Origin of the sequence: Streptomyces sp. NRRL S-1813 (genome assembly GCF_000719605.1) — a bacterium.
Classification (GTDB): domain Bacteria; phylum Actinomycetota; class Actinomycetes; order Streptomycetales; family Streptomycetaceae; genus Streptomyces; species Streptomyces decoyicus.
In genome coordinates, this window is record NZ_JOHB01000013.1 from 112,627 (window position 1) to 164,127 (window position 51,501).

General features: G+C 68.5%; 46 protein-coding genes and 12 pseudogenes (1 of these 58 only partly in view). 31 read left to right on the top strand and 27 right to left on the bottom strand.

Translation table 11 applies throughout. The features are described from left to right. The 7 genes from IF67_RS0120540 to IF67_RS0120570 form a co-directional block, all read left to right on the top strand. Window positions 1-99: the final stretch of a heavy metal translocating P-type ATPase gene (locus IF67_RS0120540; protein ID WP_030987689.1), read on the top strand. Its footprint begins 2,163 nt before the window's first position; the window shows 99 of its 2,262 coding nt (coding positions 2,164-2,262); the start codon falls outside the window, past its left edge; the stop codon is at window positions 97-99. After that, window positions 96-656: a copper chaperone PCu(A)C gene (locus IF67_RS0120545; RefSeq protein ID WP_030987691.1), complete on the top strand. Its 561-nt coding sequence runs from the start codon at window positions 96-98 to the stop codon at window positions 654-656. The genes IF67_RS0120540 and IF67_RS0120545 overlap by 4 nt, the downstream gene beginning before the upstream one ends. Before the next feature lie 294 nt (window positions 657-950). Beyond that, window positions 951-1,637, top strand: a complete 687-nt coding sequence (locus tag IF67_RS0120550; RefSeq protein WP_030987693.1) for a hypothetical protein — start codon at window positions 951-953, stop codon at window positions 1,635-1,637. 195 nt (window positions 1,638-1,832) lie between these two features. Then, window positions 1,833-2,444: a sigma-70 family RNA polymerase sigma factor gene (locus IF67_RS0120555; RefSeq protein ID WP_030987695.1), complete on the top strand. Its 612-nt coding sequence runs from the start codon at window positions 1,833-1,835 to the stop codon at window positions 2,442-2,444. A gap of 185 nt (window positions 2,445-2,629) precedes the next feature. Then, window positions 2,630-3,706 carry an ABC transporter substrate-binding protein gene (locus tag IF67_RS0120560; RefSeq protein WP_030987697.1) on the top strand — a complete coding sequence of 359 codons (1,077 nt, stop codon included), beginning with the start codon at window positions 2,630-2,632 and terminating at the stop codon, window positions 3,704-3,706. A gap of 77 nt (window positions 3,707-3,783) precedes the next feature. Next, on the top strand, window positions 3,784-4,785 hold the full coding sequence (locus tag IF67_RS0120565; protein WP_234341211.1) for a FecCD family ABC transporter permease: 1,002 nt from the start codon (window positions 3,784-3,786) through the stop codon (window positions 4,783-4,785). Continuing rightward, on the top strand, window positions 4,782-5,591 hold the full coding sequence (locus IF67_RS0120570) for an ABC transporter ATP-binding protein (protein ID WP_030987700.1): 810 nt from the start codon (window positions 4,782-4,784) through the stop codon (window positions 5,589-5,591). Before IF67_RS0120565 ends, IF67_RS0120570 begins: the two co-directional genes overlap by 4 nt. 68 nt (window positions 5,592-5,659) lie before the next feature. Here the strand turns inward: IF67_RS0120570 and IF67_RS0120575 are convergent, their stop codons facing one another. Beyond that, window positions 5,660-5,875 (bottom strand): heavy-metal-associated domain-containing protein, encoded by a 216-nt coding sequence (locus IF67_RS0120575; protein ID WP_030987702.1) that lies wholly within the window; start codon window positions 5,873-5,875, stop codon window positions 5,660-5,662. A 309-nt stretch (window positions 5,876-6,184) separates the two neighbouring features. On the opposite strand from IF67_RS0120575, the gene IF67_RS0120580 reads away from it, so the two are divergent. The 4 genes and pseudogenes from IF67_RS0120580 to IF67_RS0120595 all read left to right on the top strand — a co-directional run. After that, window positions 6,185-7,594 carry an MFS transporter gene (locus IF67_RS0120580; protein WP_030987704.1) on the top strand — a complete coding sequence of 470 codons (1,410 nt, stop codon included), beginning with the start codon at window positions 6,185-6,187 and terminating at the stop codon, window positions 7,592-7,594. A 17-nt stretch (window positions 7,595-7,611) separates the two neighbouring features. Beyond that, the gene (gene asnB, locus IF67_RS0120585; RefSeq protein WP_030987708.1) at window positions 7,612-9,438 is read left to right on the top strand and encodes an asparagine synthase (glutamine-hydrolyzing); all 1,827 of its coding nucleotides are present in this window, start codon (window positions 7,612-7,614) and stop codon (window positions 9,436-9,438) included. Window positions 9,439-9,447: 9 nt separating this feature from the next. Further along, complete coding sequence (locus tag IF67_RS0120590) at window positions 9,448-10,722, top strand: cytochrome P450 family protein (RefSeq protein ID WP_030987710.1); 1,275 nt, start codon at window positions 9,448-9,450, stop codon at window positions 10,720-10,722. Window positions 10,723-10,856: 134 nt separating this feature from the next. Further along, a pseudogene (locus IF67_RS0120595) lies at window positions 10,857-11,777 on the top strand (L-tyrosine/L-tryptophan isonitrile synthase family protein); the annotation flags it as partial. 462 nt (window positions 11,778-12,239) lie between these two features. On the opposite strand, the gene IF67_RS0120600 reads toward IF67_RS0120595, so the two are convergent. Continuing rightward, window positions 12,240-13,136: an SDR family oxidoreductase gene (locus IF67_RS0120600; protein WP_030987713.1), complete on the bottom strand. Its 897-nt coding sequence runs from the start codon at window positions 13,134-13,136 to the stop codon at window positions 12,240-12,242. Further along, window positions 13,127-13,729: an AMP-binding protein gene (locus tag IF67_RS45055; protein WP_030987715.1), complete on the bottom strand. Its 603-nt coding sequence runs from the start codon at window positions 13,727-13,729 to the stop codon at window positions 13,127-13,129. Before IF67_RS45055 ends, IF67_RS0120600 begins: the two co-directional genes overlap by 10 nt. A gap of 116 nt (window positions 13,730-13,845) precedes the next feature. Between IF67_RS45055 and IF67_RS45765 the strand changes: the two genes are divergently transcribed. Next, entirely contained in the window at window positions 13,846-13,971 is a 126-nt protein-coding gene (locus IF67_RS45765; RefSeq protein WP_267959222.1) for a hypothetical protein, read from the top strand. Between the two features lie 501 nt (window positions 13,972-14,472). Here the strand turns inward: IF67_RS45765 and IF67_RS0120610 are convergent. From IF67_RS0120610 to IF67_RS45065, 8 genes are all read right to left on the bottom strand, one after another. Then, the gene (locus IF67_RS0120610) at window positions 14,473-15,213 is read right to left on the bottom strand and encodes a FadR/GntR family transcriptional regulator (protein ID WP_324608886.1); all 741 of its coding nucleotides are present in this window, start codon (window positions 15,211-15,213) and stop codon (window positions 14,473-14,475) included. A gap of 1,053 nt (window positions 15,214-16,266) precedes the next feature. Further along, entirely contained in the window at window positions 16,267-16,398 is a 132-nt protein-coding gene (locus IF67_RS45770) for a hypothetical protein (protein ID WP_267959223.1), read from the bottom strand. Between the two features lie 213 nt (window positions 16,399-16,611). Beyond that, complete coding sequence (locus IF67_RS0120625; RefSeq protein ID WP_234341203.1) at window positions 16,612-18,471, bottom strand: ABC transporter ATP-binding protein; 1,860 nt, start codon at window positions 18,469-18,471, stop codon at window positions 16,612-16,614. Next, window positions 18,468-18,902 carry a lasso peptide biosynthesis B2 protein gene (locus IF67_RS0120630; protein WP_030987721.1) on the bottom strand — a complete coding sequence of 145 codons (435 nt, stop codon included), beginning with the start codon at window positions 18,900-18,902 and terminating at the stop codon, window positions 18,468-18,470. Before IF67_RS0120630 ends, IF67_RS0120625 begins: the two co-directional genes overlap by 4 nt. Continuing rightward, window positions 18,899-19,153 carry a lasso peptide biosynthesis PqqD family chaperone gene (locus tag IF67_RS0120635; protein ID WP_030987723.1) on the bottom strand — a complete coding sequence of 85 codons (255 nt, stop codon included), beginning with the start codon at window positions 19,151-19,153 and terminating at the stop codon, window positions 18,899-18,901. Before IF67_RS0120635 ends, IF67_RS0120630 begins: the two co-directional genes overlap by 4 nt. A 29-nt stretch (window positions 19,154-19,182) precedes the next feature. Then, a complete protein-coding gene (locus IF67_RS0120640; RefSeq protein ID WP_037839595.1) occupies window positions 19,183-21,039 on the bottom strand; it encodes a lasso peptide isopeptide bond-forming cyclase in 1,857 nt (618 codons plus the stop codon). Between the two features lie 25 nt (window positions 21,040-21,064). Next, the gene (locus IF67_RS43070) at window positions 21,065-21,175 is read right to left on the bottom strand and encodes a keywimysin-related RiPP (protein ID WP_107050258.1); all 111 of its coding nucleotides are present in this window, start codon (window positions 21,173-21,175) and stop codon (window positions 21,065-21,067) included. An 822-nt stretch (window positions 21,176-21,997) separates the two neighbouring features. After that, window positions 21,998-22,720, bottom strand: coding sequence for a flavoprotein (locus IF67_RS45065; protein WP_234341204.1), 723 nt, complete (start codon window positions 22,718-22,720; stop codon window positions 21,998-22,000). Here IF67_RS45065 and IF67_RS44320 point away from each other — a divergent pair. Then, window positions 22,667-22,780, top strand: a pseudogene (locus IF67_RS44320) (IS5/IS1182 family transposase); the annotation flags it as partial. The gene IF67_RS45065 and the pseudogene IF67_RS44320 overlap by 54 nt on opposite strands. On the opposite strand, the gene IF67_RS46325 reads toward IF67_RS44320, so the two are convergent. Beyond that, the gene (locus IF67_RS46325) at window positions 22,741-22,989 is read right to left on the bottom strand and encodes an alpha/beta fold hydrolase (protein ID WP_420708696.1); all 249 of its coding nucleotides are present in this window, start codon (window positions 22,987-22,989) and stop codon (window positions 22,741-22,743) included. The pseudogene IF67_RS44320 and the gene IF67_RS46325 sit on opposite strands and share 40 nt — an antisense overlap. A 314-nt stretch (window positions 22,990-23,303) precedes the next feature. Then, the gene (locus tag IF67_RS0120660) at window positions 23,304-24,008 is read right to left on the bottom strand and encodes a hypothetical protein (protein ID WP_030088124.1); all 705 of its coding nucleotides are present in this window, start codon (window positions 24,006-24,008) and stop codon (window positions 23,304-23,306) included. Window positions 24,009-24,346: 338 nt separating this feature from the next. Here IF67_RS0120660 and IF67_RS45070 point away from each other — a divergent pair. Beyond that, window positions 24,347-24,580 (top strand): annotated as a pseudogene (locus tag IF67_RS45070) (diguanylate cyclase); the annotation flags it as partial. Window positions 24,581-24,802: 222 nt separating this feature from the next. Here the strand turns inward: IF67_RS45070 and IF67_RS0120665 are convergent. The 3 genes and pseudogenes from IF67_RS0120665 to IF67_RS0120675 form a co-directional block, all read right to left on the bottom strand. Beyond that, window positions 24,803-25,075, bottom strand: a pseudogene (locus tag IF67_RS0120665) (transposase); the annotation flags it as partial. After that, the gene (locus IF67_RS43790; RefSeq protein ID WP_107050259.1) at window positions 25,059-25,607 is read right to left on the bottom strand and encodes a winged helix-turn-helix domain-containing protein; all 549 of its coding nucleotides are present in this window, start codon (window positions 25,605-25,607) and stop codon (window positions 25,059-25,061) included. The gene IF67_RS43790 and the pseudogene IF67_RS0120665, both read right to left, overlap by 17 nt. Window positions 25,608-26,032: 425 nt before the next feature. Then, window positions 26,033-26,512 (bottom strand): MarR family winged helix-turn-helix transcriptional regulator, encoded by a 480-nt coding sequence (locus IF67_RS0120675; RefSeq protein WP_030987735.1) that lies wholly within the window; start codon window positions 26,510-26,512, stop codon window positions 26,033-26,035. A gap of 94 nt (window positions 26,513-26,606) precedes the next feature. On the opposite strand from IF67_RS0120675, the gene IF67_RS0120680 reads away from it, so the two are divergent. Further along, on the top strand, window positions 26,607-27,056 hold the full coding sequence (locus IF67_RS0120680; protein WP_030987736.1) for an SgcJ/EcaC family oxidoreductase: 450 nt from the start codon (window positions 26,607-26,609) through the stop codon (window positions 27,054-27,056). Window positions 27,057-28,062: 1,006 nt separating this feature from the next. Beyond that, complete coding sequence (locus tag IF67_RS44325) at window positions 28,063-28,317, top strand: hypothetical protein (RefSeq protein ID WP_199812755.1); 255 nt, start codon at window positions 28,063-28,065, stop codon at window positions 28,315-28,317. A 524-nt stretch (window positions 28,318-28,841) separates the two neighbouring features. Here IF67_RS44325 and IF67_RS0120690 read toward each other — a convergent pair. Continuing rightward, entirely contained in the window at window positions 28,842-29,045 is a 204-nt protein-coding gene (locus IF67_RS0120690; RefSeq protein ID WP_030987738.1) for a hypothetical protein, read from the bottom strand. Between the two features lie 146 nt (window positions 29,046-29,191). After that, window positions 29,192-29,752, bottom strand: coding sequence for a MarR family winged helix-turn-helix transcriptional regulator (locus IF67_RS0120695; RefSeq protein WP_234341208.1), 561 nt, complete (start codon window positions 29,750-29,752; stop codon window positions 29,192-29,194). A gap of 69 nt (window positions 29,753-29,821) precedes the next feature. Between IF67_RS0120695 and IF67_RS0120700 the strand changes: the two genes are divergently transcribed. The 4 genes and pseudogenes from IF67_RS0120700 to IF67_RS45075 form a co-directional block, all read left to right on the top strand. Continuing rightward, window positions 29,822-31,096, top strand: a complete 1,275-nt coding sequence (locus tag IF67_RS0120700) for an MFS transporter (protein ID WP_063754370.1) — start codon at window positions 29,822-29,824, stop codon at window positions 31,094-31,096. Window positions 31,097-31,245: 149 nt separating this feature from the next. Continuing rightward, window positions 31,246-32,142 (top strand): oxidoreductase, encoded by an 897-nt coding sequence (locus tag IF67_RS0120705; protein ID WP_030987745.1) that lies wholly within the window; start codon window positions 31,246-31,248, stop codon window positions 32,140-32,142. Between the two features lie 731 nt (window positions 32,143-32,873). Next, window positions 32,874-33,746 (top strand): annotated as a pseudogene (locus IF67_RS39405) (helix-turn-helix transcriptional regulator). Window positions 33,747-34,045: 299 nt separating this feature from the next. Next, a pseudogene (locus tag IF67_RS45075) lies at window positions 34,046-34,213 on the top strand (helix-turn-helix domain-containing protein); the annotation flags it as partial. A 108-nt stretch (window positions 34,214-34,321) separates the two neighbouring features. On the opposite strand, the gene map reads toward IF67_RS45075, so the two are convergent. Further along, entirely contained in the window at window positions 34,322-35,089 is a 768-nt protein-coding gene (gene map, locus IF67_RS0120720) for a type I methionyl aminopeptidase (RefSeq protein ID WP_030987746.1), read from the bottom strand. Between the two features lie 65 nt (window positions 35,090-35,154). Between map and IF67_RS0120725 the strand changes: the two genes are divergently transcribed. Further along, window positions 35,155-35,460 (top strand): helix-turn-helix domain-containing protein, encoded by a 306-nt coding sequence (locus IF67_RS0120725; protein WP_010983415.1) that lies wholly within the window; start codon window positions 35,155-35,157, stop codon window positions 35,458-35,460. A 109-nt stretch (window positions 35,461-35,569) separates the two neighbouring features. Here IF67_RS0120725 and IF67_RS0120730 read toward each other — a convergent pair whose 3' ends face one another. Then, a complete protein-coding gene (locus tag IF67_RS0120730) occupies window positions 35,570-35,860 on the bottom strand; it encodes a zinc-ribbon domain-containing protein (RefSeq protein WP_158713129.1) in 291 nt (96 codons plus the stop codon). A 310-nt stretch (window positions 35,861-36,170) separates the two neighbouring features. Here IF67_RS0120730 and IF67_RS44330 point away from each other — a divergent pair, with 310 nt between their 5' ends. Beyond that, complete coding sequence (locus IF67_RS44330) at window positions 36,171-36,329, top strand: hypothetical protein (RefSeq protein WP_199812756.1); 159 nt, start codon at window positions 36,171-36,173, stop codon at window positions 36,327-36,329. Between the two features lie 377 nt (window positions 36,330-36,706). Beyond that, window positions 36,707-37,304, top strand: a pseudogene (locus tag IF67_RS39410) (MerR family transcriptional regulator); the annotation flags it as partial. A 286-nt stretch (window positions 37,305-37,590) separates the two neighbouring features. Here IF67_RS39410 and IF67_RS0120750 read toward each other — a convergent pair. The 3 genes from IF67_RS0120750 to IF67_RS0120760 form a co-directional block, all read right to left on the bottom strand. Beyond that, the gene (locus IF67_RS0120750; protein ID WP_158713130.1) at window positions 37,591-37,824 is read right to left on the bottom strand and encodes a hypothetical protein; all 234 of its coding nucleotides are present in this window, start codon (window positions 37,822-37,824) and stop codon (window positions 37,591-37,593) included. 65 nt (window positions 37,825-37,889) lie between these two features. Continuing rightward, window positions 37,890-38,210 carry a hypothetical protein gene (locus IF67_RS0120755; protein ID WP_030987758.1) on the bottom strand — a complete coding sequence of 107 codons (321 nt, stop codon included), beginning with the start codon at window positions 38,208-38,210 and terminating at the stop codon, window positions 37,890-37,892. 526 nt (window positions 38,211-38,736) lie between these two features. Then, window positions 38,737-40,113, bottom strand: coding sequence for an IS1380 family transposase (locus IF67_RS0120760; RefSeq protein ID WP_030987760.1), 1,377 nt, complete (start codon window positions 40,111-40,113; stop codon window positions 38,737-38,739). Between the two features lie 126 nt (window positions 40,114-40,239). On the opposite strand from IF67_RS0120760, the pseudogene IF67_RS41760 reads away from it, so the two are divergent. Beyond that, window positions 40,240-40,826 (top strand): annotated as a pseudogene (locus IF67_RS41760) (NADPH-dependent F420 reductase); the annotation flags it as partial. Between the two features lie 39 nt (window positions 40,827-40,865). On the opposite strand, the gene IF67_RS0120765 reads toward IF67_RS41760, so the two are convergent. Further along, window positions 40,866-41,792: a hypothetical protein gene (locus tag IF67_RS0120765; RefSeq protein ID WP_051818334.1), complete on the bottom strand. Its 927-nt coding sequence runs from the start codon at window positions 41,790-41,792 to the stop codon at window positions 40,866-40,868. A 539-nt stretch (window positions 41,793-42,331) separates the two neighbouring features. Here IF67_RS0120765 and IF67_RS0120770 point away from each other — a divergent pair. After that, window positions 42,332-42,835 (top strand): SigE family RNA polymerase sigma factor, encoded by a 504-nt coding sequence (locus IF67_RS0120770; RefSeq protein ID WP_030987765.1) that lies wholly within the window; start codon window positions 42,332-42,334, stop codon window positions 42,833-42,835. Between the two features lie 231 nt (window positions 42,836-43,066). Here IF67_RS0120770 and IF67_RS39415 read toward each other — a convergent pair whose 3' ends face one another. Then, on the bottom strand, window positions 43,067-43,294 hold the full coding sequence (locus tag IF67_RS39415) for a hypothetical protein (RefSeq protein ID WP_037839602.1): 228 nt from the start codon (window positions 43,292-43,294) through the stop codon (window positions 43,067-43,069). A gap of 274 nt (window positions 43,295-43,568) precedes the next feature. Here IF67_RS39415 and secY point away from each other — a divergent pair. Further along, window positions 43,569-44,725: pseudogene (gene secY / locus IF67_RS39420) on the top strand (preprotein translocase subunit SecY). Between the two features lie 198 nt (window positions 44,726-44,923). Here the strand turns inward: secY and IF67_RS43075 are convergent. Together IF67_RS43075 and IF67_RS41770 are read right to left on the bottom strand one after the other, a co-directional pair. Then, window positions 44,924-45,007 (bottom strand): annotated as a pseudogene (locus IF67_RS43075) (MerR family DNA-binding transcriptional regulator); the annotation flags it as partial. Window positions 45,008-45,398: 391 nt separating this feature from the next. Then, window positions 45,399-46,177 (bottom strand): annotated as a pseudogene (locus IF67_RS41770) (PP2C family protein-serine/threonine phosphatase); the annotation flags it as partial. On the opposite strand from IF67_RS41770, the gene IF67_RS43080 reads away from it, so the two are divergent. The 5 genes and pseudogenes from IF67_RS43080 to IF67_RS41785 all read left to right on the top strand — a co-directional run. Continuing rightward, the gene (locus tag IF67_RS43080) at window positions 46,111-46,452 is read left to right on the top strand and encodes a Ku protein (RefSeq protein WP_107050260.1); all 342 of its coding nucleotides are present in this window, start codon (window positions 46,111-46,113) and stop codon (window positions 46,450-46,452) included. The pseudogene IF67_RS41770 and the gene IF67_RS43080 sit on opposite strands and share 67 nt — an antisense overlap. Before the next feature lie 440 nt (window positions 46,453-46,892). Then, window positions 46,893-47,713: pseudogene (locus IF67_RS41780) on the top strand (IS5 family transposase). A 121-nt stretch (window positions 47,714-47,834) separates the two neighbouring features. Next, window positions 47,835-49,286, top strand: coding sequence for a trypsin-like serine peptidase (locus IF67_RS0120815; protein WP_107050261.1), 1,452 nt, complete (start codon window positions 47,835-47,837; stop codon window positions 49,284-49,286). A gap of 400 nt (window positions 49,287-49,686) precedes the next feature. Further along, window positions 49,687-51,348 carry an ALF repeat-containing protein gene (locus IF67_RS39430; RefSeq protein ID WP_051818339.1) on the top strand — a complete coding sequence of 554 codons (1,662 nt, stop codon included), beginning with the start codon at window positions 49,687-49,689 and terminating at the stop codon, window positions 51,346-51,348. Window positions 51,349-51,350: 2 nt separating this feature from the next. Continuing rightward, on the top strand, window positions 51,351-51,501 hold a 151-nt coding region (locus IF67_RS41785), incomplete at its 3' end, for an ALF repeat-containing protein (RefSeq protein ID WP_324608887.1).

Sequence of the window (51,501 nt, forward strand, 5' to 3'; positions counted from 1 at the left end):
GCCGCTGCGGCGATGTCGGCCAGCTCGTTGCTGGTGGTCGGCAACAGTCTGCGGCTGCGCGTCTGGCAGCCGAATCCCGCCCGGAGGCGCACCCGATGACTGACAACCCCTGGCGTCCGTCCCGCCGTCGGCTGGTCGACGCCCTGCTCGCCGCGCTCGCGCCCGCCACCGCGTGCAGTCTCGCGCTGGGCGGCCTTGCCACCTGGGCCGCGGTCGGCAAGGCGGGCAGCCCGGCTCGGATCGCCGTCTCGTCCGGGCGGGTCCTTCTGCCGTATGCCGACGGCACGGAGACCGCCGCCTTCTTCGACATTGCGAACATCGGTGGCGCGGATGACCGGTTGGTCAAGGTGACATCCTCCGGGACCGAAGGAGAGATCGGCCTCAGCCGTCACCGCACTGCCAAGAGCGGAGCCGCCTACCGGAGCACCGTGGTCTCGGCCACGGTGGCCGCGGGCAGCGAACTGGCCATGTCCCCGCATGGACTGGACGTGACTGTGGGGGTAACACCCCCTGCTCGAGCGAAGCCGAGAGCCGGGGGGACGCACAAGGCCCGGTGGCGTGCGGGCGACCTCGTGTCGTTCACCCTGCACTTCGAGCGCAGCGGGGCGATCAAGACCCCCGCGGTGGTGATCCGTCCGAGCGACAACTCCGCGTGATCGACGCCTGCCGAGGCGGTGCGGCTACTGCGGTGCGGTTACTGCTGTGTGCGCGACGGCACCGGAGTGCAGCGCCGGTGTCGGCTGCGCAGGCCTGGTCATGGGCGCCATGACCAGAAGCATGGGCGGGCGTCGGCCGCAGACCCGCTCTCCGGGAGACGGCAGGTGGCAACGTCCCGGTCAGCTTCGGCCCACCGCAGTGGTCTGGATCACACCCGGCGAGGTGAATGCGCCGGCGAGGCGAATCCGTACCCCCTCATGACGACCAGAGCCTGGACACGAGGATGAGGCGCCATGACGGCAGGGTGGTGTTCTCGCACGGTACGGGCCGCGGTGTTCGCGGCCGTCTGTGTGCTGCTCGCCGCTCTGGGGCACGTCATGATGTCCGGCAGCCAGGTCCCCGCGTGGACGCTGGCCGTCGGCCTGACCGTGACCGGTGCTGCGGGCTGGTGCCTGGCGGGCCGTGAGCGCGGGCTGCCGCTGATCGTGACGGTCGCGGTCGCCGCGCAGACAGCGCTGCACTCGGCGTTCTCGCTCGCCCAGTCGGTGACGGGAAGCACCGCCCCCATGGACATGAGCGACATGGGGGCCGTGCACATGGACATGGCTTCGATCAAGACGGAGTCCATACCCGTGTGGCTCATGACCATCAGTCACATGGGCATGAGCCACACGGTTCACATGGGGCACTCTACGGACGGCGGCTCATCGACGTTCGGCATGCTCGCCGCCCATCTGCTCGCCGCGCTGCTCAGCGGCCTCTGGCTGGCGTTCGGGGAGAAGGCCGTCTTCCGCATCCTGCGAGCCGTAGCCGGTTGGCTGGCGGGGCCGCTGAGGCTGCTGCTGCTCGCCCCGCCCATCGTCCGGGACTGTCTCCGCGTCCGCGTGCGAAGCCCTCAGTCGGACCACGCGCCCCGTCTTCTCCTTCTCGTCCACGCGATCACCTCCAGAGGGCCTCCTGCGGGGACGGCTGTCATCTGAAGACAGCTGGTACCCCGGGGCTGATGTGGTGCGCCTCGGGCCGCGGCCGTACGTCCGCACAAGGGACTTGGCGTCATGGCGCCGTGCCACCAGGGCATCGGGCCACCGCGTCGTAGGGCCGTCTCCGCACTCACCGGACCGCTCGCGCCCTCGCGCGCCCCTGGTCCGGATCACGTATCCCGAGAAGGGCACCAAGTGATCACTTCTGCCCCGCCGGCCTCGCACGGCAAAACCGAGAAAGCGGCATCGGTCGACGAGTCGATAACCGCCTGGGCGCTGGCCGCCCGAGGAGGTGACGCAGAGGCCGTCGAGCAGTTCGTGCGCGCCGCGCACCGTGACGTCCAGCGCTACGTCGCCCATCTCTGTGCCGATCCCCAGGCCGTCGACGACCTGGCTCAGGACACCTTTCTGCGGGCGCTCCGCAGCCTCCACCGCTTCGAGGGGCGTTCGTCCGCCCGTTCCTGGCTGCTGTCCATCGCCCGCCGAGCCGTCATCGACAGCTATCGGTACAGCGCCGCTCGACCCCGGCTGTCGGACGTACCGGACTGGCAGGTGGCTGTCGAACGGTCCCAGCCGCAGGATCTGCCCGGCTTCGACGACGGCGTCGCCCTGCTCGACCTGCTGGCATCCTTGCCGGGCGAGCGCCGGGAGGCGTTCATCCTCACCCAGCTCCTCGGCCTGCCCTACGCGGAAGCGGCCGAAGTCAGCGACTGCCCGGTCGGCACGCTCCGCTCCCGCGTCTCCCGTGCTCGGGCGACCCTGATGGACCTGCTGGACGAGGCGGACGAACCCGCCGTGCCGGCCTGAGCCCATGGGTACGAGGGCGTTGCTGCCGACCGGAAGCAAGTCGGCGCCGACATCCTCGTCGTCGCCTGAAGCGGATCTCATGCGTCTGCTTTCCACTGGTCGGGAACTCAGAGCGGGTTCGCTCCGACTACTGGATCGGGTGACGGAGGTTCGCCCGCGTGCCGAGTGGATCCGGGAGTTGTTCGATGCGTTCTCGTGTGTGGGGCGGTACGGCGGCCGTCGTGCTGGGCTGCCTGCTGGCGGCGGGCTGCGGCGGTGGGGGGAAGGACACGGCGGACAAGACCGTGGGGAAGGACGGGAGCGCCGTCTCCGGTGCCCACCCGGCGACCATCACCGACTGCATGGGCGCCAAGACCACCTTCTCCGCAGCCTCGAAGAAGATCGTCACCAGCAACGCCTCCAGCTTGGAGCTGCTGCTCCGCCTGGGTGCAGGCGACAAGGTCATCGGCACGGGCTTCCCGCCTGGTAAGGGCGCGCTGCCCGGCGAGTTGGACGGGCAGGCGCAGAAGGTGAAGGTGCTCAGCCGGAGTGTGATCCCGAAGGAGAAGCTGCTCGGTTCCGGCGCCGATCTGTACATCGACACCTTCGCCTCGATGGGGAGCATGGGCGGTGGAATGGGGGATGCGCCGACCGAGGAGGAGTTCAAGGCGGCCGGGATCAAGCACATCTACCTGAAGTCCACCGCTTGCGCCGCGACGGGCAAGAGCCCGGTCACCGACCTGTCCGCCGTCGAGGCCGACATCACGGCCCTCGGTGCGGTCACCGGCACGAGCGCGAAGGCGAAGGAACTCGTCGCCGGGATGAAGGAGACGGTCGACGCCGTCCAGAAGGCGGTCGGCGGAACGGCCGAGAGCAAGCGGCCGACGTACTTCTTCTTCGACTACGACGCCGGCACCAAGCAGCCCAGCGTCACCTGCAACCGCCAGGTCGCCAACGCCGTGATCACTCTGGCCGGCGCCCGCAACGTCTTCGCCGACTGCAACGGCGACTACAAGCAGGTCGACTGGGAGAAGGTGATCGCGAAGAACCCGGACTGGATCCAACTCGGCGTTCGTAATCGGGGCAGCGAGGCCGCGAACGAGAAGGCATTCGGCGACGCCGAGAAGTGGCTGAAGTCCAATGCGGCCACCAAGGGCCTGAAGGCGGTCAAGGAGGGCCACTTCCTGCACATCGGCTCCGAGCAGACCACCATCGCCGGCGTCCGGAACGCCGACACGGTCAAGGAGATCGCCAACACCCTCTACCCCGGCAAGGTCGGCTAGCCGTGGCCTCCACATTGTTGCGCCGCACCGCCGCGGACGCCGCTCCGGACGCGCGCAGCGTGCCTGTCGGGCCGCTGATGGCGGTCCTGGGGGTGGTACTGCTGGCAGCGTTGACGGCGGCCGTGGCCTGGGGGTCGACGTCCATCCCGCCCGGTGAGGTGTGGGGCGTGGTGTGGCGGCGGCTCGGCGGCGAGGCACCACGCCCCGGCACAAACGACCTGATCGTCTGGCAACTGCGCGTCCCGCGCGCTCTGTTGGCGGCACTCGTCGGGTCCGGTCTCGGTATTGTCGGTACGGCTGTACAGGCGCTGGTGCGCAATCCCCTGGCCGACCCGTACCTGCTGGGCATCTCCAACGGCGCCTCCCTCGGAGCGGTTACCGCCATCGTGCTCGGCCTGGGAGCGGGCGGCGCGCTCGGGTTGGGCCTGTCCGGTGCGGCCTTTGCCGGAGCCCTGGCCACCTTCGCACTCGTATGGGTGATCGCCCGGCGCGGTGGGGGCTTCGCGCCGCTCCGGCTGGTGCTGGCCGGGGTGGCGATCGGCCAGTTCCTTTCCGGCTTCACCAGCTACCTCGTGCTCCAGACCGGGGACGAGCAGCAGACCCACAGTGTGCTGTTCTGGCTCATGGGCAGCCTCAGCGGGGCGAACTGGGAGCTGCTCGCGGTACCCGCGGTGGCTGTTCCGGTGGCCCTGCTGTGGCTACAGGCGCGGGCCCGGGGGCTGAACGCGCTGCTGATGGGGGATGAGACAGCAGCCGGACTCGGCATCGACGTCACCCGCCTGCGCCGCGAGTTGTTCACGGTGACCAGTGTGCTGACCGGCGTCCTGGTCGCGGTCTCCGGCGCGATCGCCTTCGTCGCGCTGATGGTGCCGCACGTCTGCCGGCTCCTCGTCGGCGGCGACCACCGACGGCTCCTGCCCGTCTCCGCGCTGTTCGGCGCCCTGCTGATGGTCGTGGTCGACATTGTCTGCCGTACGGCCATGGACTCACAGGAGCTGCCGGTCGGCGTCGTCACCTCGCTCATCGGGGCTCCGGCCCTCCTGTATCTGCTGGACCGGCGCCTGGGGAGCGGAAGTTGAGGATCGACATTGAGGACCTGCACATCGGCTATGCCGGCCGTACGGTGGTGGCCGGCGCCCACCTGGTGGCGGTCGAGGGCGAGATCACGGGCCTGGTCGGGCCCAACGGCAGCGGCAAGTCCAGCCTCCTGCGCACCGTCTACCGGCACCTGAAGCCCACCGCCGGGCGGGTGTTGCTGGGGGGTACCGACCTGAGCGAGTTGCCCCCGCTCCAGTCGGCGCGGCACGTTGCGGCCCTGCCGCAGGAGCGGGGGAGCGACTTCGAGCTGACCGTGCGCGAGGTCGTCGCGATGGGGCGCACGCCCTACAAGCGGGCCTTTGCCGGGGAGGATGCCACCGACCGGGACATCGTTGCGAAGGTCCTGTCCGACGTCGGCATGGACGGCTGTGCCGGACGTCGCTTCACCGCCTTGTCCGGGGGCGAGCGCCAACGCGTTCTGCTGGCCCGCGCGTTCGCCCAGGACCCGGACGTCCTGGTGCTGGACGAGCCGACCAACCATCTTGACGTCCGCCATCAGGTGGAGCTGCTCGCCCTGCTGCGTGCGCAGTGCCGTACGACTCTGGTGTCGCTGCACGACCTGAATGCGGCCGCGTCGGTCTGTGACCGGCTGCACGTGCTGCATGCCGGGGCTGTGGTCGCCTCCGGCAGACCGCGTGACGTCCTCACGCCTGAGCTGATGGCCGATGTCTTCGGGGTGCGGGCGGCCGTGGTCGACCACCCGCTGACCGGCGACCCGCTGATCGCATTCGACCATCGGGCACCGGCCGACGCCGGGGCGGCCATGGCGGTGGAGAGCCGCGGATGACGGAGGGGACGGAGGGGACGGAGGGCGGGCGGGACGGCGGTTCCGCCCGCCCTCCGTCATCAGCAAGGTCAGGCGGCGATCGAGTCGTCGACGCCGTACCCGGCCTCGACGATGGCAGCACGCAGCCGCTCGTCGTCGAGGTCAGCGCCGTGCACCGTGACAGCGCCCGCGGCGAGATCGACCACAACCTCGTTCACACCGGGCACCTCCGAAACCTCTTCTTTGATGCTCGCCACGCAGTGCTCGCAGCTCATTCCGGTGACGTGGTACTGCTTCTGGGGCATGGCACAACTCCTGGATGTCGGTGCGGCTTTGACGTGAGGGTTCGGATCCGCAGGGGCGGGGTGTTCAGTCCAGCCCGGCACCTCAGTAGTCGGATGATCGGTGCTCGAAGTTCCCCAGCTGATGTGCCGATTCCGACGCCCGGCACCAGCGCCCGGCTCACGAGACCCCATCCGACTCGGGTGATCGGTGCAGAGGTCTCCTTCTGATCGGTATGTTTTTTTGGGCGGGGGGGGGAACTCACCGCCGTCTCCTTCCGACTTCTTGTTCGAGGCTGCCATCCCGGCAGCCCGCGTCGGTGAGGGGGAAGGGTGACACTCGACGATTCCGGGTCGGAACAGCCCGGTCGCAAACCCGTCAGTGAGGATCGCTGGCTGCTGGTGGCCGTGGTGGGGGCGTTGGCCTTCGTGGCGATGCTCGACATGAACATCGTCAATGTGGCACTTGCGGACATCGCCGACGGCCTGCACGTGTCCGCTGCGACCGCCCAGTGGGCGGCGCTGGCATATCAACTTCCGGTGGTGGCACTGCTGTTGCCGGTAGGTCGGTGGCTGGACGGCGCGGGGCTGCGCTCCGCAGTGTCGGCAGCGATCGCAGGCTTCGGCCTGTGCAGTGCCCTGGCCGCTTGCGCCCCCTGGGCGGCCTGGTTGATCGCCGCCCGCTTTGCGCAGGGCGCGTTCGGGGCGGTGTTGTTCGTGCTGATGCCTGTGCTCGCGATGCGCTCGGTACGGCCGGAGCTGCGGGGGCGGGCGATGAGCGTTCCTGCGACCTTGGGGCCGCTGGGGGCGGTGACCGGACCGGCCGTGGGTGGCCTGCTGCTGGACCACTTCGGCTGGCCCTCCGTCTTCCTCGTGAAGATTCCCTTTTGTGCGCTCGCCCTGGTCGTGGCGTGGAGGACGATGCCGCGGGACGGTCGGCTGCGGTGGCCCGACCGGCGATCGCTGGTGGATGCGCTGCTGGTGGCCACAGGTGTGGCGGTGCTGTTGCTGACACTGACCCTGGCGTCGAACGATCCGGGGTGGCTGGTGCTTGTGGTCGCCGCCGTTCCGCCGCTGTGGTGGTGGCTGCGTGGTCCGGGGTGTCGTCCGGTCATCGGCGTGCTGCGGGTCCCGGGACTGTCCCGGGCGCACGGATCGGTGCTCGCCCTGGCCGCCGGATTCGCCGCCATGCACTACGTCGTCGCCCTGCACCTCCAGCGCGACGAAGGCGTCAGTGCCACGACCACCGGGCTCACGGTGCTCGCCTTCCCGCTCGGCATGGGCCTGGCCGGGCCGCTCGGCGGGCGCCTGGCCGACCGGTACGGCGCGCGGCCGGTGGCGGCCATCGGGGCCTTGCTCACGGCCGCCGGTCTGCTGCTGCTCGTCCCGCTGGGCAATGGCTGGTCATCGTGGGAGGTGGCCTGGCGGCTGGCACTGGCCGGTATAGGCATGGGCCTCAACGGCGGTCCCACCCAGGCCCTGGTCATGGGTGCCGCCCCACCGGATCGGATCGCCACCGTCGGATCCACGGTGCAATTCGCCCGCAGCCTCGGTTTCACCCTCGGCCCGGCCCTGGCCACCGCGGTCTGGGGCCTTGCCGGACCCGGTGATGGCGTACACGCCGGGCTCGCCCTGGCAGCCACCGGCGCCTGTCTCGCGGTACCGCTGTTGGCACTGCCCGGCTGCCGCCGGGCCGATCCGCCCGAGAAGACCATCGACGCGGCGCGCGGCGCCCATACCTGAACAAGGAGCGGCCCCCCATGTGCGGAATCACCGGCTGGGCGTCCTTTCACGGCGACGCCCGTACTCAGGCCCCCGTCATCAAGGCCATGACCGCCACCCTCACGCCACGCGGTCCCGATGCCGGCGGCGTCTGGCTCGGCGAACGGGCCGCGATCGGTCACCGCCGCCTGGCCGTCATCGATCTCGAAGGCGGGGTGCAGCCGATGACCGACCGGCCCGACGAGCCGGCCCTCGTGCTCGGCTACAGCGGCGAGGTCTACAACCACCACGAGCTGCGGGCCGAGCTGCGCGGCCGAGGACATGCCTTCCGTACGCGCAGCGACACCGAGGTGGTGCTGCGCGCGTACGCGGAGTGGGGCGAGGACGTCGCCGACCACCTGGAGGGCATGTTCGCTTTCGCCGTCTGGGACGAGCGCGCCCAGCGGCTGGTACTGGTGCGCGACCGGCTCGGCGTCAAGCCGCTGTTCTGGGCGGCCGTCGACGGCGGTCTCGCCTTCGCCTCCGAACCCAAGGCACTGTTCGCCCACCCGGAGATACGGCCCCGCGTGGACGCCGACGGACTGCGGGAGGCGTACGGCCTGCTGTTCAACACCGGTCCGACGGTGTGGTCCGGGGTGCGGGAGGTCGAGCCCGGTGGCCTGCTCGTCCTGGACCGGAAGGGCCTCCGCGAGCGCCGCTACTGGCAGCTGGAGGCCCACGTCCACAACGACGACCGGGCAACGACCGTGGAGCGGATCCGTGAACTGGTCGGCACGGCCGCCCGCAGTCAGCTGGAGGCCGACGTCCCGCTGTGCAGCCTGCTGTCCGGCGGCATCGACTCCACCGTGCTGACCGCCCTACTCGCCGACGAACTCCGGCTGCGCGAAGGCCCGGGCGCCCGTATCCGCTCCTATGCCGTCGACTACAGCGACCAGGCTGCGCAGTTCACCGGTGACGTCCTGCGCACCGGCCACGACACCCCCTACTCCATCGAGGCCGGCGCCTTCATCGGCACCGACCACAGCACGGTCGTGCTCGACCCGCGCGCCCTGCTCGACCCCGAGCACCGCAAGGCGGTCGTCGTGGCGAGGGACTCGCCGATCGGCGTCGGCGACATGGACACCTCGCTCTACCTGCTGTTCGGCGAGATCCGCAAGCACTCCACCGTCGCCCTGTCAGGTGAGGCCGCGGACGAGGTCTTCGGCGGCTACCCCTGGTTCCACAACCCGAAGGCGCTCGCTGCCGAGACCTTCCCCTGGCTGCTGGTGACCGGCGACGAGGCCGCCATGCCGCTGAACCCGGAACTCGGCCTTCGCATCGGCGAGTTCCGCGACGACACGTACCGCAGCGCGTTGGCCGCCGTACCGCATCTGGACGGCGAGACGCCCACCGAGCACCGGCAACGCGAGATGCAGCACCTGTCGCTGACCCGCTGGCTACGCCAACTCCTGCACCGCAAGGACCGGTTGAGCATGGCCCAGGGTCTGGAGGTCCGCGTCCCGTACTGCGAACACCGCCTCGTGGAGTACGCCTTCACCACCCCCTGGGCCCTCAAGAGCTTCGACGGCCGCGAGAAGAGCCTGCTGCGCGCGGCCGGCACCGGGCTCGCCCCCGATTCCGTGCTGCACCGCCCCAAGAACCACTACCCGGCCACCCACCACCCCGACTACAACCGCGGCCTACAGGACATGGCCCGTGATGCCCTGTCCGTCGATCAGGTCCGCGCCCTGGCCGACGAGACCCGCATCAAGCCCTGCCTGGACACGCCGCCCGACCAGTTGGAGTGGGGCCACCGTCTGCGCCTCGAACGCGTCGTCGACCTCGCCCTGTGGCTGGACCACTACCAGCCCGAACTCGCCCTCTGAGGAGCCCGCATGACCCTCCAGGAACCCCGGCCGGACATCGAGCCGAAGCCCCGGCCCGAGCCCCTGCCCGATCCGGTCCCGCTGACGGGCTGCCCCTACAAGGCCAACCCGTACCCCCTCTACGAGCGGATGCGCGAGGCCGGGCCGGTCCACCGGGTCCTCTTCCCCAGCGGGGTACAAGCCTGGCTCGTCACCGGCTACGAAGCCGCACATTCCGCGTTGAACGACGACCGCCTGGGCAAGAACCATGACCGCGGCAATGACCGCTGGCGCTCCCGTGCCTCGATCATGCCCGAACCCCAGCACTCCCAGCTCCAGGTCCACCTCCTTCACCAGGACGCGCCGAAGCACACTCGAATGCGGCGCTTCGTCACCGACGCCTTCACCCCACGCCGCATCGAGCAGCTCCGCCCCCGCTTCCAGCAACTGGCGGACGCTCTCGTCGATGCACTGCCCGAGACCGGCCCCGCCGATCTGGTCGCGACCATCGCCGCCCGCTTCCCCCTCCAGGTCCTCGCCGAAGTGATCGGTCTCCCACAGGAGCTGGCCGACCGCTTCGACCGCGACTGGGGCAAGGTCGTCCAGCCGGTCGGCCCCACCGACCCCGGACGACCGCGGTACGAAGCCCGCCTCCACGGCCTGCAGAGCTACATCGCCGAGGTCGTCGACCACAAGCGCGAGCACTGGGAGGACGACCTGCTCAGCCGCCTCGTTGTGGCCCGCGACCGCCGCGAACTGTCCCCGGAAGAGCTGGACTCCATGATCTTCCAGCTCCTCGTCGCGGGCCAGGAACCGGTCACCAACCAGATCACCACCGCCCTGATCGCCCTCTTCCGCCACCCTGACCAGCTCACCCGCCTACGTGACAACCCGGACCTCCTGCCCCGTGCGGTCGAGGAACTCCTCCGCTACGACAGCGCCTTCGAACTGACCACCTGGCGCTTCTTCGACCAGGACAACGACCTGCACGGCACCGAAGTCCCGGCCGGCGACTCCGTGATCGTCTCCCTCTGCGCGGCCAACCGCGACCCCCGTCGCTTCCCCGACCCCGACACCCTCGACCTCGACCGCACCCCCAACCCCCACCTCGCCTTCGGCCACGGTGTCCACTTCTGTCCCGGCGCCGCCCTCGCCCGCACCGAACTCCAGATCGCCCTCGGCACCCTGCTCACCCGGCTGCCCGGCCTCCAGCCGGCCATCAGGGACGAGGACATCGAGTGGATCCCAGCCGTCCTCGGCCGCGGTACCAACCACCTGCCCGTCGACTACGACCCACGCCTCTGATGCCGGCCTCCGACTGACCGGGACCGGCTGCGTGTCCTCACCGGACCCCAGCTGACCTGCCTACTGACCACCGGCGCCCGGCCCTCCGCCACGGCGCCATTCCGACGTGCCCCCATACGCTCCGGAGGAATGACATGCCACTGACGACCGCGCCTGACACTTCCCCCACGAGCATCGGCGCCGCGATCCTGAAACTGCTCCTGCCCCATCACCGCACGACCGACCGGATCCCGGCGACCGCGGAGGCATTCCCCCACCAAATTCACCGAATGGCTCATTACGTGGGCCGCGGCGCCCCCATTGTCTTCACCTTGCCCGGCTTTCCCTGCAAGTCTCCCAACCCGGCCAAGGTCCTCGGCCACCTCCCCGACCAGGGAGAACGTCTCTCCCTCACCTTCCTGAACACCCTGTGCGCCGAGATCGAGCGGATCCACCCACCCGGCGCCCGCGTCATCATCTGCTCCGACGGCCACGTCTTCGGTGACCTCATCCACGTCTCCGACGAGCACATAGACGCCTACGCCGACGAACTACGCACACTCATAGCCCGATGGGGGCTTCAGAGACTCTCCGTCTTCGACCTGCGCGACGTTCTCGGCGACCTCCCGCACGACACGAAGCGCGCACACGTCCACCAGCGCTACGCCCCCGCCCTGGACGCACTGCGTGCCGAGATCCGCGCCGACGCCCAGGCCCTCGCCCTCTACCGCGGCATCACCCGCTTCCTCGCCGAGGACACCGCCGACCACGCAGGGACCCGGTCCGCCCTCCAACGCGCATGCCGGCAACGCGCCTACGGCGTGATCCAGCGCAGCCGCGCCTGGGGTGACCTGATCGCCGAACACCACCCCCACGCCGTACGCCTGTCCATCCATCCCCAGCCCATCGGCGCCCCCAAGTTCGGCATCCGCCTCCTCGACGCCCCCGACGTCTGGACCACCCCCTGGCACTCCGCCGCCCTGCATCGCACCGACGGCACCTGGACCCTCATGCCACGCGCAAGAGCTGCCCAGCTCGGCAGACTGGTACGGCAAGACGGCAGGGCCAGCCACTTCACAGAGCTGATCGGGTCACTCTGCGGTCAAGGGCTGGACCGCGCGGAGTCGGCCCAGGAAACCGGGCCGGGCACCATGCAGGGCGAGAGTGCCCCGCGGCGACCTGCAGTTCCGTGCGGTGCTGTACGGCCTGACCAGCCCGCACGACCAGAATCCCGTGCGCCTGCACGCCTCTGATGTGGTGACGGTGCACGTCCGCCGAGCCGGCAGCGCGGCCGTGGGCAGCCGGCACGACCACTGTCCACGGCCGCGCACCGAGTCGCTTCTCGGGAGAGCGCCCCGGCGCCCTGGATGCCGGGGCGCGGTGCTGGCTGAACTGTCCTACCGTCGCCGGTGGTCCCGACGGTGCGCACGCTGCCGCGGCCCCCGCCGCCCACTCCAGGCCAAGAGCAGCCGGCGCCCCCCTTGAGCGTCAGAGACTCTGGTCACCTCAGCTGCCGCAGCCGTCAGAACTGGGCTCGGTCACAGCAGGCGCTGTGACCGAAGGTCCGCCACGTACTTGGTGATCAGGTCCTGCGACAGATGGGGGATGTCGTTTTCCTTGTTGAGAGCGGCGGCCCGTACTCCCGCGCGGAATTGGTCCGCCGGCAGGGCAGAGCCGGACAGGGGCTTCTCCGGCCTGGCGAAGGCGTGCAGCAGGGGGAGCAGCGAATGTTGCCGCTGGCGGTCGGGCAGGCCGCGCAGGGCGGTCTCGAAGCGGTCGAGCCACTCGTCGTAGTCGTGGATGCGCGTCAGGGGGTGTCCGGCTGCCACCAGCCAGTCGACGAACGTGTCGAGTGAGATTCCGTCCTCGTGCGGGTTCACGACGTTGAAGGTCCGGTACCCCTTCCGTGCGTTGTCGCCCAGCGAGGCGATGGCCTGTGCTGTGAAATCCACGGGGAGCGCGTCGTAGTGCCCGGTGCCGTCGCCGGTGCCCCGGGCGTAGAAACTGCCTGGGGCGATTCCTGTTGCCATTAGGCTCAGCACGAGGCGGGTGAAGACGTCCGGGATGTTCAGCTGTCCCCGGTAGCGTGGGTGGGCGAGGATCAGGTTGGAGCGGAACACGGTGACCGGCAGGCCGAACGTGTCGTGCGCCTCGCGCAGAAGCACCTCGCCCGCCCACTTGCTGGCTGCGTACCCGTTCGCGTAGCTGCTGTCGAGGTCGCGCGCCCCACAGGCCGTGCGGATGTCCGCCGCCTCATCGGCCGCGGCCTCGGACCCGAAGACGACGGCGACCGTCGACAGGTAGGTGAACTGCTTGATCCGGGAGGTGACCGCGAGCCTGATCAGTTCGGCCGTACCCAGCACGTTGGGGCCGAACAGCTGGTCGTACGGCAGGACATGGTTGACGAGTGCCGCCGGGTGAACGATCAGGTCCACGGTGTCGGCCAGACGCTGCCAGGTCTCCTTGTCGAGCCCGAGGCGGGCTGCTCTCCGGAATGCGCAAGCTGCTGCGCCCCGCGCAGGTGCGGTCCGGTCTGCGCGACGATGGGGGCCAGGTGCTCCGCCGAGGCTCCGGCCTGGAGCGGAACGCTCACCGCACCGGAACGGACGCAGGCCAGATCCACGATGGTGAACTCGGCGCTCGTGGGACCAAGAACCGTGACGAAGTCACCCGGGCCCACGGCGTGGTCGGGGTGGTGTCGCCACTCGGCGGCCACCGCGCCCACACGTTCCCACAGTTCGCCGTAGGTGATCGTGTCGAACCGCTCCAGGAGGCGCAGCGTGGTGCGGCCCGTATGCGGGTCGGTGACCGGCTCCGTGGCACGCTCGCCGAGGGCGGGGCGGTCCGCGTACCCTTCCATCACTGTGGCCACGAGGTCGGCGAGTGGTAGGCCCGGCCGCCGGATCGCCTCGGTGGTGGCGTCCAGGGGCGCGGCGCCGCGGAACTGTGGATCTGTCGCATACAGGTGAGCGCTGCGCTGAGCGGTACGTGCGCTGAACTTGTCAGTTGGGGGTTGTAAGCCGGTCATGGGTGGTCTCCTCTGTGGCTTTGAGGGCCCGTTTGTCTGGAGGGATCTTCACTTTTCGGACGGGGGGAGGCGGGGGGTGGGGACGGCACAGAGCCTGAAGGGGCGGGGCCGGGCGCATGGCTCCGGCTCGGGCGAACGAGGGTGTGGAGCGACGCGTCGAGGTCGCCGTCAATGACCTGTCACCTTGTGGCGCGTCCGCAATCCAGGCCGAGCTGATCCTGTGGGCCGTAGTGGAGCGCTGACCCCGCCGGGCAGTGCGGCCTGTTGCTGGTGGGCGACCGGCTGCTGATGGGGCCGGTAGCCGCCGGCCTGGTAGTGGATGGCTATCTGTGGGGGCAACAACGCAGTTGGCGGTTTCGCTCTGCGCCGTGCCCGGCACCTGCAATGGCAAGGCTGAGGAAACCAGGACCATGAGGGGAAGTGTCCAGCCGCTCGTGGTGTCGGGTGCAGGATGCCGAGGAGGAGGGGCTGGCCGCCGCTACGAGGTAGCCGATGGAAAGCGCCATGCCACCGGCGTCTTCGCTCTGAAAGTCATCGCGAGGACGAGGCCCGGCCGCAGTCCATCGTTGGTCGTAATGGCCCCGGGTGAGCAGGGGCAGGACACTGCCGGCTGCCAGGGCCACCAGAGGCGACGCCGGGGCGGACGTTAGCGGTGGGAGGGCGCTCAGTAGCCCGCCCCAGCTCTATGTCGGCCGGCGGTCTGCAGGTGGAGCGCTGACGGGATATCGAAGACAACTGCGGACTCACTGTCCCTCCGTCACGCGCGGTGCCTTGGCCTCGTGGTCGCGGGTGAGCTGGACGATCGCAGCCGCCGCGTCGCGGGCGCCGCTCTCGTCCTGGGCCTCGATCGCGTTGACGAGTCGCCTGTGCAGGCCGGCATGCTCCTCGGCGCCGGCGGCGTCCCAGGGGAGCCCCCCCAGGGCGGAGGTGAGAGCCGTACCGAGGTGGTCGTACACCTCGACCAGGAGGTCGTTTCCGCTCGCCCGGACGACGGCCCGGTGGAACAACGCGTCGACACTGCTGGCCGTGGACATGTCCTCACCGGCGCAGGCAGCGTCGGCGTCGGCCAGCAGCTCTCGCAGTTGGTGCAGTTGGTCCGCGCTGCGACGCAGGGCGGCGGCCCCTGAGGCGTACTCCTCGAGGACGGTGCGCAGTTCGAGAACGTTGTCCCGCTGCACGGAACTCGCTCGCCGCACCATGACCGACTGGAGTTCACTTGACGCACGGACGTAGGTGCCGTCCCCGATGCGGGCTTCCAACAGGCCCAGATGCACGAGCGCGCCGAGTGCCTCCCGCAGCGTGCTGCGTCCTACCCCGAGCTCCTCGATGAGGGCCTGCTCCGGCGGGATTCGCGTTCCCACCGGCCATCCACCTGTCTCAATGTGCGAGCGGAGACTGTCCACGAGCTGCGCGGACAGGCTTGCCGTCCTCCGCGGTGTACTGATGGGTTTCATGGAGACAGCATACAGACAAACATCAGACATTTGAACATCAGATTTCCCGAACCGGCGGCCGCGACAGGTTCTCTTGCGGGACGGTACTGCCTGCTCCGCCGTCGCCTTCGGGCCTGTTGGAGTCCCCTCGTGGGGCGGCATCGAGGATCGGGTAGTTCCATTCTTCTCCGGGCGGGCGGGCGGCGGTGCGAGCGGATTCGGGAGCAAGGGGGCGTCGTGCGCGAACCACCACCACAACCAGACAGGCTCGTTCGCACCTCGATTGATGAGCAAGACCCGGTTCAGCCTCCGAGGCGGCGCGCAAGGTGGAGCAGGTCTGGCAGCACCCGTCCGTCGAATCCTGGGAGGGAGACTTGGAGCAGCTGTGTGCAGGAGCGCGGATCCATACGGCCCGTAGAACGCCCCGCAAGACCTCCGGTTACCGCGGCAACGGTCCGTGTCAGGGCTTAGCGGAGGAGGGCGGAGCAGGCTCGCACCCTGGGCGAACGTTTCCGCCATCCGGCTTGTGGGAGGTGTGCGGGCTGTCCGGGACGCCTCCGGACAAGGGCCCTGGCCAGCCCGGACACGAAGCCGGCTGTCCGGGAGGGCTGATGCTGTTGTCACCTCTTGCCCGTGGTCGCGACACTTCAGCCCTCTGGTCAGCCCGCTCGCCTGAACGCGCCGGTGCATCCGCGCTGGGGGATGGACCGGCCGAAGCAACTCGACTCGGACTGCTGCTGTGCACCTCCGCCTGGTACGAGTTCGCCTGCTGCCTGCTCCAAGGCCGCCTGGTGAAGGTCACCGCCCTCGATCAGGTACTTGTCTAGCCGCCGGGCCGACACCCCCCCAGGCGCCAGCCCGGGTCAATACACCTAGGCGCTGGTGCGTGTCCCACACCGGCAGGGACGTGTTGGAGCTGCGTGCCCGGCTGCATCGGTCGGCGCCGCGGTGTCCGGCATGGTGTCGCGGGACGGGGCGCTGGGGGCGTCTACCGCGCCGCTGAGGACGCGGTCGGGGCTCTCACCCCGAGGGCGGCGAGCAGCATGATGGGCCGCCACACCGCCACGGCGATGGAGTCCTGCCGCGGGCGGGCGTGCGCGCCGCTCACCGGAAGAGTCCGTGGCACGACCCGTCGGCCTTGATGCGTTCGGCGCGCGGCCGCGTCACGGTCAGCATGTCCGGGTCCTCCACCGGCCACTCGCCCCGGCCCGGAATGCCGGCGCGGATGTCGGTCACCACCGCCTGCCGATCAGCCGCGCATTCGGGATCCCACCGGTAATGCTGGCGGACTGAGCGCTAAGGAATGATCTTGATCCTGGCTGGTTCGTAAGCTTGTGGTCTTCGCGGCAAGCGCCGACATCGGTGGGGCGGGGTCGGTAGCCTGCCGGTCATAAGTGGGCGGGATGCCGGGCTGCCTGAGGTCCTCTCGGCGTCGTGCCCGTGTCCGGTTCACAACGGGTGGCGTGGGTGGGGGCGGACGGTTGCGTCGGCGGAGGTCCGGGCGTTGGCCGGGCGGAGCATCTGTCCAGCAGCCAGTTCGCGGTAGATGGGGCTGCTGGTGAGCAGTTCCTCGTGACGTCCGCGGGCGGCGGTGCGGCCGCTGTCCAGTACGACGATCTGGTCGGCGTGCTGGACCGTGGAGAGCCGGTGTGCGATGACCAGCAGGGCGCATTCCCGGGCGACGTCCTTCATCACTGTGGTGAGCGCGGTCTCATTGATGGTGTCGAGGTGGGAGGTGGGCTCGTCGAGCAGGAGGATCGAGGGGCGGGCGAGCAGGGCGCGGGCCAGGGCCACGCGCTGGCGCTCGCCCGCCGACAGGGTGCCGCCGCGCTCGCCGAGCATTCCCGACAAGCCGCCCGGCAGCCGCCGCACGACCCCTTCCAGCTGGGCGAGCTCGACGACGCGTCGTGCCTCGGCCTCGGTGGCGTCGGGCGTGGCGTAGGTGATGTTGTCCCAGAGGGTACCGTGGACGACGTGGGTGTTCTGGTCGACGACGGCGATGCGTCCGCGGCATGCGGTGCGGCTCAGTGCGGTGGCGGGCAGGCCATCGAATAGCAGGGCCCCGGAGTCCGGTTCGTAGAATCTGGCGACGAGGGCGAAGATCGTGCTCTTTCCGGCACCCGACAGGCCGACCAGGGCTGTCTGCTGCCGGTGGGGGACGGTGAACGAGACGCCGCGCAGCACCGGCCGGTCCGGGTCGTAGCCAAAACTGAGATTCCGCAGGGCGAGAGCGGGCTCCTGATACGAGGCGGTCCGCCGCGCCGGTTCGCGCGTGGATGCCCGGACGGCCGGCGCCTCCTGGGAGGGCTCCGCCGGCAGGGACAGCGCCTGCTCGATGCGCTGGTAAGCCCCCATGCCACGCTGGATCAGGCCGACCGCCCGGAAGACCGAGGACAGCGGAAGGACCAGGTACGAGGCGTACAGCAGGAAGGCGACCAGGTCGCCGAGGGAGTTGGCGTGGCCGTTGACCCGCAGGCCGCCAATGACCAGGACGATCAGGAAGGAGCCCTGTACCGCGAGTTCGACCGCGGGGCTCATCACGGAGGCGAGTTTCGCGGTCCGTACGCCGGCGCTGTACGCCGATTCGACGCATTCTCCGATGCGGCCCGCTTCACGGTCCTCGGCTCGGTGAACCCGGATCATCGGCAGGGCGCCGAGCGCGCGTTCGAGGTCGGCGGCGATCGCGCCGACGGAGGTCTGCATGCGTTCGGAGGCGGCCCGGATGCCCTTGAGGAGCGAGGCGACGATCACGGCGGCGGTAGCTACGGTGAGGGCGACCAGGAGCAGCAGCAGCGGATCGATCCACAACATCAGGACGATCGCCCCCGCCGCGACGAGGGCACCCGTCACCAGGTCGACCAGTGCCTGGGAGACGACTTCTCTGAGCAGGGTGGTGTCGGCAGTGACCCGGGAGATCAGGTCGCCGCTGCGGTGCCGGTCGTACTCCCGCATCTCCAGCCGAAGCAGCCGCGCCACCAGACTGTGGCGCAGCCCTCGTACGATGCTTTCGCCCATGCGCTCCAGAACGAAGCGGCTCACCGCGCCCGTTGCCGCTTCGGTGACGAACAGTACGGCGAGGAGCAGCAACAGTGGCCACAACATCTGTCCGCGCCCGCTCGCGTCCACGACCCGTTGGGCGACGAGCGGCTGGGCAAGCCCGAGCGCGGAGCCGACGAGGGTGAGTACGGTGGCGACGGTGATGGAGGCCCGGTGGCCGGTGGTGAGCCGGTACATGGTGGCGACCGCGGCCCGGGTGGAGCGGTCGCCCTCGGCCGCCGGCTGCGCCTGATCCACGACGGTGTCGGTCATCGGCCTGATCGGCTCGCGGCGGCGACCGTGATGAGCCGGGTGAAGTAGTCGTCGGGTACACCCTCGTCCACGGGGCGGCCGTCCGCCTCGATCCAGGCGTGCGCCGTGAACGGCGGCACCACGCGCACCCCGGTGCACCAGGTCGGCCAGCTCCCTCCCAGGCGGCACAGCAGCGCCGCTCCCAGAGACCGGGGCAGGCAGCCTTTCGGGCCTGCGCAGCGCAGGCTCACCGCGCACATCGCGTCCCGTGCGTTCTTTGCCTGTGCGGCGGTGGCCGGCGTGGCTCCGCGACATGTGAGGTGGAGCACGGCGCGGATCCGGCGGGGCGGCAGGAGTGAGAGCGCGAGGGCGGGGGGCAGGACGAGTCGGGCGGCCAGGCGCCGGGCGAAGGGCACGCCGGTGGGCCGCTCCAGGGCGCTGGGGGTCGTCATTCGGCCAGCCCCGAGGCCCGCAGTTGCTGTACGAGGGCGTCGACGTCCTGCTTCGCCTGGACGAGGTCGATGTCGAACTCGTCGGCGAGCGCGGCGACCGCGGCGGCTTCGTCACCGCCCGCCATCAGCGTGTTGACCACCAGGGTGCCGGTGGGATTCAACTCCCAATAGTCCCCGGCGCGTTCGTCCAGGAGGACTGTGCCGTAGTCCGTCTCGGCAGTGGAGACATTGGCCCCGAACTTCAATGCCATGCGTGTGCCTTTCTACCGGGGAACGGTGGTCATGAGGAGGCGGGAGCCTTGGGCTCGGTGGTTCGGTGGAGGCCGCGCAGCCACACTTCGGCGGCGATGGTCGAATAGAGGATCGCGTCGCGCAGTTCGGGTGTGGCCGGGCGTTGGGCGAGCCGGCGCAGCGCTGCGCCGTCGACCAGGCCGAGCTGTTCCAGCCGGGAGTCCGCCCAGAGCGCCAGCAGATCGGCGCGGTGTTCGCGCAGTCCGTTGGATGCGTCCATGGAAGCGGCGGCCTTGTTGGTGCGCCGCAGGCACGCATCGGGCACGATCCCGCTCATGGCGGCGGTCAGGAGGGGTTTGTACTGCCAGGGCGTGACGCGCTCGCTCGGGCGGATGGCGAGGCATGCCTCGATGACGCGGTCGTCGAGGAACGGCGATGCCATCGGTACGCCGGCCCGGGCCGCCATCCGGTCCCACTGGCGGATGATGCGGGTGCAGGAAAGGATCTGTTCGAGGTCGGTGTGCAGGCCGCGGTCCGGGTGCAGCGGCACGGCGGTCATGGCGGCCTCGCGCAGCGCCCGTTGGGCCATCCGTTCGGCGTCGGGGGTGACCCAGTCGAAAAGGCGAGGGGGCATGCCCCAGCCGAGGCTGGTGCTGACGGTGGCGGGTAGTGGGTCTCGCAGGCGGCAGCTGGAGTCGGCCAGCCACTTACCGTAGGGCCGTGAGTCGGCCAGCGCGCGTGCCGTGCCGCCAAGTGGCCACTGCCACAGGGCCCTGAAGCCGCGCAGCTGCCGCAGCGCGAACAGCGGGCGGGTGCGGAGCAGTCGGTGGTAGTACGCCTCCGAGCACCAGGCCACGTGATCGCCGCCGATGCCGGTCAGGTGCAATCGGCTGCCGCGCTCCGCCAGGCCGGGCAGGTGGTGCAGGACCCGCGAGCGGTCCATGACGCCGATGGTCGGTTCGTCCAGCAGGTCATCGATGCCGAGCAGGCCGGTGTAGACGAGCGGCGAGGTATCGGCGTCCCAGACCACATGGTCGATGTCCGGCAACGAGCGGGCGGCCTGTTCTGCCCAGTACAGATCGGTGTCGGCGGGGTCACGACCCGGCCAGGTGCTGGCCACTACCCGTGCCGGTGAGCGGTCCGCCAGGAAACAGATGGAGGTGGAATCCAAGCCGCCTGACAGGTCGCAGCTGACCACGCCACCCTGCCGGGTACGGGCGTCGACCGCCGCGGCCAGGGCTTCGCGGACGAGAGGGGCGCCATCGGCGAGCGTGCGTACCGGTTCCGGCGGTGTCCACCAGCGCGAGTGGCGTACGGTCCGGCCGTCCGGCGAGACGATCAGCGCGTCCTGGGGGGACACGGCGGTGATGCCTCGCCACATGGGTACCTCGGCGAGTGGATGGGGAACCGGCCACAGCAGCCGGACGGCCAGTTGCTCCTCGTCCGGGTCGGCGCCGAGCGCGGCGGCGAGTACGTCGGCGCGGGTGGCAGCCACCTGTGTTCCGTCAACGGGGGCGTGGAAGACCAGCCGGAGCCCGGAGGCGGTGCCCTGCACCCTGAGCCGCCCGTCGAGCGCGGCGACGAGATGGAAGCTACCGGGAAGGGAGCGGGCCAGTGCGTCGAGTTCGGCGAGATCACGTAGCCGCCCGGCTTGGCGCTCGAGCTCTACGGCATCGATCGGACAGCAGCCGATGACGGCGAGGGCCGTGTGGCCGGCGCGCGCGGTGACGATCTCCTGCTCGTGCCACTGCCCCACCAGCCAGGGCCGGCCCGAAGCGTGCTGCAGGATTCGCGTTCCGGGGCGGGCGAAGGAGCGGGCCACGGCGGCCGCGTCCTCCCGGTCGGTGAAGACCGTGAAGTGCGCGTCGCCGGGGCCCGTCCCCGCACTCTCGTGCAGTTCAGTCATGACGTCGGGTCAGGACCGTCGCTCGTCAGTTCTTGCTCAGGATGAGACGGTCGTTGCCGGAGCTCTGCAAGAGCCCGGTCTTCTTCCGGAACGTCCCGAGCCGGACCAGTGTCGGCGCCTCGTAAGCCTTCTTCATGACGTCTCCTCACGTACAGGTGTCACGACCGCCCCTCCTGGACGGCTGCGAACCGGAGGCCGGTTCACTGCCGTCCTGTCCAGGCTCATCGGGAGCCGGAACAAGGAAGCGGGTGCACGCAATAGCTACGTGCATAGGTGGATGCCGCAGCAAGGTCGCCAGAGAAAATGGGATCATATGTAAAGTTCTTAAATGGCCGGAGAGCTGTACCGCGACTCACGAGGTTCGTCGAAAATGAAGCATGAGGCGAGCGGGATGCGTGCAAGGACGGAGAAACGTTTCGACCTGCGCATCGAGAAGCGCACGGTGGGTGTCGCGAAGAGGGCGCGCCGACGGGAGCCGGGCGGAGCCGCCGGGGCGCACTCCGATCTTGCCGCCGTGCTTCCGTCCCCGCTTTTTCTGCCTGAATGGCTGGATGCTGCCGCCGATCTCCATCGCCTCGCAGACGAACCGAGGCCAGGGTGGCCCTCCAGGACCACACCGCACGCTTCCCGGGCGTGTCCTCCCTCGCCAAGGCCCTCAACGTGCCCACCCCAGCCGTACGCAAGCTGGGGGCCCCTGGACCGAACTGCCGCGCCCAGAGGACGCCGGCGCCGAGCCGTCCGGACACGTCCGCCTCGACTATGCCCGTGCCTCCACCATCCGCCAGTCCCTCGACTCCCCACTCGACTCCCTGGCCGAGGCCGGTGTCGCCCGGATCTCTCGGAGAAGGTTTCCAGCCGCGCCACCGAGCGCCCGGAGCTGGAGCACGCCGTCAGCCTCGCCCGTGAACTGCGCGCGTCCGGCGTCCGCGTCACCCTCGTCGTCCACGAGCACAAGCGATCAGGTCCGAGGAGACAGTCGGGGGACGAGCAGTTCCAGCGCCTCCTCCCAGCGGAAACGATCAGCACCGCCGCCGGCCTTGGGCTTGTGAAGTTCGTACGAGCCGATCAGGACGCCCATCTCGCGCAAACGGTCCAGGCTCTGCCGGTATGCAGGATGGGCTGCCTGGGCCGAGTTCAGGTACGGGAGCACGGCGGTGGGGATACCGAAGCCGTACGCCTCGCACAGAATGCCCACCGCGAGGGTGTCGGAGATCCCGGCGGCCCACTTGTTGATCGTGTTGAACGTGGCACGAGCGACGGCGATCGCATCCGCCGGCGGCAACGGGCGAGGGTCGCCGGGAGTGGCAGTCTCCAGGGCCACGCCCGCGTCGCCGAAGGTGACGGCGGCGCTGACAGTGTGGAGGGCGACGTTGGTAGGGCTGAAGTTGGCCCAGGCGTCGGGGCGGTCGAGGTCGACGTAGCGGGCGACGTCCTTCGCCTCGGTGAGGAAGTCTTTGGTGGCGGAGCGGTCACCGCCGCTGCTGGCCGCGGTGACGCCGCGCAGGAGCAAGAGGCCGAGGGCAGCGAGATAGCGCGGTGAGCGCTGGTCGTAGGCGCCGGTGAGCTGATCGGCGGTGTGCCGGACCAGGGTGACGGCCTGGGCTGTGTGCTTCTCGCGGGCCAGTAGGCGTACTCGTCCCGCCGGAATCGCCGCTATCTGCGGCGTCGGCAGAACAAGCACACGATTTTCGAGCGCAAGGATCAGCGGGCCAACCGCCAGCGCCGTGGTAACGCGGGCGGAGACGCCTTCTCAAGATGCGAAGTGAGGATCGACTCGGAATGTGTCCACAGCAGCGCGCCGCCGATCCCCGGTACGACACGGTGATGAGCACCGGGTATACGGGTAGCGAGCAGTGCTCCGTTATCGGGCGAGTGGCTGGTGTCCCGTTCGCCGTACCAGATCTCGACCGGGACATTGATCTCGTCGAGGGCGAACGGCCACCGCCCCATGGACAGGACCGTGTTGCGGGCGTAACCAGCAGCACCTTGAACAAAACCCTCGTCCAAGGCCCTGCGGTAACCAGCCGCGAAATCAGGATCCTGATACACGGCGAGGTCGCACCCTGGACTCCCGGCCATGACCATGTCCCACATCGCATCCGCAGTGAAGCCCGCGATCTCCAGTTGCCGTACTCCACCAGCAGGTGGGGCCTCCTGGTCACCGGTTGCAGATCTCGCAATCCGCACCGAGCCAGAAGGCCCTCGTCCCGTTTCGGTCCGCTCACGGCGTGTCGGCAGTCACCAAACTCCGCGCGCCAACTGAACTAGACCGGGCCGTCCTTGCCACACAGATTCTTGACTTCGTCGGCAGTCATGTCTTTGGACTGGAACCTGATGATCTTGTAAGTGATGTCCGACTCGACGTTTTGGAATTCGCGCGGCCCAACGGCGGTGTACTTGTTCGCCTCGCTGAAGGGGTTTGTATTATCGACGCCTGCGATCTTCCAAGTCCCCTTCGCCTTCTGGGTGACGGGAACCTCCTCGAACCAGCCGGTTTGATGGGGGGTCAGTGTGCCGGTGAGCGCACTGCTCACGGTGTTCGACTTGAACCAGCTCTGCTCGACTTTCGCCGTCGCCCCGAGGCCTTCGATCGACAGGCCGACGGTGGTCGATTGGCCGGTGGTCTGAGCCTCCTCGTACTTCTGTGGAGCCTTTTCGGTGGCGGAGCAGTTCTGACTGGGCGTCCCCACCCTCGTCGCCGTACCGTAACTCGGCTCCCCGACCTTTTCGAGGGGCACGAAGGTGCACGTCTCACCGCAGCCGGAGAGGTACTTGGCGAGCCCCTCGGGAGTGGTCCAGTCGTCGGTGGTCTCGGGGACGGAACCAACCCCGGAGTCCGGCATCAGGCTGCCGCCGCCGCCAGGCGAATCTGCCTGCGCCGGGGTGATGGTCAGGCACAGCGCCGCCATGACACCCGCTGCTCCCACCGTGGCCGCCTTCAGCCGCCGGCTGCGTATTCTGCTGCTCATTTTTGTTTTCCTTACCTTCCACCTGAAGTGCGGATTGCGTCCTGCGATTCCGTTCACGACTCCGGGCGAGGCCGTCCAGGCAAGGCGGAGCCCGTGGTGAGCGAGGTGTGCATCAGCTCCGAACCCTCCGGGAACGGAGTGCCGCCGGCCACGCAGCAGAAACGGGTTGCCACCGCGACCGGCACAGGACAAGGCTCTGCCACGTCGCTCACGATCGGCTCATGCCACGCTCATGCGGCGTCGGCGGCCTGATCCGCAGGACACCCCCCTGGCGCGCACCGCGCGGCGGCGATCACCGGCGTCGGCCCTCTGCTGGCTGTCACCAGGAGAAGGCGGGTGAGGACAGTGTCCGACGGGTGTGGACCGCCATCGCCCTGCACACCACCCCGGGCATCCCCGAGTTCATGGAACCGGAGGTGGCGCTGGTAACCGCAGGTGTGGAGTACGAAGTCCTCGGCATCGGCTACCACCACATCGACGAGGCGGCCCGCACCGCAGTCGTCGCTCGGCACCCACGCCCCGGCTTCAAGCCGCGCATCCTGGCGGCAGTCGTTGACAGGATCTGGCCGAAGCGCAGACCGTTCGGCTGCCCGTGGCGCCACAGCGGCCCTGTGCCCGCCCGAAGTCGCCCACGGGCACTGTCATGCCACCCAAAGCTGAGACTCGTCAGACTCCGGCCCGAAAGGCGACATGCCCACGTGCACGGACGGCACCTGGCTGAGCAGTCTTGAACGTCCGTCCCCATGCCATCCGACACCCCGATCCCAGATGTCCGCCTTAGCTTAAGGGCTGGCCCGTAATGCCTTGAGCCATCGCCGCAGGTGGGGGATGTCGTAAGCCTTGTCCGCGTGGAGGCGTTGGGGCTTGAAGTGGCGTCCGCGGCAGGGGTCGTGTCTCGTTTGGTGACCCTTGACCATGGGCTTCAGCGTGAGGCTGTCGTGGACGTTCGCGGCGGAGAGGCCGACGACCAGGGGCAGTCCGTTCGCGTCCGACAGGATGTGCCTCTTGGAACCCGGCTTTCCCCGGTCCACGGGGCTTGGACCTGTGTGTTCACGGCCCCTTTTTGATGCGCGGCCACTCGTGCGCGATCCAGCGGGCGATTTCCGACTCGTCCCGCTCGACCGCCCGCCGCTCGGGCCGTTGCAGGCTCCATCCGAGCCGGCCGGTCAGCAGCCGCCACACCGACGCCCTCGACAACACCACCCCCGTTGCCCGGGTGACGACCGCGCCGACTCGTTCCAGAGTCCACAGGTCGGCCTCGAAACCATGAGCCTGGGCGCCCTGCTCCAACGCGGCCCGGACCATCTCGACCTGGGTGTCGTCCAGCTTGGGTGGGCGTCCGGTGGCTGCCCGTCTCCGCAGGCCCGAAGCACCGTCTTGCTCCCACACCCGCCGCCAACGCCGCACACTCTCGGCACACACCCCCACCGCCCTCGCGATCTCCGCATTCGAGACGCCGCCCTCGAACAACTCGACTGCCCGAACACGACGCGCCTCCGCCAACTGAGGCCGCGACAAAGGAGGAAGGGAGGAGCCGGCAACCGAAGGGGAAGATTGATATGCCACCCCGACAGCCTCCCACCCACACGACCACCACACCCACCGAACTTACGAAAAGATCAGTAAGAAGTCATCTCAAATTGGTGAGTCGGCGGTACAACGGCCCGCAGCTCCTCGTCGAGGGTGACGAGGCGGCTGACGGTGCTTCAGCCGTGGCACGTTAGCCAGGCACCTGAACTGCTCGGTGGATTCAGGGTTGGTCGTTGTGATGGAGCGTTTCATTTGACGGGTGGGTGCTTGAGTTGGTGGGGCTGAGCGTGAGCATGTGGGTTGGCGGGCAGCTGTGTAACCGCGCCTCGACATCTCCGGGTGTGCCGGCCCGGAACTTGGGACGCCTCTCCCATCTGGCGATCCTCCAGGGCAGGCTGGCAGCCGCGGCCTCCCTCAATGCTTCCCGAGCACATGGACCGTCCTCAATGCTTTCCGAGCATATGGGCCGTGCCGCTGGAAGTCCTCGGAGTCCGTCATCTTCTGTTGCGGCCGGGGGTGGGGGTCTTGCGGATCTCCTCGGTGGCTGCGTGGAAGGCGGGGGCGGCGTGCCTGAAGTAGTCGAAGAGGAGGGCGCGTTGCTGGGGGGTGTAGCGTGCCAGGATCTCGGCGATGTGGCGGCGGGCCGGGCTCACGACCTCCTCGATGCGGTCGAGTGCGTCGAGGACCGGCTCGACGATCACGCGTCTGCGGTCCTTGGGGTCCGCGGCGCGGCGCGCGTACCCGGCCCGCTCAAGGCGGTCGATCAGGCGGGTGGTGGCGCCAGTGGTCAGCCCGGTCCTGGAGGCCAACTCGCCTGAAGTAAGGCTGCCTTCCCGTGTGATCAGGCTGAGTGCGTACCACTCCGAGGTGTGCAGTCCTGCCGCCTCCGCACTGGCCAGGCCCTGGAGGCCGACCGCATCCAGGTACTCACGGAACACCACATGCTCATCCGCGGCGTCTGCGGGGGTTGTCATCGGTGGAGCCACCTCCTAGAGTTACCTGCACGCATGCAGATACTGTATTCAGTCAGATTCTGCTTCAGTCTAACCAAAGGGGGAGTCGCCCGCCATGACGACCACGGACGACGTCGCTGCGGTCACCTCGGTACTGAACGAACTCGTCGCCGCCTGGGGGCGGCACGACGCCCAGGCCTACGGCGAGCTGTTCACTGAGGACGCCACCTACATCACCTTCATCGGCACCCTCTACCAAGGGCGTCAGGACATCGTGGACAGCCACCGCTCGCTGTTCGCGGGGTTCCTCAAGGGCGCCAAACTCGCGGACGAAGTGCTCGACATCCGCTTCCTCGGGCCGGATGTAGCCGTCGTCCATGGACGCGGCGACACCTACAAAAGCAAGCGGCCGCCAAAGCTCACCAAGATCCAGACGTACACCCTGGTTCGCCAACACGACGGGAAGTGGCGTATCGCGGCTTTCCACAACACCAAGCGCAAGCCGCTGATGGAATCCCTCTCCTACAGGTTCGCCCCGGGCCTCGTCCCTGCCGCCGAGAAGTAAGCTCCGCCGGCTCGCCTGGCCAGGCTAGAAGTGTGGGGAACACGAGCAGGTCCGGTGAACCGCCCAGGTGAACTGCCCGGCTGGCGTCGCGGGCAGGGCTGGTGGCGTTTCGTGGCCCCGCAAGGCCGGCTTCGCGAACGACGGAGCAGCCCCGCCGATCGGGCGGGCTTGTGGGACGGTCATCGGTATCGCGCGCGCCGCCGTACTGACGGCCGCCCTCGCACAGGGCGCCTGGGAGTGGTTCTCCACATACATCGGAGTCACGCTCCTTGCTGTGACTTTCTCCTTCTACCCGACTACCAGCTACCGGCGTGGGCACCCGGCCTCAATTGTGCCTACGCAAGGAATCTGGCGGCCTATTCCCGGATCGTAGGCCTGTGCGCGGCGATCACAGTGGCCCCATGATGCAGCGCTGGAAGTGGCCTTTCCGATGCCAGGCACCCGCAAGGGGTAGGTGGGGGCGGGCGCATACGAGAGCGGCCGTGTGGCGTTGACGAACCCGACCGGCGACGAACGAGCTGCGCTGGCTTACGCGCACATCCAGCGCCACAGCGCCGCGGCTGACTGCCTGGCAGCCACGACAACCCGATGGCTACCCGTGTACGGAGCCGGGGCAGCCGTACTGGTGTGCCTGAGCGCAGGTCCTTCTCTTGGATCGTGCGAGACATGAAAAACGCGGGGGACGGTGCGAGAGGCATCATCTTCGGCGGAGACAAGCACGGTGGCCACGTATTCAACGTAATCAACCGCAACGGGCCATATTCATTGACGGGCAAAGCGGGCGTGCTGGGCATGCCTACAAACCATTCCAGGATGCTCGCCGCGTGTGCTCGCGCATCCCGGGGAAGGCAGTAGCGGCGTCCTTGGTGCCCTCCCACAGTTTTCCGTTCGCATGCGCGGCGGGCGCGGAGATCAGTCGTAGCCAGCAGGTTTCGTGGTCGGGCGGTGCGCCTTCTGGCCGAGGGTATCGGCACGTCGGCCTGCTGGCTGAGGGGGAGTGCTGGAGGTGGTGGACGAGCAGCGGGTGCGCGGTGCGGTGGAGCGGCGTTACCGACTGCGCCGAGACCGGATGGTGATCGGCCCCGAGGCGGGCGCGTCGATGTCCCTGGACGACCACCGCCGCGGTTTCGCCGCCGCCATGGCCGCCCTGCTCGCCGAGTTCAACGCCTACCTCGACCGGCAGGAGCCGACCCGTTCGCCGACTCTGTGGGCTACCGGCAGGGCACCCTCTGGCTCAGGCCCGACGAACTCGCCGAGATGATCAGCGAGTTGTGCGTCATTCCTTCGCTTCACGCGCGGGCAACGGGCCCGCGCCGGGCCGCAACCCCCACCTGGTGAGTTCAATCTTCTTCCCGACTGAGGAACCACCGCGACACGAAGCCCCCGAGGGCCACCAGCAGTGAAGCCGACCGGCAGTGACGCCGCAACAGACCTACCCCTGCAGCGTCAGCTGCCTCGCGGCGACAGCCCGGCCGTACGGCGATATAGCCAGAACCCGCTGGAGATCACGCGTCGTGTTCACCAGTGAAAGGGGAGGACGACGCGGGGCTCGTACGCAAGGCTGCGCGGTGGCGACGACGCTGACGGCTGGGTGTCGCCTGTTTGTGAACGCCGTTGTCGTTGTCCGTGTTCGACGAATGTTGGGTGTGGGCGGGTGCGGTGGAACGCTGGGCGGGAGGCCGCGCCCGCATCACCGTCGAACGCGCGCCTGGGAGTCACACACAGTCTGTAACGAGTTGCGCCCCGCACCGATGGATGCGGGGCGCAACTCTCCTTGGCGCGAGGTCAGTTGATCTGACCGATGGGCCGCATCAAGATGTGATTAATGTCCATCCCGTCTGGCTGATTGAGGGCGAAGAGAATGGAGTCGGCGATTTGCTCGGCGGTCATGATCGGTGCGTCGGGCCTGCCGCCGCGGTTGTCCCAGAACGGGGTGTCGACCATGCCGGGGGCGATGGGGGTGACACCGACCCCGTCGCCGGTCGCCATCAGGCGAGTGTTCTCCGCCAAGGCGTGGACGGGCCACTTGGTGAGCTCATCCGCTCCCCACTGCCGCTCACCATCATCAGACTCCGAGAAGTTCCCGATTTCGGGTTGGACTGGCCTCAGTTGGCGCCCTCGAACGCAGGAACGCCCTATGCGTCCTTGGGGACGTCGTGACGTGAGACCTGCCCGAACTCGTCTTCCAGGCGGCGCAGCAGACGGCTCAGCAGCAGGTTGAGCTCCCTGAGTTCGTCGGCGGTGAGGGCCTCGGTGAACAGACTCTGCTCCTGGGCGGTGCGCTCCTGGGTGGCCGCGCGCCAGCGGGCCTGTCCGCGCGCGGTGAGGCGTACTGGTTTGCTGCGCCCGTCGGTCGCGGTCACCGACTCGACCAGACCTGCGCTGGAGAGGCGGTTGAGGCGCACGCTCATCGTGCCCGAGGTGACCCCGAGTTGCTGCGACAGTGCGGTGGGGGAGGCCTGGTAGGGGGCCCCGGACCGCTGCAGAGCGGACAGGGCCGCCCAGTCCCCGGCCGTCAGCCCGTTGTCGGCTGCCACACGGGTGAGCAGGCGGTCGAAGAGGCGGGCCATGCGGCCGATGCGCTGACGGGCCGCTTCAATGTGCGCGTCGACGTCCGGCATGTCGGCGATCCATGAGGCCAGTTCGGCCGCGACTGAGTCCTGTAGCTCCGTCGATGGCGGCTTGGGTACGGGCACCTTTGACACTCCCTTGAGTCTCAAGATAATTTATCTTGGCGCTCAAGATAATCATACGAGGAGGGGCTAGTGGCAGATCCGTCCACCACACAGGACCGCCATGGTCTGCCCTGGGCCGGCTTGCTCGCCCTGGCGGTCTCCGGGTTCGTCACGGTGCTCACCGAGACCGTCCCCGCCGGCCTGCTGCCGCAGATCAGCAACGGACTCGACACCTCCCAATCCACCGCCGGACAACTGGTCACCGTCTACGCCGCAGGCTCGATGCTGGCCGCGATCCCGCTCACCGCCCTGACCCGGCGCTGGCCGCGCCGCCCGGTCCTGCTGGCCACCCTCCTCGCCGTCGTCGCCGCCAATGCCGCCACGGCCCTTTCCCCCTGGTACGCCCTGACCTTCACCGGCCGCCTCTTCGCCGGACTCGGCGCAGGCCTGCAATGGGCCATGCTCGCCGGATACGCCATGCGTCTGGTCCCCGCATCCAGCAAGGGCAAGGCCCTGGCCGTCTCCATGGGCGGCGTCCCCGTCGCGTTGGCCCTGGGCATCCCCGCGGGCACCGCCCTGGGCACCGGTATCGGCTGGCGCTCCACCTTCGCCGTGATGGCCGTCCTGGGCCTTGTCGTCACTTTCTGGGTGCGCGCGGCCGTCCCGCCCCTCGAGGCGGAACCCGCCCACGAGCGCATCCCGGTCACCCAGGTGCTGCTGCGGCCCGGCATCGCGGTCCTCATGCTGATCGCCTTCGCCTTCGAAGTCGCCCACATGAACCTCTACACCTACATCGCCTCCTTTCTGTCCTCCTCGGGCCTCGAGGGCCGCGTCGATCTCGTCCTGCTCGGCTTCGGAATCGCAGCCATCGCCGGCCTCTGGCTGACCGGAGCGCTGATCGACCGGAACCTGCGCGCCGTCGTTCTGACCGCCTTCACCGCCTTCACCGGCGCCATGGCGCTGCTCGCCACTCTCGGATCAAGCCCCGTCGTCACGGTCGCCGCGATCACGGTATGGGGAGGGGCCCTGGGCGCTGCCCCGACGATGCTGCAGGCCGCCTCCGCCCGCGTGGCTGACTCCTCCCTGGAGGTCGCCCAGTCGATGCTGGTGACGATGCTCAACGCAGGCATGGCCGCCGGCCCCCTCCTGGGAGGCGTCCTCTACGCCGCCGATGGGACAGCCCCCCTGGCCTGGACGAGCTTGGGCATCTTCGCAGTCGTCCTGCTCATCGCCGCCTCGATGGGCCGTCGCGCCTTCCCTCACATCGCGCAGACCCTCGAAGTAGCCTCCGACCCTCCTGCTCCACACCCCCCGACGCAGCAGCAAACCGCGGAGAACCTGCCGCCCTCCCGGTCCGCGAGCTAACTCTCACACCCACACCGCCCGGATCGCCGACCCGCCGACGCCCCCAACCCGTCCAGCAGGTCCACGAAGCCGGACCCTGAATCACCGATCCGTATCTGTGCTCCAGTCGCCCACCAGTGCCACTTGGAGCGGCATGGAAAGGAACCCCGATGCCGTCGCAGCCCCCCGCCCACGAGACCGGCAAGGTCTGGTTCATCACCGGCACCAGCACCGGCCTGGGCCGCGCCCTGGCCCGCGAGGTCATCGCCGTCGGCGACCGGCTCGTCGCCACGGCGCGCGACACCACGACCCTGAGCGACCTCGTGGCCCTCGCACCCGAGCGCGTCCACGCCGTACCTCTCGATGTCACCGAGCCTGCCGCGGTCCGCGACGCCGTGGCCATCGCGCTCAAGGAGTTCGGCCGGATCGACGTCCTCGTCAACAACGCCGGCTACGCCCTGCGCGGCGCGGTGGAAGAACTCTCCGACGCGGATCTGCGCCGCCAGTTCGACACCAACGTCTTCGGCGCCCTGGACGTGACCCGGGCCGTTCTGCCCACGATGCGCGAGCAGCGCTCGGGCTGCATCGTGCAGATGTCGTCGGTCGGAGGGGTCATGGCCACCCTGGGCGGAACCGCTTACGCAGGCACCAAGTTCGCCCTCGAAGGGCTTTCCGAAGGCCTGGCCGCCGAGGTCGCCCACCTCGGCATCCACGTCGTCATCGTTGAACCCGGCCCCTTCCGCACCGACTTCAGCGGCCGCTCCGTGCGCTTCGCCGACCCCATCGAGGACTACCGGCCTGCCCTGGACCCGGCCAAGAAGCAGTTCCTGGCGATGCACGGGACCCAGCCGGGCGATCCCGCCCGCGCGGCTCGGGCCATCATCACCGCTACCCAGATGGACAAGCCCCCGCTGCGGCTGCCCCTGGGAGCCAACGCGATCGACCGAATCCGTGAACGCCTCCAACTCCGCCTCAAGGAAGTGGACACCATCGAGCAGCTGGGACGCCCCACCGACTTCACTGCGACTACGGGTGACGGCGCCGGGCGAGAGGCTGATGAAAGCTGACAACGCCGACCAGCAGACAGCCCTGAACGAAGCCGGCCTGTATGGCGAGCGCATCGGAGGCACCTGCCAGACGTGCCCCGTCTGGCAGGCCTCGTAACCTGGCGCCGCAGGCGCCCCCCATACCGCCCCGGGCAGTTACCCCCGGCTGGCCGGGGCTCTTCGTCTCATGAACTGCGCAACCGGCGTTCCGGGCCGTCTCGAGCGCGGGGCGCACGAGTCAACTGCGCTCAGGGTGTATGACAGCGACCTGCCACGCTTCGACGGCGTGCTCATGGCCAACTCCAGCGAGCCGCTGAGCTGTGATGCGTGCGGACTCACCACAGGCCTGGTCCTGTGGTGGCTGTGACGACCGTCGGTGGGCCCTGGGAAACGCCCCGGATGACTTCGTTCACTTTCAGCAGCAGCGTTTGTCCACCGGTTCGGGAGGCGAGGGAGGGCCCGAGCTCCGCAGATGTTCACGAGAATTGGCTCTGGTCCCGTTTGCGGTGAGCTGGAGCAGGTTATGCGCCGCCAGCGGCCTGGCCACCTCCTCCCGACCACCCGGTGAGCACGTAGGCAACGGTTCAAGGCGCCGGCGTTCAGGTCCGCGGCGCAGACAGTGATGCTCTCTGTCTCTTTCAAAACAGTGCTATCGCAGTCTTGACGGCATTCGCCGGGTGTGGCAGGGCCCCCGTCTTCCCTGGTCCTGCCAGGGCCCCTCTGAGACACGCGCACCGCATTACGGTGTCGGTATGAAGGATGAGGAATCCGGCAACCGGCTCGGCAGCTACCTTCGCGCCCGGCGTGAGCTGGTCTCCCCGGCGCAGGCAGGGATCCCGCCTGGCGGTAACCGCCGCGTGCCCGGTCTGCGCCGTGAGGAAGTCGCCCTGCTCGCCGGAATCAGCCCCAACTACTACCTGTGACTGGAACGCGGCCGCGACAAGAATCCCTCACCGCAGGTCCTCGAATCACTCGCGCGCGTCCTGTGTCTCGACGACATCGAGCGGACGTATCTGCTCGGCCTCACGGCAGCACGCCCCAGGGCACCGCGCCGCAAGCGGCCCGAGCACGTACCGGCACGGGTGCACCAGCTCCTCGCCCACCTCCAGATCCCCGCGTTCGTCGAAGGGCGCGCTTTCGACGTCCTGGCCTCCAACCCCATGGCCGTCGCGCTCTCCCCGCGCCTGCGGCCTGGCCAGAACCGGCTTCGTTCCCTCTTTCTCGATCCCGAGGAACAAGCCTTTCACCAGGACTGGGCCAAAGCCGCCGCCAGCTTCGTCGCCGCTCTTCGCACCACCATCGGGGACGACACCGGCAACCCCTGGTTCGTCGAACTCGTCGGAGAACTCGCACTGCCCAGTCAGCGGTTCCGCATCCTGTGGGCCCGACACGACGTCCGCAGTCTCGACGGAGGCGCCACCACCGTCCACCACCCCGTCGACGGTGAACTACGCCTCCACCGCAACAAACTCCCCATCGACGACGTCATCCTCGTCGTCTACTACCCCGACAAGGACAGCGACAGCGACGAGAAGCTGCAACTCCTCGCCGCACTCTCACAGACCGAACTCACCGGCACAGCACACAGCAGGGCAGCAGACGCCCCCCACTCGAAGACACCCTGACGAACACCGGCCGCCCGGCAGTACGGCCAGAACGGCCGCGCCACGATTTCCGCCATCCGCGGACCGCCTCGGCGCCCGGTCATTAGTCGTCGGTGGCGTCCAGGGCGCGCAGGGGCCGCAGGCCGCCTGGGGCCCGAAGTTGGAGCCGTTGCTGCTGTCTGATGACGAGCGGGCTGAGTTGGAGCGGTGGACGCGTCGGGTGACATCGGCCCAGGCCCTGGCTCTGCGGGCGTCGGATCGTGCTGGCGTGTGCGGGGCCGGAAGTACCGCCGAGTGTCGCGGTTGCCCGGGATCTGCGGGTGACCGCGGACACCGTCCGCAAGTGGCGGCGACGCTTCCTTGCCGAGCGGCTGGACGGACTGGTCGACGAGCCCCGGCCGGGCCGGCCGCCCACCATCAGCGTTGATCAGGTGGAGGTGGTGGTAGTCACCACGCTGGAACAGCTGCCGAAAAACGCCACCTACTGGTCGCGAACATCGATGGCGCAGCACAGTGGCCTGTCGAAGTCGACCGTGGGTCGGATCTGGCGGCAGTTCCAGCTCAAGCCGCATCTGGCGGACTCGGCGCTACCCCCCCTACGGTCGGGTGAGAATTTCGGCTCCGCTGTCGGTGATGGCGATGGTGTGCTCGCTGTGCGCGGTCCGGCAGCCTGTCGCGCTGCGCAGCGTCCAACCGTCGGCGTCGGTGACGAGTGTGGCAGTGTCGGCCATGACCCAGGGCTCCAGGGCGAGCAGCAGTCCGGGGCGCAGCTTGTATCCGCGGCCGGGCCGTCCGGTGTTCGCGATGTGTGGGTCCTGGTGCATGGTCGAGCCGATGCCGTGGCCTCCGAACTCGGTGTTGATCGGGTAGCCCGCCTTGCTGAGGACCGTGCCGATGGCGTGGGAGAGGTCGCCGATGCGCGCCCCAGGCTTGGCGGCGGCGATGCCGGCGGCGAGTGCACGTTCGGTCGTCTCGATCATCGCGACGCTCTCCGCTGGCCTGGCCTTGCCCACCAGAAAGCTGATCGCGGCGTCCGCGGCCACCCCGCCCCTGGCTACGGCGAGGTCGAGAGTCAGCAGATCCCCGTCTGCCAGCGTGTAGTTGTGAGGCCGCCCATGGAGCACTCCGTCGTTGACGGCCGTGCAGATGTAGTGCCCGAACGGGCCGCGCCCGAACGAAGGCGCGTAGTCGACGTAGCAGGACTGCGCTCCCGCCTCGGTGATCATCTCCTTGGCCCACTGGTCGATGTCCAGCAGGTTCGTCCCGACCGTGCTGCGCTGCTTCAGCGTGTGCAGGATGTTTCCGACCAGGGCGCCGGTGTCCCTCGCCCGCTCGAGCCGCGCGGAGTTCAGGATCTCAATCATGGGGGACCTCTCATGTATGTCCAATAACTATCCCGGTCTAACTGTACCGGTATTAGAATGGGGTCATGGTCAGGTTGCCGCTCACCCCCGCCGAGGTAGAACGCGGACAGCGCCTTGGCGCCCTGCTCCGCCGAGCCCGGGGCTGCCGCTCGATGCTGGACGTGGCGCTCGCTTCGCACATCTCGCCAGAAACTCTGCGGAAGATCGAATCCGGCCGTGTGGCTACCCCCGCCTTCCCGACCATCGCAGCGATCGCCGACACCCTCGGCCTGTCTCTCGACGCCGTCTGGGCCGAGATCAGCCAGGCGGAGCGAACCGTCGAGGATCAGTCGGTCCTGCCTGTCACACGGCATCCATCGCTGGTTTCGTAACGCCGCACTCAGAGAGTCAGCGGTTCACTGACCGCGCTGTGCCGGTACGCCTGCGCGCGCTGATCACCTCGTCGACCAGCGGCGAGCACCGCCTAGCGGACCTCGGCGGCTACGCCGACCTGGCCGCCTGTCGGCTCCGTCGCTTCCTGCCCGAAGGGCGCGAGCCCCTCACCCTCGCGGTGTGCCCGCACACGGGGAAGGTGTGGGAGACCCGGTAGCCGACGCACTCGCGGCAGGCGGCGACATCGCCGTTCTTCCACTTCGGCATCGCGGTGCGGTTGGAGATCCGCTCCTCCCACTCGTCCCCGGCCGCACACCGCCACCACACCGCGACCTGCATCTTCGGCGTCGCCTTCTGCGGCGCAGCCCGCCGTCGCTCCGGCGCCGACTGGCTGGACATGGCTGGCTTCACCAAGCACGTGAGCACCTGCGGATTTCGGCTGACCTTCGCGGAATCGCACTGGACCGACCACGACACGCCATCGAGCATCTCACTCACCCCGTGTGCGGGCTCGTCCTCAAGGAGGACATGCGCACCTGCACCTGCGCGTTCGGGGAGCGGAGCTGCAGGATCTGGTTCAACGGCCCCGAATAGGCCGCCGTGACGATCGTCGTTTCCTCCAACGAGGAATACGGCGTCCTCAAGCAGTTCGCCGACATCGAGAGCACCACCGGCGTCCCCGGACTGGACCTGCCCGGGGCTCAACATCGTGGCCACCGCTGCGAGTTACGGCACCGACGCCCACGAAGCCACCGACACCGAGCAGGTCGCCGAGATGCTCCGCGCCGGAGTCGACGACCGGGAACGCCCGACCCTCATCAACGTCCGGACAAACAAGGCCAAGAAGGTCGCCCCACGCCTGACCTGAGCCCACCAACCAGCAGGGCAACGCCCTCAGCGCCGGCGCCCGTGCCATCGGCGGAACCGGATCTGCGTTGCTGCATGGTGCAGCCCCCGCCTGCGCCCTCGTGGACGACGGCCGGGGGAAAGCGGGGTCGCCCATCCTGTTGGCAGGGTGAGGAGTGGTCGGGGTGGTGGTGTCCAGGTTCTCGTGCCGCGAGGTGAAACCGATCCCGCGCTCGCGCAGGCGGCGACCATGTTGACGACTCTCATCGCCACCTCCCAATCGGCCTCGACTGCCTCCAGGCCGGTTTTCCGATCGTCATAGCCCGGTCTCGTCTCGGTCGGGGCTCAGGTGGGGAATAGCCTTGAGTCTCCAGTGACTGGAGACAGCAGAGTGGGGGCATGGACGTTACGACCCTCTACTCGATCGGGGAGCTTTCCCGGCGTACCGGCTTGTCCGTGAGGACCATCCGGTTCTACTCCGATTCGGGGGCGGTAGCGCCGACCACGGGAAGCCCCGCTGGCTATCGGCTCTACGACCTCGACGCACTGCTTCGTCTGGAGCTCCTCTGCACACTGCGTGAGCTGGGCATCAGCCTGGCCACGATTCAACGGGTACTGGACCGAGAGCTCTCCTTGACGGAAGTCGCCGCGGCGCACGCCGACGCCATGGATGTCCAGATCAGGGTGCTGCAACTGCGTCGGAGCGTTCTGCGAGCCGTGGCCAGACGCGGGGCCAATCCCGAGGAGACCAAGCTCATGCACAGGTTCACGCAGTTGTCCGGCGAGGAGCGCCGACGGTTGATCGACGATTTCGTGGAGGGCACGTTCGGCACCGTGGATGCCGACCCGGGCGGTGACCATGGTTCGCGTTGCCACTCCAGAACTCCCCGATGATCCGTCCAGCGAGCAGGGCGCCGCGTGGGTGGAACTCGCTGAGCTGGTCGGTGACGAGGACTTCCGGGCCCGGATGCGCCGGGCGGCCAGGTGTCAGGCCGCCGGGCGCAGGCTCGACATCGAGAACGATGCCGGTGAGGAACTGATGGATCGGCGCCGCAAGCCCATACTCCCACTCTGCATCGCCCACGGACAGGCCGCAGGCCGTATCCCGGCCTTTCACGTGCAGACGTGCCGAGCCCGACGAGGCGGGGACGGCGCCGGACACGCCTACCTCTGTTGACACCTGCAAGGTGTCGAAGAGGAGACGTGGGGGACTGCCGCGCCAGCCGGTCCGGGCCCCAGCGGGGAGGCGGGGCCCGGACCGGCTGGCGCGTCGGACGGTCGCCCTACACCTTGAAGTAGTCGTTCCAGGCGTCGACGAGCATCTGCCGGACGGATCGATCAGCGTGTTGGGCGGCTTGATTGAACGTGCCGGTCACGCCGTAGTAATAGTAGGCGCCGTCATTCGTCGCCATATGGTCATCGCTCGGATTGTCGACGTGGCGACTGAAATGGACATTCGCAAACGCCGCGACGGCGGTGCACACGTAGTACACCCAGTTTCCCGTCAAATTCTCCATGGCGTTTGTGATACGCCAATTCTGCATAGGCACGATGATCCCCCTCTTTCGGTCCGTTCCTCGGATCAGACCTCGGACAGCGTGATGTCACCCGTGATGCTGACCGTCATCTGGTAGTCCTGCGGGCTGTGCCGGACGGAGGCGAGGATGAACTCGCCCTTGCCGTCATCCCACTCCCCTTTCACCTTCCAGTCGTCGTCCCAGATGATGCACCGGCCCCGTCCGGTCTGAACGCTCAGCGGCCTGTCCTTGTGCTGCGAGATCCATGCGTAGGCTGAACTGTGCGACCTCGGACTTACGGACTCGCTGTCCCCGGAATGTTCTTCATTGACAAAAGAAACGTAGGAGTTCGACTGATTGTCGCAGCCCCTGATTCCCGTGGTCATGCAGATTCCTTCCCTGGAGCCAAGCTCCCCCGGGCCGAACAGACACAAATGTTCTGTGCGGCGAAACTCTCCACTGAACTTCATGAAAATGACTGCCCGTCGGCCTCCCGCAGAAACACGAGGATCAGTCGCTGAAATGTTCGCCATGGCTGAATAGGCACCCTTGAAGGGGGGCGCGGGCCCATGCGCGAATTCCGCCTCCGGGGCGCGAGCCGCCAACGAGCGGCCCGGGTGCGAATGACGCCGGCGGCATACCGGGGCCGTCATCGGCCCAGGAGGGCTTGAATGCATGGTGCGGGCTGAGAACTCCGAGAGGCATGCGAGTTCACTTTGCCCCGGGGTGACAAGTCTTTCGCAGAGGTTAGCCTCGATCTTTCGTGACGGACCGTCGGTTTCTTCGGCGGGCCGTTTCGGCTTTTCCGGCTGTTTGTGGCCAGGCTGATAGCCCGGCTGTCGTGTCGGGTGTGCGCCGGGTTCCACGGCTCCGGTCGAGGTGGTTCTGTTCGCAGGGACGGGAACGTGCTGGTCAGCCGGGGTTCGGGAAAGCTTCGAGCCGTGCCAGGGCATTGGTGATCACGTCGGTCCAGGGCCAGTGGCGTGCGAATCTCAGGTGTCGGCGGCGGGCGGTCGTGACGATCTGGGCGGCGGCGGAGAAGAGCCGGAGCCGGAGACGGCGGGGTTCCCACCTGCGGGTTTTACCGGTCAGAGCGAGCATGGGCATCCAGGCCGGCAGGTCGAGGGCGATCTGGACGATCTCCAGCCAGATCTGGTTCTGCGCGGTGTCGTGCAGGGGCAGGTTGCGCAGGCCGGTAGCGCGAGCGTTTCGGATGCGGTCCTCAGCTCGGGCCCGCTGGCGGTGCCGCAGTTCGAGTGCGGCGATCGGGACGCCTGTGGTGTTGGTGGCGAACGCGGTAAGCCGCAGCCCGTCGGCATCGGTCAAGCGCAACTGCGCGCCGGGGTGCGGGCGTTCCTTGCGGACGATCAGCCGCATCCCCTTCGGCCAGCCCTTGAGGCCATCACCGTCAAGTTCGGCAACCCAGGCGCCGTCACGGATCTCTCCGTCCGGCTCGACGGCCACCGTCCACGCGGCGGGCGGGACCTTGAGGACGGCCTCGTGGATGGCGTCGGTGATGGTCATGCCGACCGAGTACGACAGCCACCTGCCCCGCTGGGCGAGCCAGGCGACGAACTCGTGGGTGCCGCCCCCGGAGTCGGTACGAATCAGCGTCCGGCGTCCACGTCGGTACTTCTTCGGCAGCTGTGCCAGGGCGAGTTGGGCCGTGGTGATGTGGTCGGCGGCGGTGTTGCTGCCTGCGTTGCCCGGCCTCAGCAGGCCGGCCACCGGCTCCCCGCTCCCACCGCTTCCGTGATCGACGAACCCCATCAGAGGATGGTGTCCGAAGGTCTTCTTCCAGGTCGCGGCGGCGTCCTGCTTCTCGGAGTGGGCCACCACGAGCACCCCGTCCAGGTCCACGATCACCTGTCCTCCGGCATCCGGGGCCGCGTTCTTGGCCATGCTCCAGACGCGCTCGCGCGCTTCGGCCCGCGCGGCCCGTATCGCGTGATGGGCCTTCGGCCCAGCCGCGGCGAGGGTGTCGATGAGGCGGGAGACCGTCGGGTCGGAGGCCACCGTCCCGAACACGGCCGGCTCGGCCCGCAGCATCCCGACATCCGCGAGGCAGTCCCCGCCCAGCGCGACCGCGAGGGCCACGTCCAGCAGGATCTTGCCCGGATCGTGCACCGCCCGCGACTTGCGCCAAGGCGTCAGCGCCGCCGATATCGCCTGATCCAGCCCGGCCTTGCGGACCGTCTCGACCAACAGCACAGCCCCAGCCTGCGACACCACCGCATGACCGCCGCCCTCAATGCGGACGCGGGGATAGGACCCGATACGCTTCTTCACCTGGGAAGTGCCTCCGACGGTGGCAGGAAAAAGGACCTCGACAATCCTCATTCTTGCTGGTCAGAGGCACTTTTCGCTTACCTGACCACCCGTCGGACAGCCCGCTTCATGAACGCGCGAGGCTAGGTAGCCGTCGTTAACTCGCGCGGCCCGCATACCCTGACCTCGCTCGCAGAGGAAACCGGCGCTACCCCCACCACCGCGGCCAAGGCGATACGCAGTGCCGAGGTCGTGGTGGTCACCGTGCCTCTGAAGGCCGTCCCGCACCTGCCGTCCGGCCTGTTGGGCGAGGCCGCCGAGAACGTGGCCGTCATCGACACCGGCAACTACTACCCCAAGGAACGCGACGGCCGGATCGCCGCCATCGAAGACGGCCTGCCCGAGAGCCGCTGGAGCAAGCAGCGCATCCGCCACCGAGTCATCAAGGCGTTCAACGGCACCTACGCCCAGGACATCCCCGACAAGCCGCGCCCCGCGGGCCACCCGGAGCGGATCGCGCTGCCGGTGTCCGGTGACGACGAGGCGGCCAAGCACGTGGTCCGCGAACTGATCGACGAGCTGGGGTTCGACACCGTCGACGCGGGTGCGTCGACACGTCCTGGCGCCAGCAGCCCGACACACCCCCGTCTACGGCTTGCGGGCGGGGCGTCGAAGAGGTCACCAAAGCCCTGGCTGAGGTGTCCCCGGAGCGACCGAAGGCATTCCGGGCGTAAGCGTAGGCACGGTGAGCCCGCCGACCGCGACGGCATGCTTCACCCGCGAGGTTCTCCGCCCACCGTGGCCCGCGCGACGCCGGTGTCCGAGCTGGGTAGCCGCCACGCGAACAGGCTGAGTTCCTTCTCCCAACCGGGCATCTGGGCAAGCATGTCGGCGGCGTCGGGTGGTCGCAGGAGGCAACGGTGACGCAGGAGGTCACGCCGTTCACCGGAGGTCAACTGCGCCGCTTGTTCATTGAGGTCTCCCGGCACGTCGATGCCCGCGTCTCCGGCGACATTGAGCTGCACGGACGTCGACGTACGGTAATCGAGGCGGAAGTCGGTGGCCCACTGCGAGTGGGAGCCCCATCCATGGGACTCATCGACCGTCGGCCGGTAGTTGCTCCGGAAGGTCCAGTACAGCGGGAAGCGGTCGGCGACGCCGCGCAGGGCGCGTTTTCTGCCGGCCCGGACACGGACCCCGGCCCGGCTGAAGAGCAGGTCGCCAAGCATCAGCCCCTGCCACACGACCTGCGTGACCTGGATCGGGGCCGCCGGGTCGTCGGCTTGCTCGACGTCGACGATCTCATGGAAGAACGGGTCGAACCCGCCATGGTCGAACGGCGTCATTCCCAGCCCGGTGAACAGTGCGAGGTACTCGAACAGGGAGACCCCTGGCCACTGGAGACGGCGGACTGGCCACGACGGCCCGGACGGAGTGTCAGCGGCAGGCTGGAACCCCAGGAGCAGCACATCGCTCACACGGCTGAGGGCGTAGAGCTCTCGGATGAGGAACCTCCTCCCGTGAATTGCCGCCTCGCCGGCCCACCAACCGTCGTGGAGGCCGGCCCGGGCAAGCCACGCGCGGTAATCGTCCCCAGCGTGCTCCAGCCACGGCACCGCGACCTTCCCGTACGCCTCCGGACCATCGTGGTCATGCAGCGCTTGGAAGAGTGCCCGCGCGTCCGTCCCGTCCTCGTACATGAGCGGAGCCTAGTTGCCGGCCCACACTCGACCGGATCGATTCCCTATGTGACGTCTCGTTCCTCGGTGCTGCGCCTGCGTCTGGCTGTCTCGCTGCTGCCGTTGATGGGGCTCTGTCGGTGTGCACCGCCCGGTGCATCGGCCAATTGCCGCATCAGTACCGGCAAGCGGTCGTCTTCCGTCTCGGCGTGGACGGCGCGCAGGTGGTCCACGATCGGCCGGGTCAGCGAGCGTGTCCGGCTGCTCAACACGGTCAGCGGGACATTCGGGTGCCATGCGTTCCACGCGTTGCGTACCTCGTCGGCAGTCTTCGCGTCTTGGCCGTCGGGGTGTACGGGCCCGCAGGCATTCGGACTGACTCGTCTACCGCCCGCAAACATCCCGTCCGACCTGCCGTCGCCGACCCGGACACGTCGAGCCGTGGGCACGGCCGGGATGGCATGCGTGAGCCATGTCACTTGTCGGTGGTGCATAGCGGGGCAGGGGCCAGTGCCTTTATTGAGGGTGTAGGGGCGTGTTGAGGTGAGGGGGTGACGCTGATGGGGCAGTTGCGGGCCGATGAGTTCGACCGGTTCGTGGCGGCTCGGTGGTCGGCGTTGCTTCACCTGGCGCGGCTGTTCACCGGTGGAGACCGACACCGGGCCGAGGATCTGTTGCAGGAAGCGCTTGTCAAACTGTGGTTTGCCTGGCCGAAGGTGGCCAAGGAGGCGCCCGAGGCGTATGTGCGCAGGGTCTTGGCCCGTGCTGCGGCTCGCTCGGCACGGCGTTGCTGGTGGGGCGAGCACCCTGTGGACCAGCTGCCCGACCCGCCCGAGGTGGCAGACGAGACCGCTGCCGTGGACGAGCAGACCCGGTTGGAGGCCGTGTTGGCGTTGCTGCCAGTGCGGCAGCGGGCTGCGGTGGTGCTGCGCTACTACCAGGACCTGCCCGAGCGGGACGTCGCGGAGGTACTGGGCTGTCCGGTGGGTACCGCCCGTTCACTGACGGCACGCGGCGTTGCACGGTTGCGTCAGCTTCTGGCTGAGGCAGAGCCGGTGGAGTGAAGAGGGAGCTATGGATCACTTCGAGCAGGAGCTGGCGCGGATGATGCGCGACGGCCAGGAGGACACGCTCTATGAGGACCGGCACCGCGACCGACTGCACGCCGGCGTTCGCGCACGCCGGCGGGCTCGAGCGGCCTGGACGGCCACCGGATCAGTGCTGACCGTTGCCGGGCTCGGAGTCGGACTGATGGTCCTGCCAAGCTCCTTCGCTCAGGACGGCCCCACGGGCCCTCAGCGCCGTCCCGGCACCCCCGCCGAGTCGGTCCCGATGCCGTCGAGACCCCGCCCCGTGCCCAGTGCCACGAAGGCGCCGATGCCGACCTGCACGTCAACCACCCGGTCGGTTCCGATGCCGACCTGCGCCTCAACTACCGGCCCGGCGCCCATGCCGACCCGCGCCCCGACTACCGGCCTGGTGCCGATGCCGTACCGTCCCTCACCCGCCGAGCCGGTTCCCACGCCGACACAAACCCCGACCGCCAGGTAGCGCCTTGGCCGCGGTCAAGCGGTCGCGATGGGTGTGTACGGAAGCCCAGTGTCCGTACACCTGGGCTAGAGGGAGACGGCGACTTTTGCGCGCGCACCGCACTCTGGGCAACCAAGTCGGCCACGGGGTCCTGCCTCGGAACCCGCCCTGCGGGCGAGCTCCGCGCAGTACAGCCGCTACGTATTCGTCGATATTCAAGACCGTCGCCTCCCTGCCCTAAGAGTGGCCGGAGGCGCAGGAGGCACCGTGCTCACCGCGTTCGCCCGAGCGTTCAAGACGCCCGACCTGCGCAAGAAGCTGCTGTTCACGTTGGGCATCATCGTGCTCTACCAGGTCGGAGGGCACATCCCGGTCCCTGGGGTGAAGTACGCGAACGTCGAGTTCTGCATGGAGCGGACTCACGCCAACAGCGGGTTGTTCGGCCTGGTGAACATGTTCAGCGGTGGAGCGCTGCTGCAGGTCACGATCTTCGCGCTGGGGATCATGCCGTACATCACGGCGAGCATCATCCTCCAGCTGCTGACCGTGGTGATCCCGCGGTTGGAGGCCCTCAAGAAGGAGGGGCAGTCCGGCCAGGCGAAGATCACCCAGTACACCCGCTATCTGACCGTGGCGCTCGCCGCCCTGGAGGGCACCGCCCTGGTGGTCGCCGCCCGCGCCGGTTCGCTCTTCCAGGGCTGCACGCGCCAGATCGTGTCCAACGGCTCGGTCTTCACCACCATCACGATGGTCATCACGATGACCGCCGGTACGGCCCTGGTCATGTGGCTCGGCGAGATGGTGACCGACCGCGGTATCGGCAACGGCATGTCGATCCTGATGTTCATCTCGATCGCCGCCCGCTTCCCGGGCGCGCTGTGGCAGGTCAAGCTCCAGGGCAAGCTCGCCGGCGGCTGGATCGAGTTCTTCGCGGTGATCTTGGTGGGCCTGGCGATGGTCGCCCTGGTGGTCTTCGTCGAGCAGGCCCAGCGGCGCATCCCGGTGCAGTACGCGAAGCGGATGATCGGCCGCCGGTCCTACGGCGGTACGTCCACGTACATCCCGCTCAAGGTGAACCAGGCGGGTTCGTGTTCTTCGCCTTCTTCTACGTGGCCATCAGCTTCAACCCCGAAGAAGTCGCCGACAACATGAAGAAGCACGGTGGCTTCGTCCCTGGCCTCCGGGCCGGTCGCCCGACGGCCGAGTACCTCAGCTACGTGCTCAACCGGATCACGTGGCCGGGCTCGCTGTACCTGGGGCTGATCGCGCTCGTACCAACAATGGAGTTGGTGCTGTTCAACGCGAACCAGAACTTCCCCTTCGGCGGGACAAGCATCCTCATCATCGTGAGTGTGGGCCTGGAGACCGTGAAGCAGATCGAGAGCCAGCTTCAGCAGCGCAACTACGAAGGGTTCCTCCGCTGATGCGAATCGTCCTCGTCGGACCCCCCCGCCTGCCCGTCGGCCGTCCGCACACCCGGCCCGCTGCTGTGGCCGGAGCAATCCACATCCAGCCGACAGTGGTGTGCGCGGGAGGCAGACCGACCTCGGCCCGCATCAACGCAGCGCTGCTCGGGCGCCGCTGCCAGTCTCGATGCTCTGTCGCGGCTCCTACATGAGGCGCCCGATCTCGTCATAGTGATGCAGCGTGCGGACGCGCACGCCAGCCAGCTCGGCCACGCGTCCCACGGTCCAGTGATCGTCCACGACACCGACTATGCAGCCTGACGCCACGTGAGGGTCAAGAGCCTCACTCACGGCAGCAAGAGCCGAACGCGAAGCAGCGGCCCGAGGCGACTCCTGCAAGCCAGAGCGATGGTCTGGTTCGGAGAAGTCTGGAACCGGACGGAGCGGCCCCGCAGCGCCCGAGCGACATCAAAAGTCACTGACATTCCGAGAGGCGTGGTCATTGGAGACGGCGCTCCGAGTCCGAGACGTGATCAACCCACGAAACCGGGTGGCTGTCGTACTCGGTCTGGGCTGCGGGCTTCGTCAGGGCGAGGTGTTCGGATTGAGTCCGGACGACATCGACTATGCGAGAGGCGTGCTGCACGTCCGTCGTCAAGTCCAGGCGATCAACGGGAAGCTGTACTTTGCCCTACCGAAGGGGGCGAAGACGCGTGCCGTCGACATGCCCTACTCGGTCGGCGGGGAGCCGGAGTTCGTGAAGGAGCCGGTCGCAGGTTTCCTCCAGGGTGCGGTCGGGTGCGTCAAGCAGGCGCAGGAGGGTGTCGAGGCGTTCGTCGATGGGGTGATGACGGACCTCGACGAGTCCGTCGGTGTACAGGACCAGCCGATCACCAGAGCCGACGGGGAAGGTCGTGGTGACGAAAGGGACGCCGCCGACCCCGAGCGGCGTGGCGGTCGGCAGGTCGAGCAGTTCGGGGTGCTTGCCGCTGCGCACCAGGACGGGGGGCAGATGGCCTGCGGTGGCGATGTGGCACTCCGCGCGGTGAGGGTCGTAGACGGCGTAGACGCAGGTGGCGATGTAGTGCTCAAGCCCTGAGGTGATTTTGTCGAGGTGGTGGAGGACCTGGGCGGGGTTGAGGCCGAGGTCGGCGAGTCGCTGGTGCCGGTGCGCAGGCGGCCCATGGTGATGGCGGCGTCGATGCCACTGCCCATGACGTCGCTCACGACCAGTGCGGTCTTGTCGCCGTCGAGCGGGAGGACGTCGTACCAGTCGCCGCCGACCTCGTAGGCGGCCTGTGCGGGCCGGTAACGGGAGGCGACCTCCAAGCCGGGGAGGTGGGGCGGGTGGTCAGGGAGCAGGCTGCGCTGAAGCGTCTCGGAGGCGTTGCGCACCGTCTGGTGTGAGCGGGCGTTGTCGATGCACACGGCGGCGCGGGAGGCCAGTTCGCCGGCGAGGGCGAGGTCGTCCCCACAAGCGAGTCTGCGAGATCGACGGCCCACAGGAGGAAATCCCGTACGGGGACGTCGGGCGGGCGGTTGAACTGCCGGACGGACGGCTGGTGCCGGTCACCGACGAAGAGCTGGAACACCTCCCTTTGCCAACGCGGCACGTGGCGGAAGTCCTCGGCTTCGTCCCGGCCGCCGATATCGACCCGATCAGCTACGGCCGCGCCTACTACGCGCCCGACGGGGCGGCCGCGGACCGCCCGTACGTCTTGCTGGTTTCCCTGATGATTGAGTGAGTTCAAGGGACTCACAGGGGTGGCAGATGGACGAGTGGTGGCTGGTGTTCGTGCCGGATCCGGAGCGGTGGGGGCCGCTGCCGGCGGAGTGGGTGCTGGGGGTCCGCGACCTGCCTGCCGCCTTGGAGGCGGTGGGACTTCGGCCGGGCGACCCGGTATTTGTACGGCCTGATTTCGTCGTGGACGCAGAATTACTGCAGTTCGCTCCGCCCGATTTTCGCGACCTGGAGAGAGAATCGCGTCGGAATTACGCGACGGATATCCGTCTGCTGCTGTCGTGGCTTTGGCGGCGGGGCGTTCATTGGCGGGCGGCGACCGACGCGGACTTGCGGGCGTACGAGGAATTCCGCGAGCAAAGACCACGATGGGGGTCTCTCACTGGACGTCCAGCAGCACCTTCCCTTGCGCGCGGCGCTGGTCGAGTTCGAGTTGGACAGGTCATGGGGAAGGGGAAGGGTCCGCCGTGGGTGGTGACGGATGACTTGTGGGGGCGGGTCGAGCCTCTGTTGCCGGTGCGAGAGCGCAGATCCCGCAACGCTGGGCGTTTGCCGTTGGACGACCGGTGGTGTCTGCAGGGGATTCTGTTCGTGCTGCATACCGGAATCCAGTGGGAGTGGCTGCCGCAGGAGCTCGGCTTCGGCTCAGGGATGAGGTGCTGGCGCCGGCTGCGGGACTGGAACGAGGCCAGGGTGTGGGACCGGCTCCACCAGGTGTTGCTGACCGAGCTGCATCAGGCGGCGAAACTGGACTGATCGCGGGCGGTGATCGACGGCTCGCACCGGCAGGCACGTCGGGGCGGCCCAAAACCGGCCCGAGCCCGGTCGACCGTGCCCGACCAGGCTCAAAGCATCACGTGATCACTGATGCCCATGGCACCCCGCTGGCTGTCAGGCTCACCGGCGGCAACCGGCACGATGTCACTCAGCTGCTGCCTCTGCTCGACGCGATACCCCACATCAAGGGACGCACCGGCAGACCTCGTCACCGCCCGCGGCAGCTGTTCGCGGACCGAGGCTACGACTTCGACAAGTACCGCCGCCTGCTGTGGAAACGCGGGATCAAGCCGGTCATCGCACGACGCGGCATGCCGCATGGTTCCGGACTCGGCACCGTCCGCTGGGTCGTTGAGCGGACGAATGCGTGGATCCATGGCTTCCGCCGACTGCGGATCCGTTGGGAGATCCGCGACGACATCCACGAAGCCTTCCTCAAACTGGCTTGCTGCGTGATCACCTACCGACGCGTCCAAGCATTCTGTTAGCTCCTCTTAGAGGGCATCTGATCAGTGTCTACGTGGTTGTGGGTGGGATGTCTGTTTCGATTCGCCAGGTTGGTGTTGATTCTCCTGTGAGCTCGCGGCTCATTCTGTTAGCCATTGCCCAGTGGATCATCGCCTTGTCGTGACAGCGGCGCACTGCCTCGCAGGCGACCATCGCCACCAGGACTTCGCCTTCGTGCCCGGCTACCGCACCGGAGCGTCGAAGGCCGGGCAGGCAGGAGAGAGCCCTTACGGCATCTTCCCGGTCCAGGAAGGCAAGGTCTGGGTCGATGCCCGCTACCGTGCTTCGACTCCCGACGACGATGTCGACTTCGCCTTCCTGAGCGTCGGCCCGAACACGCGAGGTCAGCTTCTGGAGGACGCCGTCGGACGGGGCAACGAACTCACCTCCGTCCCCACGGCGAAGCTCGCACGCAAGAGCGTGACGCTCGTCGGCTACCCCGGTGGCCAGAAGACACCGCTTCAGTGCACCAATGACACCACCGCCTTCCAGGGCCGGTTCATGGAAATCAAGTGCGACGGCTTCCGCTCCGGCGTCAGTGGCGGCCCGTTCCTGGAGAACTTCGACGGTCGTCGCGGCAGCCTCGTCGGCGTCATCGGCGGTTACAAGACCGGCGGCCTCTACGACCACACCAGCTACGCGTCCCAATTCGACGAGGACATCCTCCGGCTCTACCGGCAAGCCCTCACCGGCATGCCGTCGGACCCGAACCCGGGCACCGACACCGGCACGTCGATGGGCACCGCCGAGACCTGGACCCACGCAAGGGTCATGACCACCGGCCGCTTCCACACCGCCTCGGTACGCAACAACGTCGGCGACCTGCTCGTGCGCTGGTCCGACGGCGAACTCTCCCTCTACCCGGGTAACGGCGCATACGGATTCGGCAAGGACATCCAGCTCGTCAAGGACAAGGCATGGCAGCAGGCCGCGGTCATCACCGCCGGCGACTTCACCGGTGACGCGAACTACGACCTCCTGGTCCGCTGGACCGACGGCAGACTGACCCTCTTCAAGGACGTCAACGAAAGCACCAAGCTGACGGACAAGGTGGAGCTCAAGGGCCCCAACGACACCTGGACCCACGCGAGCACAATGGCCGCCGGGCGCTTTGGCGGCGGAAACACACGTAGCGACGACCTCATGGTCGCCTGGACCGACGGTGAAGTGACCCTGTATACGAATGTGGACGGCAAGGGGCTGCACGCCGAGAAGCGGCTCGTCAAACCACCCGACACCACCTGGCCCCACGCACGGGACGTCGCAGCGGGCGACTTCCACCCCGGAACGGGAGACCAGGACCTGTTCGTACGCTGGAGCGACGGTGAGGTCACCACATACGAGAGCATTGCCGCCGAGCTCTTCGGGCGTGAACACCGGCTGCTGCCTGCCAAGTCCCCATGGCGCGATGCTCTGCTGGTCACTGTCGGCCCCTTCGGTGGCCCCGCCCGCCAGAACGACCTCGTAGCGCTCTGGCCCGGAGGCAAACTCACCCTCCACGCCGACACCACCAGCGCGTCCCTGGCCGCCGGACGCGTCCTCGTGAGCCCGTGACCACAAGGATGTGCGCACTGCTGACGAGGTGACGGTGACCTCGACGTACGTCGAGTGTCCTGACCTTCCCCACTGACTTCCTGAACCCCGCGGGCCGCAGGGCGGGTTCGGACGTACTGCCTTGACACCAACCGGATGAACTGGTGTTCGCGGGCCAGGTGCCCGAGCGGTAAGCAGATCCGCTTGCGTGGCATCTCTCCACCGCCCCTGATGCACACCCGCGCGTGCTTCCCCCTTCGCTGAACGGCTGTCCGGGCGCTGGGGGTACTACCGATCGCATGAAGGACAAGAGAGGACTGACCGGATGAGACCGAGGCCAAGCGCAAAGGGAGCCGTATGGCTCCTCAAGAGTCGACCCTTATCCAGCAGAAGCAGGCCGCCGCGTCGCGGCGCGGGGGCCATGCTGCTGACCGCCTCGCTGATGGCGGGACTCCTGGGGACAGGGCCCGCTGGCGCGGCGGACACCAACGACGACCCGTATTTCATGCGTGAACTGGTCGTCCGCCTGTGGATGGACGGCGGTCCGGGGATCAAGGAGGCTGCCGAGCAGGCGCTTCTCGGCACGGGCCAGGACGTCAAGGCATTCTTTGACCAGAAGGACAGCATCGAGTTCGTCGACGACTACGTCGATGCGAGCCGTATCTTCAACGCCGGGGGTCCCGCGGTACGTGAAGCGGCCAAGGTCGCCCTCAAGAACAGCACCTCGGACAACCCCGGGCCGCTGCGGGCGTTTTTGAAGGGTGGCTGGAAGGCTCCGCTGGAGGAGGACCAGCAGGTCGAGGTCTCCCGGGTCATCAACTTCGGGGGCAACGGGGTCAAGGACGCCGGCAAGGCAGCCTTGAAGGGCACCCCCGAAGACCGTGCGAAGTTCCTCGCGGAGGGGCAGTACACGGCGCGCGAGACGGACAACGAGGTCGAGGTCTCGCAGCTCGTCAACTCGGGCGGCCCGGCGGTCAAGGCGGCCGGCAAGGTCGCGCTCAAGGGCACGGCCGACGACATCGTCGAGTTTCTTGAGGTGGGGCAGTTCGTCGCGCGCAACCGCGACCAGGAACATGCCACCATCGCTCAGCTGACCGAGCAGGCCACCTTGGCCGGGAAGCGGGCCAAGGACGCGACGGAGAAGGCGCAGGAAGCGTCCACGCGTGCGATCGAGGCGTCGGATCTCGCCAAGGAAGCCGCGCTGAAGGCGGCGCGGGAGACCAACGCCGCCAAGAATGACTCCCAGCGGGCGGCGGTCAAGGCCAAGCAGGCCGCCGACGCGGCCCGGGCTGCCGCTGCCGCGTCGCAGACGGCCATCAGCGCGGCCAACGCCGCCAACCGCTCGGCCCGGATGGCCGCCTTCGCGGCGGCGCAGACCGCCGCGGCGGCCGCCAATGCCGCTGATGCGGCCAATGATGCCTACAACGCCTCGATCGCGGCCGCGTACGATGCGGGCCGGGCGGGCGAAGCCAGGGACATGGCGAAGAAGGCCCGGGCGGCGGCCACCCTCGCAAGGACTTCTGTGGAGGCGGCCAAGCAGGCCGGCGCCGCCTCGCTGGCCGCGGGCGCCGCCGCGAAGGCCTCCCGCAGTGCCAGCGGCAACGCCAACGCCGCAGCTGACGCGGCTGATGAGGCCAACAACTACGCCGAGGCCGCGGGCGTCCACTCCGGTGAGGCGAGGGCGGCCGCAGCGGAGACCCGTCGCCACGCCAACGAGGCCGACCGGGCGGCCAACGCCGCCGAAGCCCTGGCACGCAAGTCCGCCAACGCCGCCGAAGAAGCACGTGAGGCCGCGGAGTCCGCGGCCACGCACGCCGACAACGCCGCGACGGCGGCGGAGGAGGCCGCCAAGCACGCCGGTGAGTCAGCCAAGGCGGCCGAACAGGCAAGAAAGCACGCAGCCGCGGCCAAGAGGGCGGCAGATGCGGCTGAGTCGGCGGCAGCGACCGCCAAGAAGGTCTTCACCATCGCCCGTGAGGCCGAGGCGGAAGACCTCACCAACTGGCCGCCGAGGCGGATAAGCCCGGCGCCGATACCAAGGCGATCGCGGCGAAGGGCCGCACCCTGGCCCTCAAGGCCCTGAAGATCCGTGGCTCCTGGCATCAGGAGGCTGCGGCCAGAGCCCTGTCCGGGCTGGATGACGAGGTCCTGGAGTACCTGCGCACCGGGTGGAAGCAGGCCGCCCAGGACGAGAGGCGGCCCCGGTGTGAAGGAGGCGTCCAAGGCCGCACTGGCC

Coding starts and splice junctions, on each gene's coding strand:
- IF67_RS45765 (WP_267959222.1), top strand. CDS start 13,846: ATGGCTCCGGCTCGGGCGAACGAGGGTGTGGAGCGACGCGTCGAGGTC.
- IF67_RS0120755 (WP_030987758.1), bottom strand. CDS start 38,210: ATGACCACGGGAATCAGGGGCTGCGACAATCAGTCGAACTCCTACGTT.
- IF67_RS0120725 (WP_010983415.1), top strand. CDS start 35,155: ATGGTCAGGTTGCCGCTCACCCCCGCCGAGGTAGAACGCGGACAGCGC.
- IF67_RS0120690 (WP_030987738.1), bottom strand. CDS start 29,045: ATGGCGACCGGCGACGGGGTCGGTGTCACCCCCATCGCCCCCGGCATG.
- IF67_RS0120765 (WP_051818334.1), bottom strand. CDS start 41,792: ATGTACGAGGACGGGACGGACGCGCGGGCACTCTTCCAAGCGCTGCAT.
- IF67_RS0120560 (WP_030987697.1), top strand. CDS start 2,630: ATGCGTTCTCGTGTGTGGGGCGGTACGGCGGCCGTCGTGCTGGGCTGC.
- IF67_RS0120705 (WP_030987745.1), top strand. CDS start 31,246: ATGCCGTCGCAGCCCCCCGCCCACGAGACCGGCAAGGTCTGGTTCATC.
- IF67_RS46325 (WP_420708696.1), bottom strand. CDS start 22,989: ATGGGGCGGTGGCCGTTCGCCCTCGACGAGATCAATGTCCCGGTCGAG.
- IF67_RS39430 (WP_051818339.1), top strand. CDS start 49,687: ATGCTGCTGACCGCCTCGCTGATGGCGGGACTCCTGGGGACAGGGCCC.
- IF67_RS0120660 (WP_030088124.1), bottom strand. CDS start 24,008: ATGAGCAGCAGAATACGCAGCCGGCGGCTGAAGGCGGCCACGGTGGGA.
- IF67_RS0120730 (WP_158713129.1), bottom strand. CDS start 35,860: ATGTCCAGCCAGTCGGCGCCGGAGCGACGGCGGGCTGCGCCGCAGAAG.
- IF67_RS45055 (WP_030987715.1), bottom strand. CDS start 13,729: ATGACCGGCTTACAACCCCCAACTGACAAGTTCAGCGCACGTACCGCT.
- IF67_RS0120545 (WP_030987691.1), top strand. CDS start 96: ATGACTGACAACCCCTGGCGTCCGTCCCGCCGTCGGCTGGTCGACGCC.
- IF67_RS0120630 (WP_030987721.1), bottom strand. CDS start 18,902: ATGACGACCCCCAGCGCCCTGGAGCGGCCCACCGGCGTGCCCTTCGCC.
- IF67_RS43070 (WP_107050258.1), bottom strand. CDS start 21,175: ATGAAGAAGGCTTACGAGGCGCCGACACTGGTCCGGCTCGGGACGTTC.
- IF67_RS0120565 (WP_234341211.1), top strand. CDS start 3,784: ATGGCGGTCCTGGGGGTGGTACTGCTGGCAGCGTTGACGGCGGCCGTG.
- IF67_RS0120675 (WP_030987735.1), bottom strand. CDS start 26,512: ATGACAACCCCCGCAGACGCCGCGGATGAGCATGTGGTGTTCCGTGAG.
- IF67_RS0120575 (WP_030987702.1), bottom strand. CDS start 5,875: ATGCCCCAGAAGCAGTACCACGTCACCGGAATGAGCTGCGAGCACTGC.
- IF67_RS0120625 (WP_234341203.1), bottom strand. CDS start 18,471: ATGACCGACACCGTCGTGGATCAGGCGCAGCCGGCGGCCGAGGGCGAC.
- IF67_RS0120770 (WP_030987765.1), top strand. CDS start 42,332: ATGGGGCAGTTGCGGGCCGATGAGTTCGACCGGTTCGTGGCGGCTCGG.
- map (WP_030987746.1), bottom strand. CDS start 35,089: ATGATTGAGATCCTGAACTCCGCGCGGCTCGAGCGGGCGAGGGACACC.
- IF67_RS0120680 (WP_030987736.1), top strand. CDS start 26,607: ATGACGACCACGGACGACGTCGCTGCGGTCACCTCGGTACTGAACGAA.
- IF67_RS0120590 (WP_030987710.1), top strand. CDS start 9,448: ATGACCCTCCAGGAACCCCGGCCGGACATCGAGCCGAAGCCCCGGCCC.
- IF67_RS0120550 (WP_030987693.1), top strand. CDS start 951: ATGACGGCAGGGTGGTGTTCTCGCACGGTACGGGCCGCGGTGTTCGCG.
- asnB (WP_030987708.1), top strand. CDS start 7,612: ATGTGCGGAATCACCGGCTGGGCGTCCTTTCACGGCGACGCCCGTACT.
- IF67_RS0120750 (WP_158713130.1), bottom strand. CDS start 37,824: ATGGAGAATTTGACGGGAAACTGGGTGTACTACGTGTGCACCGCCGTC.
- IF67_RS0120610 (WP_324608886.1), bottom strand. CDS start 15,213: ATGTCTGATGTTTGTCTGTATGCTGTCTCCATGAAACCCATCAGTACA.
- IF67_RS0120640 (WP_037839595.1), bottom strand. CDS start 21,039: ATGACTGAACTGCACGAGAGTGCGGGGACGGGCCCCGGCGACGCGCAC.
- IF67_RS0120635 (WP_030987723.1), bottom strand. CDS start 19,153: ATGGCATTGAAGTTCGGGGCCAATGTCTCCACTGCCGAGACGGACTAC.